The following is a 57,671-nucleotide window of genomic DNA, read 5'->3' as shown; positions in this document are numbered from 1 at the left end:
TGAATTTCGCGCGCAGCTCGTCCGTCACCTTCATGGGCTGCTTGCAATCGTCGCATAGCCGCCGCACCAGGCGTTGCGCCAGCACGCCGCGCAGCACGGCGGCCAGCAGATAATCCTCCAGCCCCATGTCGCGCAGCCGGGTGATGGCGGCGGCGGCGGAGTTGGTGTGCAATGTGGACAGGACGAGATGCCCGGTCAGTGCCGCCCGCGCCGCGATTTCGGCGGTTTCCAGATCGCGGATTTCGCCCACCATGATCACGTTGGGATCCAGCCGCACGATGGAGCGCAGCAATTGCGCGAAGCCTAGCCCGATCTGCGGTTTCACCTGGATCTGATTGATGCCGGTGAGCTGATATTCGATCGGGTCCTCGACGGTGATGATCTTGGTCTCTTCGGCGTTGAGGCAGAGCAGCGCGGTGTAGAGCGTGGTGGTTTTGCCAGACCCGGTGGGGCCGGTGACGAGCATGATGCCGTTGGGCGCGGCCAGGGCCGCGCGCAACCGCGCGATGACCTGCGTGTCGTGCCCCTGGGACGCGAAATCGAAAGCGACGGCGGAGCGGTCCAGCACGCGCAGCACCACGATCTCGCCATACAGGCTGGGGGCCGTGGCGATGCGAAACACAACATCCTGCCCGCGCACGGCGATGCGGATTCGCCCATCCTGGGGCAGGCGGCGTTCGGCGATGTCGAGCCTGGCGAGGATCTTCAGCCGTGAAATGATGGCCGGCGCCAGGCGGGCGGGTTGTGTTTCGGCGTCCTGCAAGTCGCCATCGTAGCGGTAGCGGATGCGCAGCCGGTCCTCGAAGGGCTCGATATGAATATCCGAGGCCATGCTCTCCACCGCCCGGCCGATGATCTGGTTGACGAGGCGGATCACCGGCGCCTCGCTGGCCATGTCCTTCAGCCGCTCGGCATCGTCTTCGGAGGGTTCGATTTCGCTGCCCTGAGGTTCGGCGTCCGCCTGTGTTTCCGGATAAAGCCGCTCCAGGGCCGCATCCAGCTCAACCGGCACGGCCACCTCCACCGTCACCTGCAATCCGGTGGCGAGCGCGATGGCGGATTGAGAGAAACGATCGAACGGATCGGCCATGGCGATGCTCAAACGGTCATCCGCCAGGGCCAGCGGCAGCAGGCGCGCGGCGCGCAGAAACCGGGGGCGCAGCCGTTCGGGCAGGATGGGGGACGCGGGGTAGCGCTCGGCGCTGGTCAAGGGCAGCTTGAGCATCTCGGCCCATGTTTCCGCCAGCAGGCGTTCGGGTGCCAGCCCCAGCCGCACCAGGGCCTGCGCGCCGCTAATGCCGGTTTCACGCGCGACCGCCCGTGCCCGTTCAATGGCCAGGGCATCGCAGATCCCCAAGGCCGTCAGCAGGGTCAGCGCCTGTTCTTCGTCAAGGGGAGGGGCCGGGCCAGCCGCCGCGGCAAGACCCATAGGCATGGTATCCATGAGGGGCTATTTCAGGGGGGAGAAGGCGGCAGGCAAGTGACAGAATTATGTCAGCCCGAAATTGCTAACCCTATGGCCGCTGGATATGTCGTAAGGTAACAAATCATAATTTAGTAACACGCAGGCGTGTGAGCCTCCTCTAGAGAGACGCCCGCGAGCTAACAAGCAACCTAACGGGTGAATCAATGAGCTTACGTAAATCTCTTATCCGCGCCTCGGTCTGCGTGTCCGCCACGCTGCTGGCGGCGCCGGGTGTGTATGCGCAAAATCACGGCCAGGACAGCGTTCCAGGGCATCACGATTATGGCCGTCATGGTTCGGTGGCGCCGGCCGATATGGCCTGGACCCATGGCGCCGCCGATCATTTGCGCACGGCGACGCCGATCAAGCATCTCGTCGTCATCTATGATGAAAATGTTTCGTTCGATCATTATTTCGCCACCTACCCGCAAGCGGCCAATCCTCAGGGCGAGCCGAGATTCACCGCCCTGGCGGGCACGCCGAAGGTGAATAACCTGGTCAGCGCGAATTTGCTGACGGGCAATCCGAACGCGACCAACACGTTGAACGGATCGGACGCGGCCAACCCGTTCCGCCTCGACCGGACCCAGGCCGCCACGGCCGACCAGAACCACGCCTACACCGCCGAGCAGCAAGCCTATGACGATGGCAAGGCGGATCTGTTTCCGAAATATACCGGTGCTGGCACGGCCGGTGGCGCCGGCGCTTTCGGCACCAAGGGGCAGGTGATGGGCTATTACGACGGCAACACCGTGACCGCGCTGTGGAATTATGCCCAGCATTTCGCGATGGACGACAATGCCTACACCAATACTTACGGTCCCTCGACCCCGGGTGCCCTGGAAGTCGTCTCCGGCCAGACCGATGGCATGCAGATCGTCGCCAGCAGCAAATCCTCCTATTACGTGAAGAACACGATCAATGGGCAGACCGACTACACGATGATCAACGATGTCGATCCAGCCTACGATGTCTGCTCCAGCTCCACCAATCAGGTGTTGATGACCGGTAAGAATATCGGTGACCTGCTGAATGCTTCGGGCATCACCTGGGGCGGTTTCATGGGCGGGTTCGATCTGAACGCCACCAACGCCAATGGCACCACCGGTTGCGCGCGCAGCACCGTCTCATCCACGGTTGGAGAAACCGTGACGGACTACATACCCCATCATAACTGGTTCCAATATTACGCTTCCACCTCAAACCCCAATCATTTGCGTCCGAAGGCGCTGGTGGATGTCGGTTACAGCTACGATCACGATGGCGCGGCCGACCCGGCAAATCATGAATACGACCTGAAGGATTTCTACAAGGCGGTTGCCGCCGGAAACTTTCCCGCGGTTTCCTATATCAAGCTGCCCGCCTATCAGGATGGTCATGCCGGTTATTCCGATCCGCTGGACGAACAGGCCGGCCTGGTCAAGCTGATCAATTTCCTGCAACGCCAGCCCGGCTGGAAGGATACAGCGATCATCGTCGCCTGGGATGATTCCGATGGCTGGTACGACCATGTCTTCACCAAGACGACCAGCAGTTCCTTCGACGCCACCGCCGATCAGTTGAACGGCGCTGGCGTGTGCGGAACCGGCACGCAGCCGAAAGGTGTCGAGGGCCAGCCCGTCAATGGCCGCTGCGGTCCGGGCACACGCTTGCCCTTCCTGGTGATTTCGCCTTGGGCCCGGCAGAATTATGTCGATCATACCCTGATCACCCAGGCTTCCGTCGTCAGCTTCATCGAAGATAACTGGCTGCATGGCGAGCGGCTGGGCGGTGGTTCCTTCGACGCGCAGGATGAATCGCTCATGGGCATGTTCGATTTTCATGGTCATCCGCATCACCGCGAGGCGCTGCTGCTGAATGCCGATACTGGCGAGGTGGTCGCGTCCCGCCACTGAAGCAGAGACAACGTCGATGCGCGTACTGACAAGTCTGTTTTTTCTGTGCGCGCTTGGCGCTTGCGTGGCCGTGCTGCTCATCACGCGCAGCCCGGTTCCCGCCGGAGACTGGTTTACCAACCCCGTCGCGAGTTTTGAACTCGCACGGGGTGAGAACCCTCATCCGGTGCATCTGGTTCGCCCGCCGGTGGCGCCGCTTTCAGCCATGGCCCAGCTAGGCAAGCAGGTATTTTACGATGCCAGCCTGTCCTCGTCCGGCAGGCTTTCCTGCGCGTCCTGTCATAGCCCGCGGCATTTTTACGGGCCGCCCACGGACGCGCCAGCCGTGATGGGCGGGCCTGATTTGACGAGCCAGGGCGTGCGCGCCGTGCCGTCCTTGATGTATCTCATCACCCAGCCGAATTTCAGCATCGGTCCTGATCCGGCGGGAGATAATGACACAGCCCCCGTGCTGCCCCAGCTCGCGGCCAAGGCCACTAATAGCGTGCGCGTGACAAAGACCGCGCAAAGCACCGCGCAAAGCGCTGGCAACATGGTTCCGCAAGGCGGCCTCTTCTGGGATGGCCGGGTGGATACCTTGCAGCAGCAGGCCATGGGGCCGCTATTGAGCCCCTTCGAGATGGATGGCGGCAGCATCGCGCATGTTGCCGCGAAGCTTCAGGCGGCTCCTTACGCGGGCCAGTTCACGGCGCTGTTCGGGGCGGGTATTCTGCACGAGCCTGGCATGCTGGTTTCGGAAGCGATGTTCGCGCTCGCCCGATACCAGGTCGAGGAACGGAGCTTTCATCCCTTCACCAGCAAATACGACGCCTGGCTTGAAGGGCAGGCGCGTCTCACCCCGGCGCAGATGCGCGGTTATATCCTATTCAACGATCCCGCCAAGGGTGATTGCGCCGCCTGTCATCTTGACCAGCCCTCGCCGGATGGGCAGCCCCCCTTGTTCACGGATCATCAATATGAGGCGTTGGGGGTGCCGCGTAACCCCGCGCTGAAGGTAAACCAAAATCCCGCTTATTTTGACGAGGGGATCTGCGGGCCGTACCGGAACGATCTGGCGCAAGAGACGCAATATTGCGGCATGTTCCTCACGCCGACCTTGCGCAACGTGGCCACGCGCGAGGTGTTCTTCCATAATGGTGTTTATCATTCCCTGGCGGATGTTCTGGATTTCTACGATTTCAGGGACACAGAGCCAGGCCGGATCTATCCGAAATCGGCCAGCGGCAAGGTTGAGACGTTCGATGATTTACCCAGAAAATTCTGGAAGAATATCGATGTTTCCGATCCGCCCTTCGATCGCCACGCGGGAGACCCTCCCGCCCTGACCCCGGCTGAGGAGCAGGACATCATCGCGTTTCTCAAGACCTTGACCGATGGCTACAAGCCAGCGGTGAAATCGCGCGGATAGGCTGGAGGTTTTCATCGATCCCCTTCCAGCCTGGGAATTGCCCCTCATGGCCCCGTTCATCGGCAGTTGGCTGGGCGTGCTGATCCGCCGCTGGCCGCGCCGGCGCCCAGTGGCGCTGGCGCGGTCCCGGTGCGAACAGTGCGGTCATGTCTTGGGGGTGGCGGATCTCGTGCCGCTGCTGAGCTTTGCCTGGCTGCGCGGCCGGTGCCGGTATTGCGGGGCGGGGATCGGCTGGTTTCATCCCGGGGTTGAAGCGGCGGCCCTCGCCATTGCCTTGGTGTGTCTTGCCGTGGGCGGGGAGGGGGCGCGGCCCTGGCTGGCCGCCGGGCTGGGCTGGGTGCTTCTATGCGCGGCCTGGATCGATGCGGAAACCATGCTTCTGCCGGATCTGCTCACCTTACCCTTGATTCTGGCGGGGTTGGCGGTGACCTGGGCGGAGAGGCCATCGGCGTTGTCCGATCATGCGGCGGCGGCGGCGCTTGGTTATCTCGGCTTCAAGGCGCTGGATGCAGCCTATTACCGCCTCCGGCGCCGTCACGGGCTGGGCCAGGGGGACGCCAAGCTGATGGCGGCCGCGGGGGCTTGGCTGGGGGCGGCGGCCCTGCCAGGGGTTATTCTCGTTGCTGGTCTGGCGGGGCTGGCCATGGCGCTGGCGCTGGTCTGGCTGGGGCGCCTGGCGCGGGGGGCGGCGCTGCCTTTCGGGCCGGCGCTGGCGCTGGCGTTTTTCATGCTGGCCCTGGCGCCGGGCGGGTTGCCCTGAGCCTTCCCGTGGCCGTGGCTGCCCGCGCGGGTTTGAAAAAGCCGGTATCTCCTATAAACCAGCGGCATCTGGCCCGTTGTCCCGCGTAGGGGCAATTCCGGCCGGTACAGGTTAGACGAGACGAGGCGCTTTTGGACATCTCCTTTGCCGCGAAGTTCCTGGGCGCTTTGTTCGCCATCATGAACCCTTTCATCAATCTTCCGATCTTCCTGGCCCTGACGGCCGACCGGACGGTGGCGGAACAGCGAGCCGCCGCGTTGCAGGTTCTGGTCTATACGACGGTCATGTGTGCGGTGATTTCCCTGGCCGGGCGGGAGATCATCGGTTTTTTCGGCATTTCCATCGACTCGTTCCGCGTGGCGGGCGGGGTGGTGCTTCTGGGCATCGCGCTCTCCATGCTGAATGGGCATCAGATCACCGCGCATGAGCGTGGCGCGCATGAGAAGACCGCGGAGGACGAGGCCGATGGCGATGATAATATCTCGTTTTATCCGATGACCTTTCCCATGATCGTCGGGCCGGGAACGATCGCGACCTTGATTATTTATGCGGCCCAGGCAGACACGGTCAGCCAATATGTGTCGTTTGGCCTCGTGTTGCTGGTGATTTTGGCGGCTTTGTTCGTCGTGCTGTATTTCGCCTCGGCCATAGGCCGGTTGCTGTCGGTGAAGATGCGGGTGATCATGACGCGCCTCATGGGCATGATTCTGGCGGCCATCGCCGTGGAGATGATCGTCATTGGGGTTAAGGTGCTGCTGCCCGGCCTGGCTTGAGGAAGGTCGGCCCGCATTGCCCCGCGGGCGGGAATAATGAACCGGCAGGGGGCTTTGCCTCTTGACCACGCCGGCGCGTGCGCCGGATAGGGGCTTATGAAGGTTCCCCAGCGTGTCATTCGCCAGCGGCGCCAATACAACCAGTGGGTGGGTAACCAGACGCTGGAGGATTTCGCCCTTCGTTTTACCGCGGCCAAGGCCCGGCGCGGTGCGTTTCTGGTGGGGAATACGGCGTTGGGCGCGGTTTCCTTTCTGGCTTGCGAGGCCATTGGCGGCTCCATCACCCTGACATTCGGCTTCACCAACGCCATGGCGGCCATTCTGGCGGCCGGGCTGATCATGTTTCTGGTTGGGCTGCCCATCTGCGCGGCCGCCACGCGTTATGGGGTGGATGTGGATCTGCTCACCCGGGGGGCGGGGTTTGGCTATATCGGTTCCACCATTACCTCCCTCGTTTACGCGACGTTCACATTCATCCTGTTTTCCATAGAAGCCAGCATCATGTCGGCGGCCATTGTCATGGTGCTGCATCCGCCGCTCTGGCTGGCCAATTGCATCAGCGCGCTGGCGGTGGTGCCCATCGCGGCGCTGGGCATCAAGGCCATCAGCCGCATGCAGCTATTCACGCAGCCCGTTTGGCTGCTGCTGCAATTCGGCCCGCTGCTTTATCTCGCCGCGGAAGGATTGCCCGATATTGGGGCATGGACGCGGTTTCCTGGGTTTACGGGCAATAACGCGCTGGCCTTGCTGCCGTTCGGCATGGCGACATCCATCTTGCTTTCCCTGTTGCCGCAGATCGGCGAGCAGGTGGATTATCTGCGGTTTTTACCGGTCAGGCGTGGCAAGGCCGGGTGGGCGGCGATGCTGCTCACCGGCCCTGGCTGGGTGCTGACTGGCTGCGCCAAGATCGCGGCGGGCTCCTTTCTGACTTATCTCGCCGTCGAGCGCGGGGCGGATTGGGAGCATGCGGCCCAGCCCGCCACGATGTTTCATATCGCCTTTCTGGAGGTGTTCCGCAATCCCGTGCTGGCCTCGGCGCTGGTGCTGGTCTTCATCGTCACCTGCCAGATCAAGATTAACACCACCAACGCCTATGCCGGGTCCATCGCCTGGTCGAACTTCTTCTCGCGCCTCACGCATAACCATCCGGGCCGGGTGGTGTGGGTGGTGTTCAACGTGCTGCTGGCGCTGCTGCTGATGCAGCTTGGCATCTACCGCGTGATTCAGAACATTCTGGGTCTCTACGCCAATTTCGCCGTGGGCTGGATGGGCGCGCTCGCGGCGGATCTCATTATCAATAAGCGTCTTGGCCTGTCTCCCCCCGGCATAGAGTTCAAGCGCGCGCATCTGTACGACATCAACCCGGTGGGCGTCGGGGCCATGGCGTTGTCGGTGCTCGTCTCCACGCTGATGAGTTTTGGCGTGTTTCACGAGACCGCCCGCGCCCTGGCGCCTTTCGCCGGCCTCGTCATCGCCTTCATCGCCGCCCCCGCGATTGCCTGGCTCACCAAGGGGCGGTTTTACCTTGCCCGTGTGCCAGAGGCGCGCCAGTCGCGGACCTGCATCGTTTGCGAGGGCGGTTTCGATCAGCCCGACATGGCGTTTTGCCCGGCTTATGGCGGCGCCATCTGCTCGCTTTGCTGCTCGCTCGATGCGCGTTGCCACGATCTTTGCAAGCCGGAGGGGCGCCTCACCACGGTCATCGCGCGGTCCTTGCCAGCACGGCTGGCCGATTGGTGGCGCGCCAGGCTGGATGCCCGGGTTTTGCCGTTTCTGGGGTTGTTGCTGCTCTTCTCAGCCATTATCGCCGCCTTGTTCGGGGTGATCGGCTATGAGTTTGACGTGCTGGCGCCCGCGATGCACCAGGCGGTGCATGAGACGCTGCTGGTCGCGTTCTTCACGCTCTTCATCCTGGCGGCCCTGGCGGCCTGGCTGCTGGTGCTGGCCCGTTTCAGCCAACGCGCGGCGGAGGCTGAAACATCCCATCAGACGGTGACGTTGCTGGATGAGATCTCCGCCCATGAGCGCACGGATGCGGCGCTCCAGACAGCCAAGGCGGCGGCTGAATCCGCCAACATGGCCAAGAGCCGGTATATCGTCGGTGTCATTCACGAAATCCGGGCGCCGTTAAACGCCATTTTCGGCTATGCGCAGCTTCTGGAGGCGGGCGGCACCCTGCGCCCGGACGAAGCCGTGCGCACCATCCGGCGTTCGGCCGCGCACCTGTCCAATCTGGTGGATGGGCTGCTGGATATATCCCAGATCGAGAGCGGTGCGCTGCATCTGCATCGCGATCAGGTGGATTTTCCTGAATTCCTGGATCAGCTTGTCGATATGTTCCAGCTTCAGGCCGAGGCCAAGGGGATTTCGTTTCACGATGAGCGCGCCCCGCTTTTGCCGCGCTTCATTCATGTGGATGAAAAGCGGCTGCGCCAGATCCTCATCAATCTCCTCTCCAACGCCATTAAATACACCGCCGAGGGCGAGGTGCGCCTGAGCGTGCGCCGGCGTGGGCAGGTGACGGAATTCATCGTCGCGGATACCGGGCATGGCATCCGTCCCGAGGATCTGTCCAAGATATTCGAGCCGTTTGAGCGTGGTCATCTTCCCGCCGCCCATGCGGTGCCGGGCACCGGGCTGGGCTTGACCATCTCCAAATTGCTCACTGAAATTCTCGGTGGCGAGATCTCTGTTGAGAGTATTTTGGGGCGGGGCAGCGTGTTCCGGGTGCGGCTGCTGCTGTCCGAGGCGCTGGGGGCGGAAGCAGGCGCACCCGCGCGCCGCATCACCGCCTATGCCGGGCCCCGGCGGAAGCTTCTCATCGCGGATGACGATCCCGATCATGTCCGTCTGATCACGGATGCCCTGACACCTTTGGGGTTCATGGTGTTTTCCGCGCCGGACGGGCCCGCCTGCCTGGAACTATCCCAGGATACCATGCCTGATCTGGTGATCCTCGACATCAGCATGCCGGGAATGTCCGGCCTTGAGGTGGCGCGCCATTTGCGCGCGGCGGGCGGAACCATGAAAATCCTGATGATCTCGGGCAATCTGCACGATGCCGCGCGCCAGGGCGATACCGGATATGACGCGTTTCTCGCCAAACCGATCGATTTGCGGGCGCTGCTGGACAAGATCGGCCTGCTGCTGGGGCTGGATTGGGTGCATGAACAGCCCAAGCCCCAGATTGCCGCGCCGGTCATACCCACGGCTCTGCCGGAGGAGGATGTGCTGGAGGAGCTGCGCCAGCTTGCCCGCATCGGCTATGTGCGCGGGTTGGAGGCACGGTTGAGGGAGCTGGAAGCCGCTGACCCGGCCTTGGCGCCGTTCTGTGCCCAACTTACCGTCTGGCTGCGCGGTTTCGAGCTGAAACGCATGCTCGCCTGGCTGGAGGATCTGCCGGAGACCGCCCCATGAATACCCGCCGCGACCTTGTGCTGGTGGTGGACGATACGCCCGAGACGCTGGGGCTGCTGACCGATGCGCTGGAATCGGCGGGTTTGACGGCGCTGGTGGCCACCAGCGGCCAGGCGGCCTTGGAGACGCTGCGTCACGTGACCCCGGATCTGATCTTGCTGGACGCGGTGATGCCCGGTCTGGACGGTTTCGAGACCTGCCGCGCCGTCAAGGCGATTCCCGCCCTCAGCGCCATTCCGGTGATCTTCATGACCGGCCTGTCGGACACGGCGCACGTGGTGCGCGGGCTTGAGGCGGGTGGGGTGGATTATGTCACCAAGCCCATCGTGATCGATGAGTTGCTGGCGCGCATGCGCGTGCATCTTGGCAATGCCCGTGCCGCCCTGCGCACCCGCGCGGCGCTGGATGCCGCGGGCGGCTTCCTGCTGGCGGCGGACGAGACGGGAGCGCTGCTCTGGTGCACTCCCCAGGCTGAGCGCCGGCTGGCCGATGCGCTGGCGGATTTCACCATGGCGGCGTTTCGGCTGCCCGCGGGGCTGGAAATGCAGGCGGGCGAGCGCATGCTCAGTTTCAGCCTGATCGGGCGGATCGGCGCGGGGGAGCTGCTTTACCGTCTCGCGGAAACAGGCGGCGGGCAGGAAGAGGCGTTTCTGCAAGGCCAGTTCTCCTTGAGCGCCCGTGAGGCCGAAGTGCTGCTCTGGATCGCGCGTGGCAAGCCCAACAAGGATATTTCCGATATTCTCGGTATTTCGCCGCGCACGGTGAACAAGCATCTGGAGCAGGTTTTCATCAAGCTGGGGGTGGAAAACCGGGCCTCGGCGGCGGCGCTGGCGGTGGGGGCGCTGGCCAGGCGCGGATAGACGTGCCTGTTTGACACCCCTTCGTTACGTCAAACACCCCATGGTGCGCCGCCGCATTGCCCTCCCATAATCGCGCATCCTGAACGCGGGCATTTCGCCAAAAAATGGGAGACTTCACTTTATGACAATGAAGAAACTGGGCCTTGCGGCCGCACTTCTGGCTGGCACGGCGCTGGGCATCGCCACCCCCGCCCATGCCGAGGGCACCGTGAAGGTCGGTGTGCTGCAATCCCTGTCCGGCACCATGGCGATTTCCGAGGTGCCGTTGGAGGATGCCGAACTGCTGGCCATCGACCAGCTCAACGCCCAGGGCGGCGTGCTGGGCAAGAAGATCGTGCCGGTGGTGGAGGATGGTGCTTCCGACCCCGCGATCTTCGCGCAGAAAGCCACCAAGCTGTTGCAGCAGGACAAGGTGGTGACCGTGTTTGGCGGCTGGACCTCCGCCTCGCGCAAGGCGATGCTGCCGGTGTTCCAGCGCCTGCACGGACTGCTCTGGTATCCGGTGCAGTTCGAGGGCAATGAATGCTCGCCCAACATCATGTATTCCGGCGCGCAGCCCAACCAGCAGGCTCTGCCGGCCCTGGAATGGGCCGAAAAGCAGGGTTATAAGAAGATCTTCCTGGTCGGTTCCGATTATGTCTATCCCCGTACAGCGAATCTGATCCTGAAGAAGCATATCGCCCATGACGGTCTGACCCTCTCGGGTGAGGAATATGTCCCCCTCGGCGGCACGGATTTCTCCTCCATTATCGCGGAAATTCAGCGGACGAAGCCGGACATCATCATCAACACGTTGAACGGCGATTCCAACGTGTCCTTCTTCAAGCAGATGGCCGCGGCGGGCATGACACCGGACAAGATGCCGGTGATGAGCTTCTCCATCGCCGAGCCCGAGGCCAAGGCCATGGGGCCGAGCCTGCTGGCGGGATCCTACACGAGCTGGAATTATTTCCAGAGCTTGCCGGGTAAGATGAATGCCGATTTCGTGGCGGCTTATAAGGCCAAATACGGCAAGGATTCGGTGGTCGATGACCCGATGGTGCATGGTTACGAAGATGTGATGATCTGGGCGAAGGCCGCCGAGAAGGCGGGCAGCTTCGATCCTGAAAAAGTGCGCAACGCCGCGGTTTCCCTGGGCTTTGTCGACAGCCCGCTCGGCGAGGTCAAGTTCGACCCGAACCAGTCCATGGTGCAGAAGGCCTATATTGGCGAATTGCAGCCGGATGGCCAGTTCAAGATCATCTGGTCGTCTTCCGCGCCGATCAAGCCGCAGCCTTACGATCCGCTGACCTTCCCCGGCAAGACTTGCGGGGCGCATAGCAACTTCTAAGCAAAAAACGCGGCCTTTTTCGAAAAGGCCGCATCCCGTTTGGTGGAGTGCGACGGCATCTGGGCGGCCGGATGCCTGAATCGCCACCATATTCATGTTTTGAAGACGGATGCGGACATGAAACGAATTCGCGGGAGCGAAACCGTTTCATGCCATCCGGTTCTGACGCCAGCCCTTGGCATCCCGCCGAGGCTGACGTTTCAGGAGGGCCACATGCAGGAATCGGCTTTTCTCATCGGTCAGTTTTTTAACGGTTTTTCCGTGGCGTCCTTGTTCATCATGGCCGCTCTGGGGCTGGCCCTGTCCTTTGGGCTCATGCGCGTCATCAACATGGCGCATGGCGAAATGCTGATGCTGGGCGGGTATCTGGCTTATCTGACCCTTCTGGTCGTTCCCGGGCCGCTTGGCATCGTCGTGGCCATGCCGGTTGCCTTCATCGGCGCGGCATTGCTGGGTGCGGTGCTGGAATGCACGGTCATCCACCGTCTCTCCTCACGCCCTCTCGATACGCTTCTGGCCACGTGGGGGGTGTCGCTCATCCTGCAACAGGCGGCGCGCAATCTGTTCGGCGCCATTGGCGTGCAGGTGGTGGCGCCGGGCTGGCTCAACCATACGGTTACATTTTCATCTGGTTTCCTCTCGGGGCTGACGCTGCCGTATACGCGGCTTTTCATTCTCGCGGTCGCGGCCTTGATTCTTGGCGGTATTGCGCTGCTCATCAATAAAACCCGCCTCGGGCTCTACGTGCGGGCCGTGAACCAGGACCGCGCCACCGCATCCGCGATGGGCGTGAATGCGAGGTTGATCGATCTATGCGTGTTCGCGCTGGGCACGGGCGTTGCCGGCCTGGCGGGCGTCATCCTGGCCTTGCTGGGGCCCGTGACGCCGACAGTGGGGCAGAGCTATATCGTGCCAGCCTTTCTGGTCGTCATTCTGGGTGGGCTCGGCTCGCTGGTCGGCACCACGATCGCATCCATCATGGTCGGGCTGTTCACCGCGCTGGTGCAGATTTATGTCGATGTCAGCGTGGCGCAGGTCCTGTTGCTGGTCTTCGTGATCCTGTTCATTCAGATCCGCCCACAAGGCGTGATCACCGTGCGCTCGCGCGCATTGGAGGGGTAAGATGAAAACCTCCACGATCATTACAATTCTGGTTCTGCTTCTCGGTGCCGCCGCGCCCTGGCTCGTTTCTTCATATGAATTGTCGTTGCTAGGTCGGTTTCTGGCATTTTCACTGGTGGCGCTCGGCATCATGCTCATATGGGGAGAGGGGGGAATCCTCTCTTTGGGGCAGGGGGTGTTTTTTGGCTTGGGCGGTTATGCGTTGGCCATGCATCTCAAGATGGAAGGGCTGGACATCGCCAATGGCGACATGCCCGATTTCATGCAATGGAGCGGCGTTTCCGCCTTGCCGGCCTTTTGGCGCCCTTTTGCCAACCCCTGGTTCTCCTTGGTTTGCATCGTGCTGGTGCCTGGCGTGTTCGCCACCGCCTTTGCCTGGCTAATGTTCCGCCGGCGCATCGGCGGTGTGTATTTCGCGCTCATCACCCAGGCCTTGGCGCTGGCTTTCGCCACGCTGCTGATCAGTCAGCAAGCCTATACGGGCGGATTCAACGGCCTGACCGACTTTTCCACTTTCGATGGGTATGACATCACCAGCCGTTTTTCCGCCGAGGTCATTTACGGCATCACGTTCGTTCTGGTGGCGTTGTCTTATTTCTTTCTGCGCTGGCTGCTCTCCACGCGCTTTGGCATCATGTTGCGCGCCACGCGCGATGGGGAAAACCGCATCAGGTTCCTGGGGCATAATCCCTTGCCGTATAAGGTTGTCGCCTTTACCTTGGCGGGTATGCTCTCGGGCATGGGCGGGGCTTTGTTCACGCTCCATGCCGGTGTGATCTCCCCCGCGCTGGTCGGCGTGGTGCCTTCCATCGAGATGGTCGTCTGGGTTGCCGTCGGCGGGCGCGATGTTTTGTGGGGAGCTATCGCGGGCACGCTGCTGGTGAATTTCGCCAAGGATCAGATCAGTTCGGCACTGCCATCGCTCTGGCTTTATGCGCTGGGTGCTCTGTTCGTGCTGGTGGTCAGTTTTCTGCCCGGTGGCATAGCGGGCCTGCTGACGGGCGGGCGGCCAACATTGCGCTTGCCCCGCCGCCCCGCGAAGGAGGCCGCCCAATGAGCGCCATGCCCCCGCCACTCCTGAAAATGGAGAATGTCACGGTCGATTTCGATGGGTTCAAGGCGCTCACCAATGTCTCCATCGGCCTTGCGCCTTGTGCCTTGCGCATTCTCATCGGCCCCAACGGTGCCGGCAAATCCACTCTGTGCGACACGATCATTGGCCGCGTTCGCCCCACCTCCGGCAAGATCTGGTTCAAGGAGGATCTGATCACCTCCTTGCCGGAGCAGGAGATCGTCCGGCGCGGCATCTGTCGGAAATTCCAGACACCAGGCGTTCTGCCCGCCTTGACGGTTATGGAAAATCTGCTCGTCAGCGCGCGTAAGAACCGTGCCTGGTGGCATGCCTTAACCACGCGCGTGCCACCAGCCGAGATGCGGCGCGCGGAGGAGATTCTTGAAATTGTCGGGTTGACGGATCGCCGCGACGTGCCGGCCGCCAGCCTCGCCCATGGCGAAAAACAATGGCTGGAGATCGGCATGGTCGTCGCCACGGATGCTGACCTTCTGCTGCTGGATGAACCCACCGCCGGCATGGGCCCGCAGGATACGCAGCGCACCGCCGAGTTGATCCACTCCCTCATCGACCGTCATGCCGTACTGGTGATCGACCATGACATGAGCTTCGTGGAGGCGTTGAATGGGTACACCACGGTTCTGCATCAAGGACAGATCCTGAAGGAAGGCAGCGTCGCGGATATTCGCGCCGATGCGCAGGTCGAGGCCGTTTATCTCGGGAGGGCGAAGGAATGAGCCTGCTGGAACTGGAAGGAGTTGCCGCCGCTTACGGCCAAAGCCAGGTGCTTTGGAATATCGACATGGCGGTGGAGCGCGGCGCGGCCGTGGCGTTGATCGGGCGCAATGGCGTGGGCAAAACGACATTGCTCAATGCCATCGTTGGGGTTCACAAGCTCATGGCCGGGCGCTTGCGGTTCGATGAAGCCGACCTGACCGCCATGCCCGCGCATGGAAGGGCGCGGGCGGGTATTGGATTCGTGCCGCAAGGGCGGCATGTGTTTGCGCATCTTACGGTCATGGAGAATCTGACGGTCGGGCTGGCGGCGCTTGCGGGGCGCAAGGCGGTAAAGGATTCCGGCATCGCCAGTCATATTTTCGATCTTTTCCCCAAGCTCACCGAAATACGCCACCGTAAGGCAGGGCTGCTTTCCGGTGGCGAGCAGCAGCAGCTTGCCATTGGCCGCGCTTTGGCGGGGCAGCCGCGCCTATTGCTGCTGGATGAACCGACCGAGGGGATTCAGCCCAATGTGGTGCAGCAGATTGAGCAGGCCTTGCGTCGTATCCGCGCCGAACTCGGCATGACCATCGTGATCGTCGAGCAATATCTGGATTTCGCGTGGTCCTTCGCGGAAGCATATCACGTGATGCAGCGTGGGCGGATCGTCCGTTCCGGCAGTACGCGGACGGAAACGGCGGATGAGATCTCGCATCTGGTGAATATCTGATCTTCGCCGCCCTTGCGGGAGGACACGAGGCGGGGCGAGGCGGCGCACCGGATGGATCGATCCGCCGCCTTGGCCCAGGCGAGGTTATCGCGCCTGGGCGGAGCCGGTCTCGCGCAAGGCGAGTGTCAGCAGGAAGGCGAGGATGACCGCGCCGATCAGAATCAAATTCGCATCCTGGAAGGTATGCAACGTCAGTTTGTCGGCGACCGAAAAATGCTGCAAGGCCCAGCCAAAGACCGGCCCCAGCACGGCGCTGAAGCTGAAGACCAGGAAATTCATGGCGCCCGCCGTGCTGGCTTTCACCTGATCGGGATTGGCTTCCTTGATCATCGTATAGGGAATCATCGCCGACCCTGAGCCGATGCCGAAAATCAGCCCGGCGAGATAAGGCGGCAGGTCGCGCTCAAAATACAGGATACCGATGCCAGATATCAGCATGATGACGATTCCCGCGAACAAGGCCGGCTTGCGTCGCCCCATGCGGTCGGCGATATAGCCAAACAAGGGCGCGCCCACGACCCACCCCAAGGGGACCATCGAAGAGCGCATCACGGCTGTCGCGGTATTGACGTCCAACCCCGTATGCAGAAACCGCACGCCCCAGATCATATCGCTGATTTCCGTCGGCGCGAACAGCAACCCGGCGATGATCCCGCATAAGTAAGATTGCGGATTGGTCAGGATAATCTTGTACGGCGCGAACATATTCCGGGCGCTGCCGGATGCTGGGGTGCGGTTCGCGGGCGTCACCACGAAGAATATGACGGCGATGATGGCGAGCACGCCCCCCAGATAGACCCAGAAAGTCTGCCAAGAGACGATTGTCTGGATCAGCGGGCCGACACTGAACTGGCCGATGAACCCACCCATGAGCCCAGCGGCTTGCGTCAGGCCGATGACGGTTGCAAGCCAGCGCGAGGAAAATCCGCGCGCGGCGAGATAGACGGCACCCGTGAAGGCAAAGGCGGAACCAGCGCCCTGCAGCAGGCGCCCGAGTCCGGACCCGGTCACGCCCAACGCGCCGAAGGGAAACAGCACGCTGCCAAGCGCGACCGCGAGAATGCCGATCGTGATTGGCAGTTTGGTGCCCCAACGGTCGATGGATCCGCCGGCGATGATGGCAACCACCGCGTAGCTGTAATAAAACACCGAAACCAGTGTGCTGATGCCCAGCGCGCTCAATCCGAAAATCGACGATAATTGCGGGATCATCACGCTCGGCGCTGAGCGCATGGCGTATTGCAGAAGATAAAAGAGCAGGCAGATCAGCCAGGCCGCGACAAACCCCCAGCTTAGGATCACCGGCTCCGAACGCTTTGGTTCAGATTGTTCCATGACGTTTATAACCTCTTTTCATGAGCAGACTTTCAGAAGGGCCAAATGTTCGAAGTCCAGATATTGTTTGGTTGCGATTATGTTTTGTCAGGGAAAATACGAGGTCAGGATCGTCCGGTATTGCGCGCGCAAAAAGGCTTCCGCATCCCCCGCTTCATCCTTCACGGCCAGTTTTCCATGGAAATCGGAAATCTTGGCGAAGCCGCGCTGGGTCATCCAATGTCGTAAACCCTCCAGAAGCTTGCCGATATGATCTGGCCCATGCCGCAGCAAAGCCGAGGCCGTCATCACCGCGTCCGCGCCGGTCAGCAGATATTTGGCGACATCGGTGCCGTTCCATACGCCGGTGGAAGCGGCGATGGAGGTTTGCAGGCGGCTGGAGGCCAGGCCCGTCCACATCAGCGGCAGGCGCATCTCGTAAGATGTGCTCAGATGCAGCGTCTCCATGACACGCAGCGATGCGGGGTCGATGCCGGGTTCATAAAATCTGTTGAACAGAACCAGACCATCCGCGCCGGCGCGGACCAGCTTCAGCAGCATGTTTCCAGGGGCGCTGAAAAACGGCATGACCTTGACGCTGACGGGAATATTCACGACCGCCTTGACGCTTTTCAGGATCCGCGCATAGCTGTCCTCCAGCGCCGCGCCGCTTTCCTCCAAATCCGCCGGGATACGGTATAAATTCAATTCGATCGCGGCGGCGCCCGCCTGCTCCAGCTTTGCCGCGAATTTCACCCATCCCGCCTCGCTGCAACCGTTGAGGCTGGCAATGACCGGAACACCAGCCCGCTCTGCCGCGCGGCGCAAGAGGGTTAAACGCCCCTCCAGTACATCGCCTTGCAGGTCGGGGGGAAAATAGCCGGTTGCTTCCGGCTGGGCCTCGGCACCTTGCTCCAGCAGAAACGCCTCGCGCATTTCTTCTTCCGTGATCTGCTCCTCATAGATGGAGGCCATGACGATCGCGGCCGCGCCAGCATCCGCCAGCCGCAAGACACCGTCGAGATCGGCGCTCAATGGCGAGGCGGAGGCAATGACGGGATGCTTCAAGTCCAGTCCAAGATATTTCGTGCTCAGATCCATGGTGTGAAACCTCTTTGTCGATACCGCGCCTTATTCCACGTCTTCCCAATGCGGCAGGAAGCGGCTGCCATCGCGCGCGGCCATGTCCTCATAGGTGCGGTAGCGCTCATTGGCGGCGGCCTCGGCCTGGTGCAACATATGGCCCGCCGCTTCCGGATGGGTGCGGGTCAATGTCTTGTAGCGTAGTTCACTATAGGCATAGTCCTTGAAGGGAATGCGCGCGCGTGTTGAATCCAGCCGGAAGGGATTGAGGCCGGATTTTCGCATTGTCGGGTCGAACCGGAAGAGCGGCCAATAGCCGGAGGCAACGGCCCGGGCCTGCTGTTTCATGCCGGTCCGCATATCGATGCCATGGGCGATGCATTGGGAGTAAGCCAGGATCAGGGAAGGCCCATCATAGGCTTCCGCCTCGCGCAGGGCGATCAGTGCCTGTTCCGGATTGGCGCCCAGAGCGATCTGGGCTACATAGATATTGCCATAGGAAATCGCCTGAAGCGCCAGATCCTTGCGGGGAATGCGCTTGCCCGCCGCCGCGAATTTGGCCGCGGCGGCAATTGGCGTGGCCTTGGAGGATTGCCCTCCCGTGTTGGAATAAACCTCGGTATCCAGCACCAGAACATTGACGTTACGCCCTTGAGCCAGAACATGATCGAGGCCACCATAGCCTATATCATAGGCCCAGCCATCGCCGCCGATGATCCAGACCGAGCGGCGCACCAGAAAATCCGCGACGCTGAGCAGGGTTTTCGCATCTGGCGTTGCCAGCGCTTCCAACTTGCCCTTCAGGGCGGTGACCCTGTCGCGCTGCGCCGCATATTCGGATTCCGTGTGCTGCACGGACCCCAAAACCGCCCGCGCCAAGTCGTCGCCGATTATGTCAGACAATTTTTCGACGAGATCGCGCGCCAGCGCCGTTTGCTTGTCCACGGCCAAGCGGAAGCCGAGGCCGAATTCCGCATTATCCTCGAAGAGTGAGTTCGACCAGGCGACACCGCGTCCTTCGGCATTGGCCTTCCACGGATGAGCAGGGGTATTGCCGGCGAAAATGGAGGAACAACCGGTGGCGTTGGCGATTTGCAGCCTGTCGCCGAAAAGCTGGGATACGAGCTTCAGATAAGGCGCCTCACCGCACCCGGGGCAGGCGCCGCTAAATTCAAAGAGCGGCTCCAGGAACTGGACACCGCGCACATTCGCGGCATTGACCCGTGTGCGCGCCACGCCGGGCAATTTTTCAAAGAAGCTGATATTCTCACGCTCTTGCGCCAGAATGGGCAGCTTCTCCCCCATATTGATGGCGCGGTGCGACCCATCCCCGGCGATGGCGGGGCAATTCTCGACGCAAACGCCGCAGCCCGTGCAATCCTCGACATAAAATTGCAGCGTGAATTTCGAGTCAGGATAACCGCGCGCATTGACGGGGGCCGATTTGAAGGCGGCCGGCGCATCGGTCAATTCATCCTCGGCATAGGTCTTGGCGCGGATCACGCTGTGCGGGCAGACGATGCTGCATTGCCCGCATTGGATGCATGTATCCGGATCCCAGATGGGAACCTCGATGGCGGTGTTGCGCTTTTCATATTGCGTGGTGCCGCCGGGGAAGGTGCCGTCGGCTGGAATCTGGCTGACAGGAATCCTGTCTCCCCGCCCGGCGATGATTTCTCCCGTGACATGCCGCACGAAGGGTGGCGCGGCGGGCGATACGATGGGCGGCATCTCCAAGGTGCCAGTGGCGTGCGCTGGAATTTTTACCTCATGCAAGGCGGCAATGGCGGCATCCACCGCCGCGAAATTCAGATTGACGACCACTTCGCCCTTCTTGCCGTAGGTCTTCTGGATGGCATGCTTGATCTCCTGAATGGCCTGATCGGGCGGCAGCACATGGGAGAGGTGGAAGAAGCAGGTTTGCAGAATGGTGTTCACCCGCGCCCCCAGCCCCAGCCGCAAGGCGACTTCGGAGGCGTCGATCACATAAAAGCGCAGCTTCCTGGTGATGATTTGCTCCTGCACCTCGCGGGGCAGCCTGTCCCAGACCTCCTCGGTCTTATAAGGGCTGTTCAGCAGAAAAATGGCGCCGTTATTGGCCGCGCCGAGCATGTCGCGCTTGAACAGAAAATCGAATTTATGGCAGGCGATGAAATCCGCATGGCGGATCAGATAGGGGGCGCTGATCGGGGCCGTGCCGAAGCGCAGATGCGAGGCGGTTTCCGCTCCGGATTTATGGGAATCATAATCGAAATAGGCCTGTGCGTAACGCTCCGCTCCTTCGCTGAGGATTTTCACGCTATTCTTGTTGGCGCCCACGGTTCCATCAGCGCCCAACCCGTAAAACAGGCAGCGCACCGTGCCCTTCGGTTCGATGTCCAGCGTTTCGTCGTAATCGAGATTGCTGTGGGTGACATCGTCGATGACACCGACGGTGAAATGGTTTTTAGGATCGGCCTTGGCCAGTTCGTCAAACACCGCCTTGGCCATGCCAGGGTTGAAGTCGCGTGAGGACAGCCCGTACCTGCCACCGATCACACGCGGCATATGGTCGATCTTACCCGTGGCCAGTGCTTCCGCCAGCACGCCCACCACATCCGCGTAAAGCGGTTCCATTGGCGCGCCCGGCTCCTTGGTGCGGTCGAGCACGGCGATGGATTTCACGCTCGCGGGCAGGGCGGCCAGAAAATGCGCGGCCGAGAACGGCCGGTAGAGCAACACTTGCAGCGCTCCCACTTTTTCACCCTTGCCGTTCAGCCAGTTCGCCGTTTCACGAACGACTTCCGCGCTCGACCCCATGCAGATGACGACGCGTTCCGCATCCACGGGGCCCTCGTAACGGAAGAGTTCATAGCGCCGCCCTGTCAGGGATGCGAATTTGCTCATGGCCTCCCGCACGATCTCGGGCACGCGGTCATAATACGGATTGACCGCCTCGCGTGTCTGGAAATACGTATCCGGGTTTTGCCAGGTGCCGCGAATGAAGGGGCGGTCCGGGCTGAGCGCGCGTTCGCGGTGCGCGCGCACCAGATCGTCGTCGATCATGGCGCGCACTGTCTCATCCGGTATCAAGGTGAGCTTGTTATATTCATGCGATGTCCTGAAACCATCCGTATAGTGGATGAAGGGCACGCGCGCCGCCAGTGTGGCCGCTTGCGCGATGAGCGCCAGATCGTGCCCTTCCTGCACCGAGGCCGCGCCAAGAATGGCAAAGCCCGTGGTGCGCGCCGCCATGATGTCCTGATGGTCGCCGAAGATGGAGGAGGTGCCCGCCGCCAGCGCGCGCGCCGCGACATGGAAGACTGTCGAGGTCAGTTCCCCCGCGATCTTGAACATGTTCGGCAGCATGAGCATGAGCCCCTGCGAGGCGGTAAAGGTCGTCGTCAGCGCGCCGCTTTGCAAGGCGCCATGCACACATCCCGCGGCACCGCCCTCCGCCTGCATTTCCTGAACAACGGGAATATTTCCCCATATATTGCGGATGTTTTCGTCCGCCCAGCTATCCGCCAGTTCGGCCATGGGCGAGGACGGGGTGATCGGAAAAATCGCGCACACCTCGTTGACGCGATAAGCGATATGCGCGACGGCGGTGTTGCCGTCCATCGTCACGGTCTGTTCGGTCATCTCGGTCATCTTTCTTTCAGGCGCGCAGTTTGAAGCCAGCGGGGGCGAGCGAGGCGGCGGTGCCGCCCATGGTGGGCTCGGGTTCCATTTCGATGGCGTGGCAAGGACATTGTTCGAAGCAGGCGGCGCAGCCCGTGCAAAGATCCATCGACACCTCATAGCCTTGCCCAGGCCCCAGCCGGGTGATGGCCTGCTCCGGGCATGCCGCGAAGCAATTGTCGCATTCAAAACAATTTCCGCAGGACAGGCAGCGTTGCGCCTCGCGCCGGGCCGCCTGTTCGGTCAAGCCGGCGGTGATTTCCTCAAAACCCTGGCGCTCTTGCGGCGGGCGTTCCGTCTGGGCGTGCGGCGCGGCATCCATGAAATCGGGCAGATGCAGCATGCCGAAACCGACCAGCGGGTGAGATTCAGGATGCTGATAGGTCTTTCCTTGCAAATAAGCGTCGATGGCCCTGGCCGCTTGCTTGCCGTGGCCCGTGGCGGCCGTCATGGTGCGCGCCCCGCCGATGCAATCTCCTCCCGCGAAAATGCCCGCATGCGCGGTCATCATCGTGGCATCGACCGTCACCGTGCCGTCATGCTTGACCTGTATGTCAGGCAGGCGGTGCAGCAGGGAAAGGTCGCTATGTTGACCGACCGCGAGCACCACGGCATCCGCGGACAGATGTTCGACCTCACCGGTCGGCGTCACGCTGCCATCAGGATTCATCGAGACTTTCTCGACGGTGATGCCATCCGCGCCGAACTGGTCGATCACGCTGAGCCATCTGATCTTCGTGCCTTCGGCAAAGGCTTCATCGGCCTCGGATTTATGCGCTTCCATATGCGCCTCGTCGTAACGGAAGATCAGCACCGTCTCCGTGGCGCCCAGCCGTTCGGCCGTGCGCGCGGCATCCATGGCGACATTGCCACCGCCGACAATGGCGACCCTGCGGCCCAGAAGCGGGCGCTTGCCCTGGCTGACATCGCTCAGCAGGCTGATGGCATCGACCATCTTGTACCCATCTCCGGATGGGATATGCAGGTGGTTGGCGAGTTGCGCGCCAACGCCGACAAACACCGCGTCGAACCCGCCCTCGGCCTTGGCGTGTACGACATCCTCGATCCGCCGGCCGCAATGCAGGCTGACCCCCGGCATGGTTGTGATCCGGGCGATTTCACGCTCAAGCGGTTCGCGCGGCAAACGATAGGCGGGAATGCCATATTGCATCATGCCGCCGGGGCGTTCGCCCGCATCGTGAATTTCCACCCCATGGCCGAGGCGGGCAAGATGATAGGCGCAGGACAGGCCGGCTGGCCCCGCTCCCACGACGAGCACACGCTTGCCCGTGGGCGCGGCCGTGCTCACGCTCCAGCCTTTTTCCACGGCCAGATCGCCCAGGAAGCGTTCGACGGCATGGATGGACACGGCGCTGTCCAACTCGCCCCGGTTGCAGGCGGTCTCGCATGGATGATAGCAGGCCCGGCCATGGGTGGCGGGCATGGGGTTGTTGTTCACCAGGGCGTGCCAGGCTTGTTCATGGGCGCCAGATTGGGCGAGGGCCAGCCAGCCCTGAATATCCTCTCCCGCGGGGCAGGCATGGTTACAGGGCGGCAGAAAATGCTTGTAGACAGGGTGCTGCCAGCGATGGGTGCCAACGCCTCGCCTGGTTGTTTCTTGCAAAACCTGTGTCAGATCCTGAAGTTTTAGGGTCATTGGCGGCATCCAATCCTGCTAAATAACGTACCAGACCGTCCGTTTTTGTCCGGCGCGCCCAGCGTGTTCTCAAACCAGAAGATATTCATTCTGGGCCGCAACCTCAGGCATGGCAGCGATTCTGTCTTTGATTTTGGTCAAGATGGCGCGGAATTGGCCGGTATGACGGCCTGGCGCGGGCTGGACCGTCATAAGGCGTCAGTGACATTATGTTAGAACCGGAAAGAGACGCCTCCATGTCTCGCGCGCTTCAATTCTGGACCAGGTATGTGGTTGGGCTACAATGACGCGCCGTTTATCGAGGATAGGATGGAGACACGCCGCATGAAGGCAAAGCCCTATGATTGGCCGCACGATGGGGATCCGACCCCCCGCGAGACCGCCCTGCTGGTCATCGACATGCAAAGGGATTTTTGCGATCCCCAGGGATATGTCGCCGCCATGGGATACGACATCGAGCCCGCGCGGCGCATCATTCCAAACATCGCCACCGTCAAGGATGCTGTATCCAAATGGGGCGGGCTTGTTGTTCAGACCAGGGAAGGGCATAGGCCCGACCTGTCGGATCTATTCCCATTCAAGGCATGGCGGTCGCGCAATGCGGGGGTTGAGATCGGCATGACGGGGCCGTTGGGGCGCGTGCTTGTCAGGGGAGAGGAGGGGTGGCGGATCATCCCGGAATTGGCTCCCGCCCCTTCGGAGATCCTGATCGACAAACCCGGATATAGCGCCTTTCAAGCCACGGACCTGCATCAGATTCTCGTGGCCAGGGGCGTCGGAAAACTCATCCTCACCGGCGTTACAACCGACGTTTGCGTGCACTCAACCTTACGTCACGCAACCGACCTGGGATATGAATGCCTTGTGCTGGAGGATGCATGCGCCGCCACGGTGCCGGCACATCACGACGCCGCCATTGGCACGATCGCCACCGAGGGGGGTATTTTTGGCGCCGTCACGCAAAGCAATGTCTTATGCGCGTTTCTTTCAGGACGCGAGAAAATCTAGAGCCGTCTTCGTCGAGCCAAGGCGAACGGAACATGCTCCAGCCCGGTAAAACGAGGCAATTACAATATGGTGCTGACGCCTCCGCCAAGGCCTGCGCCAGCCATTCGTGGCTCCTCGGTGCACCGCCTTCTTGACAGGCGTTTACTTGCGGGTAATTAATCCAATTATCGACCAATTTGACCGATATTCGGTTAATCGTCTAAATCATAGAAGATAATCTGGCGCACAACGCGCCTGACCAAAGAGGGGAAAGTCCGATTATCGGCCGCCGCTGAGCCGCCGCTTGCTTCACCGGCGCATGGCCGTCTTATCATTCAGAAAAAACGAGGAAGAGGATCATGAGTTCCAACCATCCGCCAGCCGCGCAAGGCGGCCTGGCCGACAAGGGCATCGTCGCCAGGATTGTTTATGTTTTCGAGCGTCTGCTGCCGGACCCGTTCATCCTGTCCATCGGGCTGACGGTGCTGGTCGCGTTGCTGGCGGTTGCCTTGGTGCCGGGCACCACGGCACCCAAGCTGTTGAATAGCTGGTACACGGGCGCGTTCAAGATTCTGCAATTCGCTTTTCAGATGGTGCTGATTCTGGCGACAGGCTTCGCGGTGGCGGATGCGCCCATCGTGCGTGGGGCGCTGGGGGCCATGGCCCGGCGGGTGAACTCACCGGCTCAGGCGATGATGCTGCTGTTTCCGGTTGTCGCCTTGGCGGCCTGGTTGAATTGGGGGCTGGGGCTGGTGGTGGCCGCGTTTCTCTCGCGTGAGATCGCGCGCCAGACGCGGGTGGATTTCGGCTGGCTGGTCGCGGCCAGCTACTCCGCCTGGTCTGTTTGCAATAACGGGCTGTCCAGTTCCATCGCGCTGACCCAGGCCACGCATGGCAATGAGCTGAATTTCGTCGAGAAGGCCACCGGCCAGATCATCCCGCTCAGCCAGACGATCTTCGCGCCCTTCGTGCTGGTGCCGACGATTTCCATCGTTCTGGTGATGGCGGTGATCTTCGCCTGGATTCATCCGAAAGGCGATGCGGTGCAGCCATTGCGGGAAACCGGCGCGGCGCCGGAGGAGGCGGACAGCCATAGCCGCTCTGCCCTGGCGCCCGACTCTCCCGCGGCACGGATGGAACGCTCCCCCATCGGCACGCTCATCCTGCTCGCCGTCGGGTTGGGGCTGATCTATCTCAAGGTGTCCACCCATAAATTCGCGCTGGACATCAACATGACCATCCTGATCTTCCTGCTGGCGGGGCTGGCCTTGCAGGGCCGGCCGATCAATTACGCCAATGCCATCCGCGCGGCGGTGAAGCAGACCGGTTCGATGGTGCTGCAATATCCAATGTATGGCGGCATCATGGGCATCATGGCGGGCACCGGGCTGGCGGCGCTGATCGCCAAGGGCTTCGTGGACATTGCGACCGGCACGACCTTGCCGCTGTGGAGCTATGTCAGCTCCATGATCATCACGCTGTTGGTTCCCAGTGCCGGTGGCCATTGGGCCGTGCAGGGACCCTTCGTGGTGCCCGCCGCCGTGGCGTTGCACGCCGATGCCGCGCGTACCGCGATGGGCGTGGCGATGGCGGAAAATGTCTCCAACATGCTGCAACCCTTCTGGGCGGTGCCGGTTGTCGCCATGGCGGGCATACGCTTGCAGCGCGTGATGGGGTACACCGCGATCACCTTCGTGGTGACGTTCGTGATCTACGGCGCCAGCCTGCTGTTCGTGCCTTAAGACCCTATCCCTGAAATTCGTGGGCGAATTGCGGGGATAGGCAGGCCACGCGGCAATTGAGGTCGCACATTTCCGCTTTGAATCTGAAATCCATCGGATTTCAGATTCAGCGGATTAGACGACGCTCAGTTTCACATCCACGCTTTTATGGATGGCGTTGGAGTAGGGGCAGACAATATGTGCCTTTTGCACCAGCGCTTCCAGCACGGCCTTGTCCACGCCTGGCGCGGTGACGGCCAGTGCGGCGGTGATGCCAAAACCACCGCCATCCACGCGCGGGCCGATGCCGATCGCGGCGCTGACCTGGGTCTCCTCCGGCAATTTCACATGCTCCTGTCCTGCCACTAGCTTCAGCGCCCCCAGAAAGCAGGCGGAATAGCCGACCGAAAAAAGCTGTTCCGGGTTGGTGCCGGGCCCGTCATCGCCGCCCAGCCCCTTGGGCACGCTCAGCCTGACATTCACCTTGCCGTCGTCGCTGGCTCCCTGGCCGGCGCGCCCGCCAGTGGCGTGACCATGGGCGGTATAGAGAATTTCCTTGACGCTCATTCCGGGTCTCCTTTTTTAGCTCTCCCTGCATGTGGCGTCGGCACATCCTGGCGCAAGGGCGGGTTTAGCGGAGCGCGTGACAGAATCCTGAAATCCGCTGGCAGGCTTCCAGCAGCCGGGGCAGGGCGGTGGCCGTGGAGATGCGGATATGCGGGCTGAGCCCGAAGGCCGCGCCCTGCACCACCCCCACCAGGGCTTCTTCCAGCAAGGCCATGGCGAAATCGCCGTCCGAGCCGATGCGCCGCCCCCCCGCGCTGGTCTTGCCCAGGCACCCGGCGATGCTGGGGAACACATAAAACGCCCCGTCCGGCCGGTGGCAGGTCAGGCCCGGCACCTGATTCAGCGCCGCCAGCACCGCATCGCGCCGTTGCTCGTAGGAGGCGGCCCGCTCGGCCAGAAAATCCTGTGTCCCGGTCAGCGCGGCCAGCGCCGCCGCTTGGCCGACGGAGGAAACACCGGAGGTGGCGGTGGCCTGCACGATGGTGGCGGCCTTGATCATCTCCGCGGGGCCGATGCACCAGCCGATCCGCCAGCCCGTCATCGCATAGGTCTTGGACACGCCGGAGAGCGTCACCACCCGGTCCCTTAAATCCGGCGCCACGCCCAGCAGCGCATGGTGCCGGGCCCCGCCGAAGAGCAGATGCTCATAGATGTCGTCGCTCAGCACCCAGACATGCGGATATTGCCGCAGCACGTCCGCCAGCGCGGCCAGCGCCTCGCGCGAGATGGTGGCGCCGGAGGGGTTGCTGGGATAGTTCAGCAGCAGCAGCTTGGTGCGCCCGGTAATTGCGGCGGCCAGCGCCTCCGGTTGCAGCACGAAGCCTTGTTCCTGCGGGCATGGCACGAAAACCGGCACGCCGCCGGCGAATTTCACCGTCTGCTCATAGCCCGCCCAGGCCGGCGCGGGAATGATCACTTCGTCCCCCGGGCCGATCAACGACATCACGATGTTGAAAATGCCCTGCTTGCCGCCATTGGTGATCAGTACATCCCGCGCGGGCGTGGCCAGCCCATGCTCGCGGGTGAATTTGTCCGCCACGGCGGCGCGCAGCGCCTCGGTGCCCCCCAGCGGTGGGTATTTGGTCTCCCCGCGCCGCGCGGCCGCGTGGGCGGCTTCCACCACATGTGGCGGGGTCGGAAAATCCGGCTCGCCAAGGGAGAGGGAGATCACATCCTTGCCCTCGGCGCGCAATGCGCGCGCGCGCGCGGCCATGGCGAATGTGGCGGCCAGCTCCGTGCGGCCAATGCGTGCGGCGTATTCTGTCATGCGGGCGGTTTATGCGCGGCCCCGGCGCTCGGCAAGTTCAGGCCTCGCGCGGGCGCAGCACGGGCAGCCAGCGGCGGCGTTTTGGCTCCTGCTCATCCGCCTTACCGGCCTGAACAGGCATGGCCAACGCCATCGCGAACTTGGTCATGCGATAGGCGGCATCCGGGTTGCGCTTGAAATAAGCCCGGATAATGGCGTCGGCCTCCACATCCAGAGGCTCCTGCGCGCTGCCCGCCACATGCTCAAGAAAAGCCAGAATCGTTTTGTGTTCTTGCAGTGTCACAAGGGAATTTTTAGCGGCAAAAACCCAGTGCGGGGCAAGAGGGATTTTGCGTCATTACCTCGAATTCATGCCGGGGGCATGAGCCTAATAGATTGATAAATAAAGAGCAAATGGCCATCGCGTTGAAATTCACTAATGCGTGACATGCCGATGGAACTAAGCACTTGCCGGGAGGCGAAATTATCCTCGCGCGCCACGGCGATCACACATTCCAGCTTGGCCGTGTCATGCGCATAGATCAACGCGGCGGAAGCCGCCTCGCGCGCCAGCCCCTTGCCGCGCTCATCCGGAAAAAAGGCGAAGCGCAGCGCCACGCCCCGCCCGTCGGGCCGCTGCATCAAGGCGGTGATGCCGAGAAAACGCCCCCGCAATGCCCGCACCGCCCACATGCCATAGCCATATTGGCCCCAGCCCTGAATCTCCAGGGCAAGTTCCTCGGCGGTTTGCTGGGGGCTACGCACCCCTCCGAGCATGAGGGCGAAGGCGCGCGGATCCCCCTTCAGCCGGATGAGGTCCGGCAGGTCCCTGTATCCTACAGGGGTGAGGCGCATCCGCGCCGTGGTCACCACCCAGGCTGATGAAATGCTCATGGCCGGGGTGCTAGGCTCCCCGCATCATGGCCGGCTAGCGGGTCAGCGGCCGGTATTTGATGCGGTGGGGCTCGGCGGCGTCCTGGCCCAGCCGGCGGCGCTTGTCTTCCTCATAAGCCTGGAAATTGCCTTCAAACCATTCCACATGGCTGTCGCCCTCGAAGGCCAGGATATGCGTGGCCAAACGGTCGAGGAACCAGCGGTCATGGGAGATGACCACGGCGCAGCCCGCGAACTCCATCAGCGCGTCTTCCAGGGCGCGTAGCGTATCGACGTCCAGATCGTTCGTAGGTTCGTCGAGCAGGATGACATTGGCTTCGGATTTCAGCATCTTGGCCAGATGCACACGGTTGCGCTCGCCGCCGGAGAGGATGCCGACCTTCTTCTGCTGGTCCGAGCCCTTGAAATTGAACGCCCCGACATAAGCGCGCGAGGCGATGGAGCGCTTGCCGAGATAGATGACATCCGTGCCGCCGGAGATTTCCTCCCACACATTCTTATTGTCATCCAGGCTGTCGCGGCTCTGGTCTACATAGCCCAGCTTCACTGTCTCGCCGATTTTCAAGGCGCCTGAATCGGGTTTGTCCGCGCCGGTGATCATCTTGAACAAGGTGGATTTGCCAGCACCGTTCGGGCCGATGACACCCACGATGCCGCCCGGCGGCAGCTTGAAGTTCAGGTTGGCGATGAGCTCGCGTTCGCCGAACCCCTTGCACAGATCCTGCGCCTCGATCACGGTGCCGCCCAGGCGCGGGCCGGGGGGAATGACGATTTCCGCCACGCCGCCGGCCTGCTCCTGGGATTTCGCCAGCATCTCCTCATAGCGTTGGATACGCGCGCGGCTCTTGGTCTGACGGGCCTTGGCGGAGGCGTTGATCCATTCCCGCTCCTCGGCCAAAGCGCGCTGGCGGGCGGATTCCTCCTTCTCTTCCTGTTGCAGGCGCTTCTGTTTCTGTTCCAGCCACGCGGAATAATTCCCCTCATACGGGTAACCGCGGCCACGCTCGATTTCCAGGATCCAGTTGGTCACATTGTCCAGGAAGTAGCGGTCATGGGTGATGAGAATGACGGTGCCGGCATAATTGGCCAGCGTGCGCTCCAGCCAAGCCACGGACTCGGCGTCCAGATGGTTGGTCGGTTCGTCGAGCAGCAGCAGATCCGGCTTTTCCAGCAGCAGGCGGCAGAGCGCCACGCGGCGCTTTTCACCGCCGGAGAGGTTGGTCACCGGCGCTTCCGGGGGCGGGCAGCGCAGCGCGTCCAGCGCGATCTCGATCTGACGGTCCAGGTCCCAGCCATCCTTGGCGTCGATGAGTTCCTGCAACTGCGCCTGCTCGGCCAGCAGCTCGTTCATCCTGTCGTCGTCCATCGGCTCCATGAAGGCTTCGGAGATCTCGTTGAAGCGCTTCAGAGCGGCCCGCAGATCCTTGAACGCCTCGGCCACGTTTTCGCCGACGGTCTTTTCCGGATCGAGCTGCGGTTCCTGCGGCAGATAGCCCACGGTTGCCCCTTCGGCCGCCCAGGCCTCGCCGCCATATTCCTTCTCGATGCCCGCCATGATCTTCAGCAGCGTGGATTTACCCGCGCCATTGACGCCCAGAACGCCGATCTTCACGCCGGGGAGGAAGGAGAGGGTGATGCCCTTGAAAACCTCACGCCCGCCCGGATAGGCCTTGGTGAGGTCTTTCATTACATACACATACTGATAAGCGGCCATTTTGTTGAATTCCTTGGGTAGTTTTTGCGATTCTCGGGTCGTTCAGGAGCTATTTAGATCGAGTTCGCAATAATATCTGGCGCTGGTTGTCTCTCATCATCACCGCGCGGGCCGAGGGCGCTTCAGTGAGATGCCTGCGAGGATGGGGGCTTAAAGAATGAAACCACATGGCGCCGGTATTGGCACAAGTCCAGTGCCAATTACAGGGGGGGGGGTGGCGCGATCAAGCCTCGCCTATATTCGTGTGTAAAAATCTTCCCTTCCATAAGATTAGGTACATAGCTTGCCGTGCGATATACGCATGCCGTCACAAGAGGGGAATAGAAGCCACTTGGCGGCGCATGGCCAGAATGGCAAGCGCGGTGAGCTGCCCAGATGAGCGTCTCGATTGAAGGGGCTGCGGGGCACTGGGGAGTGAAGGAGGCGGGATCAACAGGCCGAGTATTCACCGACCGTGGTTGGTCTTGTTGAGATCTTCGGCATCGAGTGTGACCAATTTGAGGCAGCGCCAGTCACACAGGTCCAGGTAAGGCATCTTGCGGTGTGAGCCGCCAGTATACAGGTAGTGCCGGAAAGATCACGAATTGTCAGATCGGTGTGTTCGCGTCCTACGTCTCATGCCATGGCCATGCCTTTATCGATCGGGCCTTGTATCTTCCGAAGACGTGGACTGAGAAACCTGACCGCCTGAAAGCGCCCGCCGTACCTCAGGAAGTCGGTTTCGCCACGAAGCCCCAGCTTGCGGCCCAGATGATTGCGAGGGTGATCGCGGCGGAGGTGCCATTCCGTTGGGTCGCGGGCGATACTGTCTATGGCGTCGGGGATATTGAGCGAGATTTGCGTCAGGGCGGAAAGGGTTATGTCCTCGGTGTCGATGCAGCTCATGTTTTTCATTCTTGGGACAAGCTGCGGCACGTCACGGGTAAGGCCGCAGATATTGCCAAGGCTCTTGAACCATCCGACTGGAAGCGCGCTCTCAGCGGGAGCCGGGACCAAGGGCCCGCGATGGCATGACTGGTGCTATCGCGAACGCGCTGACCTTGAAGCCGAGGAATACAACGAAAACAATCACGGCCTCTGGACCAGGGGCATGCTGATCCGGCACAACATCACCGATGGCGATCTTGCCTTCTTCACGACCTGGTGCCCTGCGGGGACCTCCATCGACACGCTGGTTAAGGCCGAAGGCTGCCGTTGGGCCATTGAGGACAGCTTCGAGGCCGCCAAAAATGAATTCGGCCTCGCTCACAACGAAACCCGCTCCTGGCACGGCTGGCATCGTCATGTCTCGCTTGTCATGCTTGCCTTCGCCATGATGGCTGCAATCCGGCATCAGGCAAATCGCAACCAGGCAAATGACATGGCGCCCAAAAAAACGAAACCGCTACGCCCATCCGCTGGTCGATCCAGGAAATCCGGCGGATAGCTCTCCGTCTTGCGCAGCGGCGTATCGAACCTACCTTTGTCCTCGCTTGGTCGTTTTGGCGACGAGCCAATCAGGCCCGAGCCTATGCAGCTCATCTTAAACTAAAATCACAACTGTAATGCTAGGCTCAGGACCCATTAACTTCTTGTCTCGGCGCGGTGTAATTCTGGATAGATCAGAGATTATGACCTGTTTTTGCTGAGCGAGCGCCAATTGGGGCACCTAAAGCTATCCTGTTGCCTGGCAAGCTGTATATGGTCAAAAGGCGGTTCTGCTGTAGGCGAAGGCCGCGATAAGGTTTGAGTGGATCTGTTCAAAAATAACCATATTTTTCAAATAGTTAAAATAAGACTGTAGCAGTAAAGATATAAAGTACGCAAATTTACAGAATTGCAAACGCCCCGAATTGAACTTCTCAACGGATCGGATATGTATTGTTTGTAATGCCATATATAAGCTTGATTACGCCCTGCTTTAACGAAGAGGACAATGTCCAAGAGCTGCACCGTCGTGTTGTCTCTGTCTTTGCTGAGCTGCCAACGTATAGGTACGAGCATATCTTTATCGATAATGCCTCGACGGACGCCACGGTGGCCAAGTTAAAGGAGATTGCGGCAACCGACTCTCGTGTCCGGATCATTGTGAACGCCCGGAATTTTGGCCATATACGCTCTCCCATGCACGCTCTCCTAGTTGCCACGGGTGAAGCCGTTATTTCCCTGGTGGCGGATTTGCAGGATCCCCCGGAAATGATCCCCAGGCTGCTAGCCAAATGGGAGGAAGGCTATAAGACGGTAATTTGCGTCAAGCGCAATGCCGAGGAAAAGCCCGCTATGTTCATGGTGCGCCGCGCCTATTACGCGCTGGTGGAGCGGATGGCTTCAATTGTCACGATCCAGAATTTTACTGGCTTCGGGCTATATGATCGCAAAGTGATTGAGGTTATCCGTGAAATGGGTGACCCATACCCGTTTTTCCGTGGCATGGTCGCGGAAATAGGGCTGGAGATTTATCAAGTCCCCTATGATCAACCGATTCGCAAGCGAGGCTTCACAAAAAACAATTTCTATTCCTTGTACGATATCGGGATGTTGGGCGTCACCAACCTATCGAAGGTGCCGCTGCGATTGGTCACGGGGGTTGGGTTTATCTCGGCCGCGATCTCTTTTCTAACGGGGCTTTCTTATCTGCTCTACAAGCTGGCGTTCTGGTCGCACTTCAGTGTTGGCATGGCACCTGTCATTATCGGCTTGTTTTTTCTGGGGTCGGTTCAGCTCATCGCCATTGGCATTATCGGTGAATATATAGGTGCAATCCATACTCAGGTGCAGAAACGACCCTATGTAGTGGAAAAAGAAAGAGTGGGTTTTTGAATTCCCCATTTATGGCTCGGTGGGGGATAAGCCTCATCATGTTCTGTATATTGCTGTGTTTCACGGCATTGTACTTTGTGGCACACCCTTTGTACCTAGCCTTAACCGCCATTCCGGATGGCTTCTCCCGGCCTGTTCCTTTTCTTGATTTGTCTGCGATTCTGCAGGCGGGAAAATGCTGGGGGGAGGGGGTGAATGTTTATGCACCAAACTCCTGCATGGGGGGAGGTAGTTTCAACTACTCTCCGTTAATGTTGTACGCCGTTTGGTTTCTGCATTTGCAGCCGTCTTGGACCTTTTTATGCGGCTTGGTCCTGGGGGGTGCTTATTGCGTGGCGCTGGGTTGGCTGCCGCCGGTTGGCTCCTGGCGTGAATTTGCCTTGAGGCTTTTTGTTGTCGTGTCCCCAGCAGCTTGTTTTGCTGTTGAGCAGGGGAATGTTGATGTTTTTCTGTTCGTGATGTTGACGGGGGCTGTTTGGCTTCTTTCGCGTTCCCTGATCTGGAGAATGGGGGGGTATGGTCTTGTCATTGCTGGCCTTCTTCTCAAATTTTACCCTGCCGCCCTGTTGCCGCTCGCTATGCAAGAAAAACGCAGCCTTTTTTTTGTGGGAGCGACTGTCGCGTTCTGCGTAAATGCATGGTTTCTTGTCGGCTTTTACCATGACATCGTTGCCGCTATCGTGGCGCTCCCTATAGCCAACCCTTTTACACTCTCGTTTGGTGTCATAAATTTACCTGCTGGGATCTTGACGCTCTATGCAAGCGGCAACCATACCATGCCGAAGTGGCTTGGGTATAATGTTTCGTGGTCCGGTACGCCGCATGGTATTTGGCTTCCACGGTTAGACATTAGGTTTTGGCTGGTTGCTTGCCTTGTAGGCTGGGCGTTGTTGACGTGGCGCAGGGGACGAATGCCACCGGCGGAACGGCGTCCCATCGAACCGCTCTTCCTTGAGGCGAGCGCGCTATTGCTCTCTTTTTGTTTCTTGTTGACCTCGAATGTTGGTTATCGCGCCATTTATCTGACGCTTGCCGTGCCCAGTCTGTGGCGGCTGCGCAATACATATCAGCCTGCTTGGAGGCTTCTGGCGGTCCTGGTTTTTGAATTGTGGGAAGCGCCGCTTCGGGATTTTCTTAAAGCCATTGATCACTTTCTGCATGACAGTTCTGGTTTTTCCCTGTTGTTTTGGCTTACCCGTGAATTGCTTTGGTGGTGGTTGGCTGTGGGCCTCCTCCGCATTGCTCTCGCTTTCGTGATTCTGCGTCTGGGTCGCCTCCTTGCCGGAAAAATTGACGTGCTCAAGCTGGAAGCTTAAATTCCAAAAACCAGCAGAGAGGTTTTTCGTGCACACTTCGATCTTCGACAATCTTTTCGTTCTGGAGATGGCCAATAACCATTGGGGCAGTGTCGAACGGGGCCTGAAAATTGTCTCCGCTTATGGGCAGGTCGTCCGCTACAACAATATCCGCGCCGCCATGAAGTTCCAGTTTCGCGATGTGGACAAGTTTATCCATAAGGACTTTCGCCACCGGACGGACATACGTTACATTAAAAAGACACTAGATACCCAGCTTTCTTGGGCAGACTACCAAAAGATGGTGTCAGCTGTCCGTGACGCTTCCATGATTTCTATGGCAACGCCGTTCGACGAAGTCTCTGTGGATAAATGCGTTGAACTTGGTGTCCAGATTATCAAGATTGCAAGCTCCGATATCAAGGATTGGTTTTTGATTGAAACAATCGCCAAGACAAAGAAGCCGGTGATCATCTCTACGGGAGGTTCGTCTTTGCGTGACTTGGACGATATCGTCTCCTTTTTTTCGAAACGAAATATCCCGCTGGCCATTAATCATTGCGTGTCGATTTATCCCTCCGAAGACCATGAGTTGGAGATGAATCAGATTGACTTCCTAAAGGCGCGTTACCCAGACAACGTAATCGGTTTTTCTACGCATGAATATCACGATTGGCGTGACTCCATGTTGGTTGCCTATGCCAAGGGAGCGCGTACGTTCGAGCGTCATGTTGATATCGATATGGATAATGTTCCCGTTTCACCATATTGTTCGTTGCCTGAACAAATTGATCTTTGGTTCAAGGCTTTTCACAAGGCGGAGGAATTGTGTGGAGCCTCCGGGGCAGCCAAACGCATACCGCCGGAGAAAGAGGTGCGTTATCTGGATGGTCTCGTGCGCGGTGTGTATGCTAAATCTGATCTGCCGGCCGGTCACGTTTTGGATGACGATTCTGTCTATCTTGCCGTGCCCTTGCAGAAAGGACAAATCTCTTGTCGCGAAATGATGCGCGGCGAGGTTCTGTTGCACCCTGTTGCTAAGGATGGAGCCATAGCCTTCACGAACATAGACAGTCCTTATGGTGCTGCCTCTTTGTTGGCAAAGTCTATTGAGCAGAGGGGCATCGAAACGGATGCGCTTGAAGCGGGGCGCGCTGGCCCGCGGTTGGTCTGACCTATGCGCGTTGCTGACTATATCGCCTCGCTGGTCGTGGCGCATGGCATAACGGATTTCTTCTCCGTTACTGGTGGCGGAGCGATGCATCTTAACGATGCATTTGCCCGTAATCGGCAACTCCGAGGGGTTTGCCTGCACCATGAGCAGGCTTGCGCCATGGCCGCGGAAGCTTATTGCCGTTTATCGGGCCGTCTCGCCCTGGTAAACGTGACGACCGGGCCGGGTGGTATAAATGCATTGAACGGCGTGCATGGAGCATGGACGGATTCAATTGGCATGCTCGTCATTTCAGGACAAGTCAAACAGGAGACGATGGCCACAAGCTACGATCTGCCCTTGCGCCAATTAGGCGATCAAGAAGCAGATATCGTTGGCATGGTACGCGGCATTACCAAATTTGCAGTGGTGTTACGCGATAAGGAAGATGTGCGCTATGTGGTGGAAAAAGCGATCTATCTGGCGCGGACTGGCCGTCCTGGTCCGGTGTGGATCGACGTCCCCATGGATATCCAAGGTGCGCAGATCGAGACTAGTATGCTTCGCGGTTACAGTCCTGAAGCAAGCCCTGAATTTCCAGATATTTCTGAGATCGCAGATATTCTTCGCAACGCACGCCGCCCCGTTATCATGCCTGGCACAGGTGTGCGCATTGCCGGAGCGTATGATGCGTTCGTTAAGCTGATTGATCTGACAAATTTCCCTGTTGCCACGGCCTTCAATGCCCACGATCTTCTGGCTGAAGAACATCCCTCCTACGTTGGTCGTCCTGGGACTGTGGGAGACCGCGCCGGAAATTTCGCCGTGCAGAACGCAGACGTGGTGCTCATCCTCGGCTGTCGTCTGAATATCAGGCAGATTTCCTATAATTGGGAAAATTTTGCGCCCGAGGCTTTAAAGATCATGGTCGATATAGACCAAGCTGAACTGGCCAAGCCAACACTCAATATTCAGAAATCTGTTTGTGCGGACCTAAAGGATTTTATTCCAAGACTTGTCCAGACGCTCGGTAATTTCGTGCCGTCTGAAGAGCAGGGTCACTATCTTGATTGGTGCCAGGAGCGTCGCCGTCTCTATCCCGTGATGCAGTCAACGTATGAAGATGATTCAAAGGGGATTAACCCTTATGTCTTTGCGGATAATCTGTTTGGCGTCACCTCAGACAATGATGTCATTGTAACGGCGAATGCAACTGCTTGCGTAACCACATTTCAAGCGGCGAAACTTAAACCAGGCCAGCGCATGTTCTCTAATTCCGGCTCGGCCTCTATGGGATATGATTTACCTGCGGCGATAGGCGCGGCCATTGCCGCCCCGGAGCGTCGTATCATTTGCCTCTCTGGCGATGGTAGCTTCATGATGAACATGCAGGAAATGCAAAGCATCATCGCCATGGGGCTCAACATCAAGATATTTCTTTTAAACAATGAAGGCTATTCGTCAATCAAGCAGACCCAAAGTGCCTTCTTTCCGGACAACATGTTCGGCTGTGATGCAGCCAGCGGTGTCACGTTCCCTAATTTCTCCCGGGTCGCTGCGGCCTTTGGCTTTGAACCGCGATGCGTCGACGCGCATGCGGCACTATCCCAGGCGATTACCGAGACGCTTATCACACCGGGACCACAATTCTGCGAAGTCATGCTGAATCCCACGCAGGGTTTTGCTCCCAAGCTCTCCTCGCGTAAACTTGATGACGGGCGTATGGTATCTTCTCCCTTGCACGATATGGCGCCTTTCTTGTCTCGTGAGGAACTCGCCCAGAACATGTGGAGCGACACATGAGTGGCATCAAGGCCGTTATTCTCGCGGGTGGACGTGGCTCGCGCCTCTCGGAGGAAACCGACGTGAAGCCTAAGCCGATGGTTGAGATCGGCGGTCGGCCGATCATCTGGCATATCATGAAAATTTATGCCCGTCATGGCATATCGGATTTTGTCATTTGCCTTGGCTATAAGGGTGAAAAAATTAAAGAGTATTTTTATAATTACAATCTCTATTCATCGGACATCACGATCGATCTGCGCGCGGGTATTACGATACATCAGAGCCAGGCTGAGGATTGGCGCGTGACCTTGGTGGAAACAGGCCTGGAAACTCAGACTGGCGGGCGGCTGAAACGAATCCAAAAATATCTCGACTCAGAATGTGCTTTTTGCATGACATATGGCGATGCCGTGGCGAACATTGATATTGGAGCCGAGATTGCTTTCCATCGTGCGCACGGCAAGCTTGCAACTGTCGCTGCTGTGCGACCTCTCGCGCGCTTTGGGGCACTGCACCTAGAGGGAGACGAGGTGACGCGCTTTGAAGAAAAACCTGACCAGGAGGCCGGGTTCATTTCCGGAGGATTTTTTGTCCTTAATCCTGAGGTTTTAGATCTCATTGAGAACGATTCCACTCTTTGGGAAAAAGGTCCCATGGAAACCCTTGCTCGGAAAGGACAGCTGCAGGCTTACCGTCATGCCGGCTTCTGGCAACCTATGGACACGCTGCGTGATCGCCTGACGCTTGAACAGCTATACATATCCGGTGCTTCCCCATGGGTCACATGGTAAGCGCACCCTTACCTTCTAGGGATTTCTGGTCCGGCAAGCGAGTGTTCATCACGGGCCATACCGGCTTCAAAGGCGGGTGGCTGGCCCTATGGCTTTCAAAAATTGGTGCTGCCGTGCATGGTTATGCGCTACCACCAGATACGGATCCCAATTTTTTTGCGCTTTGCCGGATTGAGACCAAGCTTCTCCACCGAGAAGCCGATGTTCGAGACGCCGCTGCCCTCGCCAAAGCGATTCATGATTTTCAACCAGATATCGTATTTCATCTGGCGGCGCAGGCGTTGGTTCGTACCTCCTATGCACAGCCGCTGGAAACATATGCCACGAACATAATGGGTACGGCTTTTTTACTTGATGCCGTGGCAAGAACGCCGAACGTCCAGTTGGCGGTGATTGTCACCAGCGATAAAATCTATGCCGAAGGAGCGGACGCGCACACGGAGGAGGCGCCGCTTGGGGGAAAAGACCCGTATAGCGCATCCAAGGCAGGGGCTGAGTTGATTGCGGCTTCATTTCCTGCGTCAGTGAAAATCACCACACTCCGCGCGGGCAATGTCATTGGTGGTGGTGATTGGTCCTCAGACCGGCTTGTACCAGACTTCTTTAGAGCCGCTTTTGCGCATAACGTATTACATATCAGAAATCCAAGAGCCATCCGCCCATGGCAGCATGTGCTGGACGCATTATGCGGATATCTGCTCGCGGCCGAACATATGTGGCATGGCACGGTGAGACGAGATGCCTGGAATTTTGGTCCCGGCGCGGCGAGCGAGGCGAGCGTGGAGGCCGTGATTACTCGGCTAGGAGCGTTCTGGTCAGGCTCTTGTTACGAGGTTTCATCACAAGCTGATGCGCCGCATGAGGCTCCTATATTACGCCTTAACGCCCAAAAGGCCCAGCAGGAACTTGCTTGGCGTCCCCGTTGGCCGCTTGAGGAAGCTCTTACCTATACGGCCGAGTGGTATCGTGCCTGGCAAGGCGGTGCTGCTATGGATGCAATCTCTTTGTCCCAAATCGAGACCTATTGTCAGTATGACTGAAGATCCGGCAGCCCTGCGCGCTGAAATTTTACGGCTTACGGCCCGGTATGCCGAACTTGCGCATGGCGTGAAGCCTTTTAGCCAAGCCTCATCTCAGGTGCCGGTTTCCGGCAAGGTGTACGGCCAAGAAGAAATGGTGAATCTCGTTGATTCCGCACTGGATTTTTGGTTAACTACAGGGCGTTTTAATGATGAGTTCGAGCGGCGTCTTGCTCTCGCCACGGCCAGTCGCTACGCGCTCACGGTCAATTCTGGCTCCTCCGCCAATCTGCTGGCCGTCACGGCTCTTACCAGCCCTGTGCTTGGAACAGATGCTTTACAGTCGGGCGATGAGGTCATTACCTGTGCGACAGGTTTTCCCACAACCATAAATCCGATCCTGCAAAACGGCTTGGTGCCGATTTTCGTGGATGTCTCCTTACCTACTTATAATATTGATGTTTCCGCTCTTGAAGCTGCCATCACGCCACGCACGCGCGCCGTCGTGCTGGCGCATACGCTGGGTAACCCGTTCGACCTAGCCGCCATCACCAGCTTATGTAAACGGCATAGTCTGTACCTCATTGAGGATTGCTGCGATGCGCTGGGGGCACTGTATAATGGGCGGGCCGTAGGCAGCTTCGGTGTGGTTGGAACGCTCAGCTTCTATCCCGCGCATCACATCACAACCGGTGAGGGAGGCGCTGTATTCACAAATTCGAGTCAGTTCAAGCGAATTCTCGAGTCATTGCGTGACTGGGGGCGAGACTGCTGGTGCCCTCCGGGCCACGACAACACCTGCAAGCAGCGTTTTTCCTGGCAACTCGGGGGCCTACCCCAGGGGTATGACCACAAATACATCTATTCACATGTGGGCTATAACCTTAAAATGACCGATATGCAGGCAGCGATAGGGTTGACGCAACTTGGCCGGCTAGATGGTTTTATTGTGGCACGAAACGCAAATTTTCGAATGCTTTATGATGGGCTTAAACCATTCGAGCCATTCCTGATCCTGCCCGAGGCTACGCCGGATAGTGAACCTTCTTGGTTCGGCTTTCCACTTACCGTCCGACCCGATGCTCCATTTTCACGATCTGAATTAGTGCAATATTTGAACAAATCACGTATTGACACACGCTATCTCTTTGGCGGTAATCTCATTCATCAACCCTATATGCGAGGCCAAACTTTCCGCACTGCCACCCCAACGCCAAATGCTGATCTAGTAATGAATAATACGTTCTGGATCGGCGTCTATCCCGGGCTCTCTTCTGAACATATCGGCTACATGATCGATCGATTTTTCGCTTTCTTTAAGTCTCATGGTTGATCTGCATGGTATTCCGGTCGTTGTCACTGGTGCTGGCGGATGGCTTGGCCAAGCGGCGCTGGAGATCGCACATCAGTCGGGTGCCGAAATCCATGCCTTCGGTTCCAGGCCGCGTGAGCATAGATTTCTGGATGGTACAACGGTTTCCGTTCTCCCGCTTTCCTCCTTGGATATGCAAGAGCTTTCTGGTGCTCTGGTTCTGCATATGGCGTTTTTAACACGCGAGCACGCGGCACGAATGGATGAAGCGGATTATATTGCCGCGAACCGCACAATTTCTGAATTTGTTGCTGGTTTCATAAAGCGCAACGGCGCACGGGGGGTTTTTGTCCCCTCATCCGGTGCTGTTTACGCACCGCCACCCAACCCTTACGGTGTGTGCAAGCTGGAGGACGAAGGCCGCTTCACCATGCTGGGGAGTATGCTATCCATCCCAACGGTCATCATCCGTATTTTTAATCTCGCTGGACCATTCATCAACAAACAAAAATCATATGTTCTGTCCTGCATACTGAACGACTTGCTCGCAGGTCGGCCGGTAACGCTGAATGCCGCACACCCGGTTTGGCGTGGATATGCGCATGTAAACGACGTATTGAATGTTGCCCTGGGTTTGTTGCTTGCCGGGCATTCTCCCCTGGTCTTTGACAGCTGGGGGGAGCCAGTGGAGATTTCCGCCCTTGCGGCACGAGCAGCGCAGGTAGCGCAGAGGGAGTTGGTTCTCCAGAGGCCGGAATGGAGAAATGGTGCATCGGATTATTATATGGGGGATGAAAAAGCATATTTGTCCCACACGGCTTCGCTGAATCTTACCCCTTCTGCTCTGGAGAAACAAATCAGAGACACGATGGTATATCTGACGATAACGGCAACATAAGGAAGTCGTCTTGGATAAGGTACATGGAAATCAAGCACTTCTAACAGGCATCAATCAGCTGGTTTCCATGTTGAAAATGGCAATTCGTAAGAGCCTTTGGCCCTTGGGGTATGATATCATTCGTCGTCAGCCTCCGGTCATCTATGGCATTCCAGACGAGGATTGTTATCAATCTCTCTTTTCCCCGTGGGATTCAGCGAGGCTTTTTCCTGAATTCACTGAGGTGAAGAATTTGACAGTATGCAGCCGCTATTCCGCTTGGGCGGTAGCGCAGCTTTTACGACTGACTCATGATGTTGATGGGGATATTATCGAGCTTGGTGTCTACAAGGGAGGCATGGGTTTGCTGATGGACCATATCCGCTCATCATTCAGCAAACCCAAGCCTCTGAGACTCTTCGATACATTTGCGGGCATGCCGCAGACGGATCCTGTTTTGGACCGCCATCGTGAGGGGGATTTTTCCGATACTTCGCTAACAGCCGTGAAGAACCTTTTTGCTGCTTCGAGCGGTGTGCATTTTCATGAAGGATTGGTTGAAGATACATTGCCAATCTCTGATCTAGGTAAAGTCAGCTTTATTCATGTCGATTTGGACATATACTCTGCTATAAAATTTTCGGTGGAATATCTCTGGCCAAAACTTCAGCCGGGAGGAGTAATTATATTCGACGATTATGGATTCCCGACATGCCCGGGAGCGCGTAAAGCTGTGGATGAATTTTTCACTGATTTGCCGGTGAAGCCCTTTCTGCTTCCGTTTGGTTCTTGTTTTGTTCAAAAGCCCGTCAGCTGCGGCTGATTCCCTATTTACACATATTTTTGGGAGCGTAATGGACCGTGAATGAACTACGACCCAACGACCTTGTCAAATCATGCAAGTACATAGAAAGAGGATCTTGTTTTGCCATGGATGGTGTCCGGTCTTGTGTTACCGGTACACTTAACGCCCCGTTGCTGGTAACGACAGAGGAGCTAAATCAGGATCATGTGACATATGATTTGGTCGTTAAGCGTCGTCGAGAACTTTTTGAGGCTATAAACGGCTTCCGGGAAGGGCAAATCGAACCGTGCATCTCTTGCGCCAATTTGAAAGAAAAATCTTATAAAGACGTTGATTTCTCATGGCTTGGTGGTGAACCGTTACCTGCCGGGATGAACATCCAGCATTTCAGTGCCTGCAACCAACGCTGTACTTATTGTGTATTCACTGTTGAAGATAATTTTATTAAGTCACAATATGATCCCGTTAAATATCTGGAATTGTTCCGTGAAGCTGGAAGGTTGGGTGGCAATAACTGGATTGACTTCAGTGGCGGTGAGACGGCTAGCCTAAAAGATTTCGATCGCATTCTTAATTACCTCCTTGATCACAATCTCGGAACGGTTGTCGTTTACTCAAACGCGGCAATCTTCAACCAAACTTTGTATGATGCGCTCAAGCAGAACAAGGTCATCCTTACAACATCGCTCGATACCGGCGTTGCTTCAAGCTATAACAAGCTGCATGGTACGAAAACTTTTCCGAAGGTCGTACGCAATTTAATTCGATACAGAAATAGTGGAACCCATAACCTTTGGCTTAAGTGCGTAATCTGCGAAAGCAACCGGAGTGAGGATGATCTTTGGGGTTTCATCCTGGCCATGCTGGCTTTGCGTCCAAACAAAATCATGATCTGTCCAGATTTTCCCTATGGAAAAACAGAAGTACCAGAGGAAACCCTAAAATTTTCGGCGAAGCTATGGTACATGATAGAGGAATTGGTTGGAATCACACCGATAGATTATGCGTCCACATTTGGAGATGCCGTGTGGGTCAAATATCGTCAAGACCTTCCGGCCGCCATTGAACAAGTCCGGCGGGAAGGCCCCTTGGGGCGCCCGGATGATATCCAGTATCTGGAACCCGCGCGCATACGCGATATTTTAAAATATCGTTTTGGGCGGCTTCGCGGTGCGATGTGGCGAAGCGAACTGCGTCAGCGCTTTGTTCCGTCGGGAGGTGAACGCGAGCGTGTGATGGTCAATTTTTACCGGAAAACAATAGGCCACTTTGTTGGAGAGTAGGCATGCCCTGCGCCATGCATTTCTATTGTCCATGCAGTATTACACGCTCTTTAGCGCTTCTTTCCTGGTCATGCGCCGCACGTGCCAAAGTAACGCTCTCCGCAAAATTGGGAGTGGCAGAATGATCGTGGCGGTGCCATAGAGAGTAAAATAAATCGTACTCTCTACCCCTGAGCATAGGCTAGGCGCCAAGCGGGTCATGGCGCCTAGCAGACTGATCCGAGGGACATTGCGTAAAGCGTTCCAGACAGTTTGCAAAATAGTCGACATCGCGACAAATTGCGCTGCCAGTGCACGGACCTTATCCTCGTCCGTAGCTTTGGTTGGGTCGTTCAGAATCGTCGCCGTCATGATGTCTGCCAATTCGCGGGATTCAGCATGCCATTGTTCGATATTCATGCGCCCTGTTTCATTGGAAACAGTCGGTCGATAGAAATGATAATGAGAAAGATATTGCCCGACGCAACCAACCTCTCCTCCGTTTGAAAGCAGGCGGACCCAGTAATACATGTCGCCAATAAAACGATCTGCGGGCTGTGACGGGATGGCATGCAAATCGGCAATTCTGAAAACTGTAGCGCACATACAGATATTTCGCTGGCCACGCATGAAGTTCATCAGAAAATCAGCACTCTTTTCAAACCGAGGGCCAAATTTTCCGGGTCGCTGGAAGCCGTCGTAAATCAGATAGGCAGCGGTATAGGTGAATGTCAGATTAGGCCGTTCCCTGATCAAGTGCAGGCATTGCTCGGCGAAGGTAGGCTCAAGCTCATCGTCATCCGAGAGAAAGACCACCCATTCTGTCATTACCCGTTCACGCAGGAAAGCTCCATGATCCTGAACAGGAATGGTGATGTCCCGATGAAAATAGCGTATATTTTTGGGGACAGTTAGGCTGCTGAAATAAGCATTCGTTCCATCTGTGGACCCGTTATCGGAGAGAATAATCTCAACTGGAACGGTCTGGGCCATGGCACTGGCCAATGCTCGCTTGGCCAGCTCCAGGCGGTTAAGCGTCGGGATCACGATTGTGATTGCACTATGCATTTTGAACCCAAAACTTACAGAGATCCTGCCGCAAGGGGAGGGGTGTTGACATTCTTATTCCAAAACGTGCCGTGCCGCCAGCTAGTTGGTTTCTGCTGTCCGCCATGAATGAGGCTGTTCCATAGCGTGGAACAACCACCGTTTCTGGTGGTCAGCATGGCGCTGACCCATACTGGCGATGCACTTTGGCGAGCGCCGCGAAAGGCCATATACCCCCCTTCATAGAGGTGTCGCTGGTTCCGACAGAAATTTTCCCTTTAACCAGCTATGGCCTTCTTGGCAGAGGGCCATAGCCTGCTATGTGTGCAGAATAACGAGCATAGGCGGAATGAGAGGGCGATGCCACAGGCGCTATCGGGACGGTCAAGTGATTGTTGTTTCTGCTGCGGTTCGCGTTTCATAAGGCGGGAGTGGGCCGTTACCTCATCGTTTTTTGCACAGCGTGCCTTAGGTAGGGGGCCGGAATGCGTGCCCATGATAAACTGCCGTTTCTGTCATTCACGTTATTTTGACCTCATGCCGACGGATGAGGAGTTGGGGCGTCTTTATGATGACTATCGTGGCGAGGCATACTTTAAACAACGTAACCATTTTGAACCATGGTATACAAGGGAGTTCAATGACGCATTGGGAGCCGAAGCCGAGATGCAGAGTAGGCGTGATGTGTTGGCAAACGTGTTGGTGGAGGGCAATCTGACCGGAAGGTTTGGCTCCGTTCTGGATTATGGCGGTGATCGCGGCCAGATGCTGAGCGTCCTAAATGCTACAATGAAATCCGTCTATGATATATCCGGAGTGGCACCTGATCCTGGTGTCATAGCCATCGACGAAGAAGCTTTGCAGCGCGGATCCTGGGACCTCATTTTATGTTGCCACGTACTTGAGCATTTGCCAGATCCACGTGCCCATGTTCAAAAGCTCTTGGCATTGGGGCACCCAGGCACGGCTTATTTTTTTGAGGTTCCAAACGAGAATTTTCATAGTGTGCGGGCAAGCTCATGGTTGATCCAAAAAACATGGCTGACTTGGCTGGTTAAGTATCCGTGGCTGTTTCGAAAGTTCGATTTTTTGTCACGAAACCTTGATTACCATTTCCATTTTGTTCCGCCGGTTTTGTTCTTTCCTTTGTGTGAACATTTGAACTTTTTTACATGCGCAGGCATCACATCTTTTCTTAAAAGCAATGGATTCAAGGTTGAATCCGCGTCTGTGCGCGATAGTGGCCATATTGCTGTACTAGCCAGATGGTCATAATTGGTCTCGGTTGGGCTAACGGTGGCTGCTACCTTATCGCCGGCCAGAAGGCGGGAATGCCTCCTTCTTTGTAAGAATATGGCGGTTTGCTTAAGCCTCATGGTTGTAAAGGCGGCTATGCCTCAGGAGGGTAGAAATTGAGAAAGCCAAATTTTTTTATCATTGGTGCGCCAAAATGCGGTACGACGACATTGGCGAGCTGGCTGGGAGAGCATCCGCAGATTTTCTTTTCACCAGTGAAAGAACCACATCATTTCAGTACAGATCTAAGTGTTGATGGAATTCTTGAATATGATCGGTATGTGGCATTGTTTAACAATGCCACATACAAACATCGTGCCGTGGGGGAGGGATCCGCCTTTTATTTGTTTTCCAGCGAGGCGGTGCCAAATATCGAAAAATACTCGGACTCTCAGGCAAAATATGTTGTTTGCTTGCGAAATCCAATTAAAATGGCTCCCTCCCTTCATTGGGATTGGCGTTTTTTTGGTGACGAACATGTCAAAGCCTTTGCGAAAGCATGGGCTCTCAGTGACAAGCGCCTGAAAGGCAAAGCTGTTCGAAAACAGTGCTGCGATGCCCGGGTTTTAGCGTACAAGGAGGTTTGTAAATTGGGCACCCAGCTTGCACGGCTTTATAATACCGTTTCACGCGAACGGGTGCATACGGTTTTGCTCGACGATATAGAGCAAGACGCACGTTCGGCTTACCTGTCTGTACTCGACTTCTTGGGAGTGGACAACGATGGAAGGTCTCGTTTTGATGTGAAAAACGCTGCCAAAACTCTTCGTGTCAGACAACTGGAAGCAGTGCCGACGTTATTGCAACGCATTAAGGATACTATGGGAATATCGAGAAATCTTGGAATTGGTGAGTGGATCGCCAAAGCCAATAAAAAGCTTGCTCCCTGGCCGGCTTTAAGCCCCGAACTGAGGCACGACCTGGAAAACCATTTCCGTGAGGATATTTTGCTTTTGGAGCGTCTTTTAGGACGCGATTTATCGCATTGGCTTGATCATGAACCAAGGGCTTCGCCTAAATGAGGCAATATTAGCTTGTCTGGCTAACGGTACGCCAGGCCATCCAGAAATAAATAGGCGCCACAAATGCAAACCATAGCGCCGGAGTAACGAGCAAAATGCCAGGGACGCCAAACGCATGCGCCACCAGAAACTTCAACCCAAACCCTGCCGCGGCCGCCAAAGATAAAAGCGCGATTTGCGGTTTAAACTTGAGCGTGGCGTTCAGCAGAGCGCCGGGGACATCCGTCAGTGTCAGGCCCGTGATCCAGGCCGCCATGGCCCAGAGCAACGGCGCGGAAATATGCAGGTTTTGGTGTAACCACCAGCGCAAGGTCGGTGCGCCAAAGGCCACGAGCAGCCCCGAACCGCCGACGGACAGCGTAACCACCGCCGCTGTACCGAACCGTAGGGTGCGACGGGTCCAGGCTTTGTCATTGGTGGTAAACGCGTCGACGAAACTGGGCCAGAAAGCTTGCGTGACCGCGCCAACCATGCCGATGGCCGTGACGCAGACGCGCATGGCCACGGCCATCTGCGCCGAGGCGGTGGGGCCGAGCCACACAAGGGCAAAAACATTGTCGAATGCGGTAGCACAGGTGGAGGCAATGGTGATTGTGAACAGCAATCCGCCATGGCCCATTACTGTGCGCAGTGCTGTTGGCGGGCGTTGCCGGAACGGGCGGATATGATGATGCAGATAGAGCACATGTGCCAAGCTGCCCGCGTTGCTGAGCAGCAGAGCGCCGTAAATGGCCGCCACCATAAAGGTGACGCCCGCCCCGATGGAAGCACCGAGGAGAATAAAGGCGAGGCCGAGCAGCGTCTGCACCGTGGCCCAGAAGGCGGCCATATGGCCTTTGTGCAGCGACAGCCAGAGTGCGCCATGGAGGTTCAGTGGGATATTGAAGATGAGTGCCGCGCCAGCCACAAGGAAGGGGCCGGACGGCACCCTCACGCCAGCCAGCCAAGCCGTCAGGCTGCCTAGCAGCAGGGCCGTCGCCAAAGCCGTGCTGATCTGGAGGGAGGCGGTGACATAGCCTCGATTTTCGGTTGTTCGTCCCATGGCGAGGCCGCGTGGAATAAGGGTGATGAGTGCACCGCCTAACCCCAGCGTAAGCAGGCCGGTCAGCCATGCCAACGACGTCGCGGCCCCCCACACGCCAAACCCCGCCACACCAACACTGTGCAGGACAACCGGCAAGGTGACGAGGGAGCTAAGAAGTTGCGCACATCGTTGAACCACCCCGGCCAGCGAGGTACGAAGGATGCTGGCATTTCGGAGCTTACTCATCAGGGTCGCCTGTCTTCGCACATGCTCCGCTTACCACCAACCGGAAGCGCATATCTAATTCCAGCGCTTTGAGAATACGATATTCCTGGTTAAAGGAACGCGCAAATGCCAAGCGAGGATTTTATGGAAGGCGCGATTTGCGGGTGAGATGCGGTCGAATTGTACCGTGAACACGGCAATCAACATTGCCCTGGCCCACCGGATATTCGGGGGAAGTGCATCCGCCGCGAGCTGGAGCCCGCCATGTACCGCATCGCCCCGCGAATGACCTGCACGACATTTGGCATCCGCAGCGGGAAAAAGTGGAAATTCCATTTCCAGTCCTACATGCCCAGCGGCGGCAACTGGGAGCATTACGGCGTGCCTGAAATCAACACCAATAGTCAGGGCGTTTAGGGCAGATCGCCCCGCCGTGGCGGGGCGGGCTTGGGCTGGCTCAGCCCTTCAGCGAGCGCGAGACGGCGATATAGGCGATGCCGGTGGTCAGGAAGTTGATGCCGAGCAGAATGCCCAGCGCGATGGCCGAAATGCCCGGCCAGCCGGAGACGATGATGATCGCCAGCACGATGGAGGCAATGCCCGAGACCAGCATGCCGCCCCAGCCCTTGGCCGGGCGGGTCTCCAGCGCGAAGACCAGCTCCGAAGCGCCCTGGAACATGAACATGATGCCGACGATGAGGGTGAGCGTGACCGCCCCGGCCATCGGGTTGAAGAGCAGGAACACACCCGCGGCACCCGAGAGCAGCCCGAACAGATTGGCGGCGAAAAAGGGCCCGGTGCCATGAATCCAGAAAGAGCTGATAAAAACCAGCACACCGGCGATCAGCAGCGTCCAGCCGGTGAGCAAGGTCGCCGCCAGCGTGCCGAATTCCGGAAAGGCGATGGCGGCGATGCCCAGCAGGGTCAGCAGCAGCCCCAGCCAGAACAGCCGGGGTGAAATGGCGCGCAGCCTGTCATGAAACGGGCCGTTGGGGAGAACGGGAAAGGTCATTTAAGTCATCCTGACGAGATTGCCGTTGCCCCATCTGTGATGGCGCATGGCCGGGCTGGCAAGCCCCGCCACGCGGATTTCAGCCGCCATAGGTCTTGCGCAGCAAATGTTTCTGCACCTTGCCGGTGGAGGTTTTGGCCAGCTCCCCGAAGGCATATTTTTTGGGAATCTTGAAGCCGGCCAGGTGCTGGCGGCAATAGGCGGTCAGCTCCTCCTCGGTTACGCTGGCCCCGTCCTTCAGCACGATCACCGCCAGCGGCACCTCGCCCCATTTCTCGTCCGGCACGGCGATCACGGCGGCCTCGCGCACCGCCGGGTGGCGGTAGAGCACGTCCTCCACCTCCAGCGAAGAAATGTTCTCGCCGCCGGAAATGATGATGTCCTTGGAACGGTCCTTGATCTCCACATAACCGTCCGGGTGCAGCACGCCGAGATCCCCGGTGAGGAACCAGCCATCGCGGAAGGCCTCGCGCGTGGCTTTCGGGTTTTTCAGATAGCCCTTCATCACCACATTCCCCTTGAAGGCCAGTTCGCCGATCGTCTTGCCGTCGGCCGGCACGGGCTGGCCTTGCGTGTCCAGCACGCTCAGGTCTTCCTGGGTGACGCCGGGCACGCCCTGGCGGGCCATCAAACGGGCGCGGGCGGCGATGTCCAAATCCCGCCATGCCGGTTGGATTTCACACAGCGCGGAGGGGCCGTAAACCTCCGTGAGACCATAGACATGCTGCACCTTAAAGCCGAGCCGCTCCGTGCCTTCGATGATGGAGCTGGGCGGGGCCGCCCCGGCGATGGCCACGGTCACCGGTGTGTCCAGCACGCGCTTCACGCCCTCGGGCGCGTGGATCAGCATGCCCAGCACGATGGGCGCGCCGCACATATGGGTCACGCCATGGCGGGTGATTTTCTCGAAGATCATGGCTGGGTCCACCTTGCGCAGGCAGACATGCGTGGCCCCCAGCGCGGTCACCGCCCAGGTATAGGTCCAGCCCGAGCAATGAAACATCGGCAGCGTCCAGAGATAGGCGGAATCCTGCGTGAGATTCACCATGAACGCCACGCCGATCGCGCCGAGATAAGCGCCGCGATGATGATACACCACGCCTTTCGGATTGCCGGTGGTGCCGGAGGTGTAATTCACCGCGATCGCGTCCCACTCATCCGCGGGCAGGCGCCAGGGGGCGGGCATGTGCGCGCCGATCCAATCCTCATATTCCTGCGCGCCGAGGGTCAGGCCTGGCGGAGCCGCCTCGTCGGCGATTTCCACCAGCACCGGCGGCGTTTTCAGCATCGCCAGCGCCGCCATGGCCTTGGGGGCCCATTCCCGGTCCACCAGAAACAGCTTGGCCTCGGCATGTTCCAGAATGAAGGCGATGGCGGAAGGGTCCAGCAGCGTGTTGATCATGGAGAGCACGCCGCCCGCCAGCGGCACCGCGTAATGCGCTTCCAGCGCCGCCGGCCCGTTGGGGGAGAGCACGGCCACGGTCTCGCCCGGCTTCACCCCGGCGGCGGCGATGGCGCTGGCGAAACGGCGAACACGGTCCGTGAACTGGCTGTAGCTGTAAGCGCGTTCATGATGCGTCACCACGATCTTGTCCGGGAAGATCCGCTCCGCTCGGCGCAGGAAGCTGAGTGGTGAGAGCGGCACGTAATTGGCCGGATCGCGTTCCAGGTCGGTCTCGAAGATAGGGCTCATATGATCCTCGCGTCTCCATGGGGGCTGGAGATTTTTGCTTGTTGTTCAGTCCACGGCTTGGTCGGTCTTGGGCATGCCGCGCCGGCTCAGAAAACCGCCGCCGGCAGGGCGGTGATGGAGGCCGCGCCAGCCCGCACGGCCGCGGCTAGCCCGGTGGTTTGGGGCAGCATCCGGCTCACGAAGAAGCGGGCGAGGGCGGGCTTGCTCTCATGCGGCGGGGAGGTGGTGTCCCTGCGCGCGGCGGCGTCCATGCGTGCCCACATCCAGCCAAAACAGACCAGGGCGAACATCCGCAGATACTCCACCGAGGCAGCACCGCTTTCCGCCGCGTCGCCGGCCTGGCGCAGCAACTCCTCTGTCAGGCGGCGCAGCTCGGCCAAGGCCGCCTCCACGGCGCCCGCCGTCTCGCCGGCGCCCGCCGCGCGGGCTTGTCCCAGCTCCGCCGCCACCAAGTCGAAAAACTCCCGGACCACCGCGCCATCGTCCATCGGCAGCTTGCGGCTCACCAGATCCAGCGCCTGCACGCCGTTGGTGCCTTCATAAATCTGCGCGATGCGCGCGTCGCGCACGAACTGCTCCATGCCCCATTCATGCACATAGCCATGGCCGCCGAAAACCTGCTGCGCCTGCACCGCGGCTTCGAAGCCGAAATCGGTGAAGGCGGCCTTCACCACCGGGGTGAGCAGCGAGACCAGCTTGTCGGCCTGGGCACGCGTGGCTTCATCCTCATGATGGCGGGCCATGTCGATCCGCATCGCGGTCCAGAGGGCAAGCGCGCGTCCCGCCTCCACGAAGGCGCGGATGCTCAGCAGCATGCGCCGCACGTCGGGATGTTCGATGATGGGGGCCGGGGCCTGGTCCTGCCCCGGTGCGCGGCCCTGCCGGCGCTCCTTGGCGTAGGAGGCGGCCTTGAGATAGGCGGCATGGGCGATGCCGAGCCCCTGCAACCCGACGAACAGCCGCTCGGCGTTCATCATGGTGAACATCGCCGCCAGGCCGCGATTCGGCTCGCCCACCAGCCAGCCCTTGGCGCCGTCGTAATTCATCACGCAGGTTGGCTGCGCGTGGATGCCCATCTTATGCTCCAGCGCGCCCACCGAAAGGCTGTTGCGCGCGCCCAGCCCGCCTTGCGTGTCCGGCAGGAATTTCGGCACCAGGAAGAGCGAGATGCCCTTCACCCCGGCGGGCGCGTCCGGCAGCCGCGCGAGTACAAGATGGACGATATTGCCGCCGAAATCATGGTCGCCGGAGGAGATGAAGATCTTGGTGCCGGTGATGGCATGGGCGCCGTCCTCCAGGGGCACGGCCTTGGCGCGGAGCAGGCCGAGATCCGTTCCGGCGGCGGCTTCGGTCAGCGCCATCACGCCGGTCCATTCGCCGGAGATCATCTTGGGCAGATAGGCATCCTTCAGCGCCTTGCTGGCATGGGCGCTGATCGCCTCGGTGGCGCCGCGCGTGAGGCCGGGAAAAAGCCCGAAGGACAGATTGGCGCCGGAGACCATCTCATCGACCAGCACCTGCATGCTGTGCGGCAATCCCTGGCCGCCATGGGCCACGGGGGCGGAGAGCGCGCACCAGCCATTTTCCGCATAGGCCCGGTAGGCCCGCGCGAAACCGGGCGGCGTGGTCACGAGCCCGTTCGCCAATGTGCAGCCGGCCTCGTCGCCGGGCAGGTTGAGGGGGGCCAGTGTTTCGGCGGTGAAGCGTCCCGCTTCTTCCAGCAGCGCCAGCGCCAGCTCGGCGTCGAACCCCTCCTCGGCGAAGAGCCGTGTCAGCTCCCGCAGGTCGAACACGCAGGTGAGCAGGAAACGCAGATCGTCGATGGGCGGGACGTAGCTCATGATGGGGCTCTTCTTGTCGGTGCGACTTTGTATCATTCCGGGACTGGCCGCGGCCAGCGGGCCGGCCGAAGCCGCTTGTCTCTTGTACCAAACGGTTGTTACAGTCAATCGCAAACTTTGAGGGACCGCGTAGCCGCGTCATAAAGGGGCAGCTAGTCTGTTGTACCGGCGGGAAGTGAGGATCGAGATCATGGCGGCAGCAAGGAAAAAGGCAGGGAAGAAACCGGCGGCGGCCTCCGCGCGGCGGCCGGCGCGGGCACAGGATGCGCCGCCGCCGTGCGAGGAAATCAGCAGCCGCCATCAGGATATTCTGGATGCCGCCGCCGCCTTGTTCGCGGCGCGCGGTTATCAGGCCACGTCGGTGCGCGATATCGGCGAGCGCGTGGGGCTGCTCGGCGGGTCGCTGTATCACTACATCAAATCCAAGGAGATCCTGTTCGTCACGGTGCATGACCGTGCCCTGGCCTCGGCGGCGGCGCGCATCGGCGCCGCCATCGCCCCGTGCACCGACCCGTGGGAGAGGTTGCGCGCCGCCAGCGTGGCCCTGGCGGAAATCCAACTCGATCCGTTTTCCACCACAACGCCGATGATGAACGATTTCCGGTTGCTGCCACCCAGCCTGCAAACCCGGCTGATCGAAACGCGCGACCGCTTCGAGGCGCTGTTCGATACGCTGGTGCGCGACATCCCCTTGCCCGCGGATGTGGACCGGAAGATTTACCGCCTGTCCCTGCTGACGTTGCTGAATAATCTTTCAGGCTGGTACCGGCCGGGCGGCATGACCCCGGCGCAGATCGGCGACGAGGTGATGAAAATCTTCCGGCCACGCTGAGCACGTCGCACTTATCTGAAGATTGTTGACAATTTTTCGGGCGGATACTATTAATCTTCTCGTTTTTGATCATTTACCGCTTATATTGTCAACAATATGCAAAAAACAGAGACCATCCCCGTCACCGGCGCGGCCGAGGGTGAAACGCTTTCCGAGCATGTGCTGAGGCGGATCCAGTCCGCCATCGTGCAAGGCGAGATCGCGCCCGGCAGCAAGATCTCCGAGCCCGAGCTGGCGCGCGCCTACGGCATCAGCCGGGGGCCATTGCGCGAGGCGCTGCACCGGCTGGAGGGGCAGAAGCTTCTGGTGCGCGTGCCGCATGTGGGCGCGCGGGTGGTGTCGCTCACCCGGCAGGAGCTGAGCGAGCTTTATCAAATCCGCGAATCGCTGGAAGGGCTGGCCTGCCGGCTGGCGGCCGAGCGCATGACCTCCGACGAGGTGGAGGAGCTGCGTGCCGTGCTGCGCGAGCATGAGCGCGACGAGGCCTTCCAGGCCGGGCGCGGCTATTACCAGCAGGAAGGCGATTTCGATTTCCATTACAGGATCGTCAAGGCTTGCGGCAACGCCATGCTGTTCCGGCTGTTATGCGATGAGCTGTACCAGCTCGCCCGCATGTACCGGATTCAATATTCGGCCACACCCAACCGCCCGGCGCAGGCCTTCGCCGAGCATCACCGGATTCTCGACGCCATCGCCGATGGTGACGGCGAGCTGGCGGAGCTTTTGATGCGCCGCCATATCCGCACCTCCCGCCTCAACATAGAACGCCAAATTCCATAGGAAACCAGACCATGAACACGAAATACCGCAAACCGCTTCCCGGCGCTGGCCTGGATTATTTCGATGCGCGTGGCGCGATCGAGGCGATCGCGCCGGGGGCTTATGAGGGCTTGCCCTATACCTCCCGCGTTCTGGCGGAAAATCTCGTGCGCCGCTGCGATCCGGCGCATCTGACGGATTATTTGAAGCAGCTCATCGAACGCAAGCGTGACCTCGATTTTCCCTGGTATCCGGCCCGCGTGGTCTGCCACGATATTCTGGGGCAGACCGCGCTGGTGGATCTCGCGGGGCTGCGCGATGCCATCGCCGAAAAAGGCGGAGATCCGGCCAAGGTGAATCCGGTGGTGCCGGTGCAGCTCATCGTCGATCATTCCCTGGCCGTCGAGCATGCCGGGTTCGAGAAGGACGCCTTCGCGCTTAACCGCGCCATCGAGGATCGCCGTAACGAGGATCGCTTCCATTTCATCGACTGGACGAAGGATGCGTTCGACAACATGGATGTGGTGCCCGCGGGCAATGGCATCATGCACCAGATCAATCTGGAGCGCATGTCGCCGGTGATCCAGTCGCGGGACGGCGTGGCCTTTCCGGACACGCTGGTGGGCACGGACAGCCACACACCGCATGTCGATGCGCTGGGTGTCATCGCCGTCGGTGTCGGCGGGCTGGAGGCCGAGAATGTGATGCTGGGCCGCGCCTCCTGGATGCGCCTGCCGGATATTGTCGGTGTCGAGCTGACCGGCCGCCGCCAGCCTGGCATCACCGCCACGGACATCGTGCTGAGCCTGACGGAATTTTTGCGCCGTGAGAAAGTCGTCGGCGCCTATCTGGAATTTTACGGAGACGGCGCGCGCAGCCTCACCATCGGCGACCGCGCCACCATCTCCAACATGGCGCCCGAATATGGCGCCACCGCGGCCATGTTCGCCATCGATGAGCAGACCATCGATTATCTGCGCCTCACCGGGCGTGAGGCCGGGCAGGTGCAGCTGGTCGAGACCTATGCCCGCGCCGCCGGGCTGTGGGCGGATGCGCTGACCAAGGCGCGCTACGAGCGTGTGTTGACATTCGACCTATCCAGCGTGGTGCGCACCATGGCGGGCCCCTCCAACCCGCATCGGCGCCTGCCGGTTTCGGCCCTGGCCGAGCGCGGCATCGCCGCTCCCTGGACACAGGAATCGGGCAAGATGCCCGACGGTGCGGTGATCATCGCCGCCATCACCAGCTGCACCAACACCTCCAACCCCCGCAATGTCATCGCCGCCGGGCTGCTGGCGCGCAACGCCAACAAGGCGGGGCTCGCGCGCAAGCCATGGGTGAAATCCTCGCTGGCGCCCGGCTCCAAGGCGGTGGCGCTGTATCTGGAGGAAGCCGGGCTGAAGCAGGAGCTGGAGGCGCTGGGCTTTGGCATCGTCGCCTTCGCCTGCACCACCTGCAACGGCATGTCCGGCGCGCTGGACCCGAAGATCCAGCGGGAGATCGTCGAGCGCGACCTCTATGCCACCGCCGTGCTCTCCGGCAACCGCAATTTCGACGGGCGCATCCACCCTTATGCCAAACAGGCCTTCCTGGCCTCGCCGCCCTTGGTGGTGGCCTACGCCATCGCCGGCACCATCCGTTTCGACATCGAGAATGACGTGCTGGGGGTCACGCCAGAGGGTCGGGAAATCCGCCTGAAGGACATCTGGCCGGCCGATGAGGAGATCGACGCCGTGGTGAACAACGCGGTGAAGCCGGAGCAGTTCCGCAATGTCTATGCGCCCATGTTCGGCCATCGCGGCGCGCGCAAGCCGGTCAGCCCGCTTTACGCCTGGCGGGCGCAAAGCACCTATATCCGCCGTCCGCCTTATTGGGAGGGCGCATTGGCCGGAGAGCGCGCGTTGAAATCCATGCGGCCCCTGGCGGTGTTGGGGGACAACATCACCACCGACCATCTCTCCCCCTCAAACGCGATTCTGCCCAGCTCGGCGGCGGGTGAGTATTTGGCGAAGATGGGCCTGCCGGAAGAGGATTTTAATTCCTACGCGACCCATCGCGGCGACCATCTCACCGCCCAGCGCGCCACCTTCGCCAACCCCACCCTGTTGAACGAGATGGTCCGCAACGAGGATGGCTCGGTGAAAAAAGGCTCGCTGGCCCGCGTGGAGCCGGAGGGCAAGGTGATGCGCATGTGGGAGGCGATCGAGACCTACATGAACCGCAAGCAGCCCTTGATCATCGTCGCGGGCGCGGATTACGGCCAGGGCTCCTCGCGCGACTGGGCGGCCAAGGGTGTGCGCCTCGCGGGGGTCGAGGCGATCGTGGCGGAAGGTTTCGAGCGCATCCACCGCACCAACCTCATCGGCATGGGCGTGTTGCCGCTGGAGTTCAAGCCCGGCACCACGCGCCTCACGCTGGGGCTGGATGGCACGGAAACCTACGACGTGGTGGGTGAGCGCAAGCCCCGCGCGGACCTCACCTTGGTCGTTCATCGCAAGGATGGCGCCGTGACCGAAGTGCCCGTGACCTGCCGGCTGGATACCGCCGAGGAGGTTTCCATCTACGAGGCGGGTGGGGTGTTGCAGCGTTTCGCGCAAGACTTCCTGGATTCCGCGCAGGCGGCGGAGTAAGCGCCATGGCTTTCGCACCGCAAATCAAAATTCCCGCCACCTATATGCGCGGCGGCACTTCCAAGGGCGTGTTCTTCCGGCTGGAGGATCTGCCCGAGGCCGCGCGCGTGCCCGGCCCGGCGCGCGATGCGCTGCTCATGCGCGTCATCGGCAGCCCGGATCCCTATGGCAAGCAGATCGACGGCATGGGGGGGGCGACCTCCAGCACCTCCAAGACCGTGATCATCGGCCGCGCCACCAAGCCGGACCACGATGTGGATTATCTCTTCGGCCAGGTCGCCATCGACAAGGCGTTTGTCGATTGGTCGGGCAATTGCGGCAATCTCTCCGCCGCCGTCGGGCCGTTCGCCATCGCCGCCGGGCTGGTCGATCCGGCGCGCCTGCCGCGTGACGGCATGGCCACCATCCGCATCTGGCAGGCCAATATCGGCAAGACGATCATCGCCCATGTGCCGATGACCGGCGGCGCGGTGCAGGAGACGGGGGATTTCGAGCTGGATGGCGTGACTTTTCCCGCCGCCGAAATCCAGCTTGAATTCATGGACCCGGCGGAGGATGGCGATGGCGGCGCGCTCTTTCCCACCGGCCATCTGGTGGATGATCTGGTGGTGCCCGGCATCGGCGGTTTCAAGGCCACGATGATCAATTCCGGCATCCCGACAATTTTCCTGGAAGCCGAGGCGCTCGGCTATAGCGGCACGGAATTGCAGGACGACATCAATAACGACGCGTCGGCGCTGGAAAAGCTGGAAACCATCCGCGCTCATGGCGCGCTGCGCATGGGGTTGATCGAATCG

45 protein-coding genes and 1 pseudogene (2 of these 46 cut by a window edge) are annotated in these 57,671 nt (G+C 59.4%); 31 read left to right on the top strand and 15 right to left on the bottom strand.

What is annotated here, in order from left to right; genetic code table 11:
* Window positions 1-1,444 carry the 5' portion of a GspE/PulE family protein gene (locus tag AB7D48_RS06330; RefSeq protein WP_427976621.1) on the bottom strand. Its footprint begins 266 nt before the window's first position, so the window shows 1,444 of its 1,710 coding nt (coding positions 1-1,444); it begins with the start codon at window positions 1,442-1,444; the stop codon falls past the left edge of the window.
* A gap of 335 nt (window positions 1,445-1,779) precedes the next feature.
* On the opposite strand from AB7D48_RS06330, the gene AB7D48_RS06325 reads away from it, so the two are divergent.
* The 11 genes from AB7D48_RS06325 (at window position 1,780) to urtE (ending at window position 15,549) form a co-directional block, all read left to right on the top strand.
* Window positions 1,780-3,360, top strand: a complete 1,581-nt coding sequence (locus tag AB7D48_RS06325) for a phospholipase C (RefSeq protein WP_427976681.1) — start codon at window positions 1,780-1,782, stop codon at window positions 3,358-3,360.
* Window positions 3,361-3,376: 16 nt separating this feature from the next.
* The gene (locus AB7D48_RS06320; protein WP_427976619.1) at window positions 3,377-4,768 is read left to right on the top strand and encodes a cytochrome-c peroxidase; all 1,392 of its coding nucleotides are present in this window, start codon (window positions 3,377-3,379) and stop codon (window positions 4,766-4,768) included.
* 46 nt (window positions 4,769-4,814) lie between these two features.
* Window positions 4,815-5,528, top strand: coding sequence for a prepilin peptidase (locus tag AB7D48_RS06315; RefSeq protein ID WP_427976617.1), 714 nt, complete (start codon window positions 4,815-4,817; stop codon window positions 5,526-5,528).
* Between the two features lie 131 nt (window positions 5,529-5,659).
* A complete protein-coding gene (locus AB7D48_RS06310; RefSeq protein ID WP_427976615.1) occupies window positions 5,660-6,301 on the top strand; it encodes a MarC family protein in 642 nt (213 codons plus the stop codon).
* A gap of 96 nt (window positions 6,302-6,397) precedes the next feature.
* Window positions 6,398-9,718, top strand: coding sequence for an ATP-binding protein (locus AB7D48_RS06305; protein ID WP_427976613.1), 3,321 nt, complete (start codon window positions 6,398-6,400; stop codon window positions 9,716-9,718).
* Window positions 9,715-10,578, top strand: coding sequence for a response regulator (locus AB7D48_RS06300; protein WP_427976611.1), 864 nt, complete (start codon window positions 9,715-9,717; stop codon window positions 10,576-10,578). Before AB7D48_RS06305 ends, AB7D48_RS06300 begins: the two co-directional genes overlap by 4 nt.
* A gap of 121 nt (window positions 10,579-10,699) precedes the next feature.
* Complete coding sequence (gene urtA / locus AB7D48_RS06295) at window positions 10,700-11,908, top strand: urea ABC transporter substrate-binding protein (RefSeq protein ID WP_427976610.1); 1,209 nt, start codon at window positions 10,700-10,702, stop codon at window positions 11,906-11,908.
* A 213-nt stretch (window positions 11,909-12,121) separates the two neighbouring features.
* Window positions 12,122-13,030 carry an urea ABC transporter permease subunit UrtB gene (urtB, locus tag AB7D48_RS06290; protein WP_427976608.1) on the top strand — a complete coding sequence of 303 codons (909 nt, stop codon included), beginning with the start codon at window positions 12,122-12,124 and terminating at the stop codon, window positions 13,028-13,030.
* Between the two features lies 1 nt (window position 13,031).
* Complete coding sequence (gene urtC, locus AB7D48_RS06285) at window positions 13,032-14,087, top strand: urea ABC transporter permease subunit UrtC (RefSeq protein ID WP_427976606.1); 1,056 nt, start codon at window positions 13,032-13,034, stop codon at window positions 14,085-14,087.
* Entirely contained in the window at window positions 14,084-14,839 is a 756-nt protein-coding gene (urtD, locus tag AB7D48_RS06280; protein ID WP_427976604.1) for an urea ABC transporter ATP-binding protein UrtD, read from the top strand. Before urtC ends, urtD begins: the two co-directional genes overlap by 4 nt.
* Window positions 14,836-15,549 (top strand): urea ABC transporter ATP-binding subunit UrtE, encoded by a 714-nt coding sequence (gene urtE / locus AB7D48_RS06275; RefSeq protein ID WP_427976602.1) that lies wholly within the window; start codon window positions 14,836-14,838, stop codon window positions 15,547-15,549. Before urtD ends, urtE begins: the two co-directional genes overlap by 4 nt.
* 84 nt (window positions 15,550-15,633) lie before the next feature.
* Here the strand turns inward: urtE and AB7D48_RS06270 are convergent, their stop codons facing one another.
* The 4 genes from AB7D48_RS06270 to AB7D48_RS06255 all read right to left on the bottom strand — a co-directional run bounded on the left by AB7D48_RS06270 (window position 15,634) and on the right by AB7D48_RS06255 (window position 23,266).
* On the bottom strand, window positions 15,634-16,884 hold the full coding sequence (locus AB7D48_RS06270; RefSeq protein ID WP_427976599.1) for an MFS transporter: 1,251 nt from the start codon (window positions 16,882-16,884) through the stop codon (window positions 15,634-15,636).
* A gap of 87 nt (window positions 16,885-16,971) precedes the next feature.
* Window positions 16,972-17,964: a dihydroorotate dehydrogenase-like protein gene (locus tag AB7D48_RS06265; protein WP_427976597.1), complete on the bottom strand. Its 993-nt coding sequence runs from the start codon at window positions 17,962-17,964 to the stop codon at window positions 16,972-16,974.
* Between the two features lie 30 nt (window positions 17,965-17,994).
* Window positions 17,995-21,579, bottom strand: coding sequence for a pyruvate:ferredoxin (flavodoxin) oxidoreductase (gene nifJ, locus AB7D48_RS06260; RefSeq protein ID WP_427976594.1), 3,585 nt, complete (start codon window positions 21,577-21,579; stop codon window positions 17,995-17,997).
* Between the two features lie 7 nt (window positions 21,580-21,586).
* A complete protein-coding gene (locus tag AB7D48_RS06255; RefSeq protein WP_427976592.1) occupies window positions 21,587-23,266 on the bottom strand; it encodes an NAD(P)-binding protein in 1,680 nt (559 codons plus the stop codon).
* Between the two features lie 324 nt (window positions 23,267-23,590).
* On the opposite strand from AB7D48_RS06255, the gene AB7D48_RS06250 reads away from it, so the two are divergent.
* The gene (locus AB7D48_RS06250) at window positions 23,591-24,274 is read left to right on the top strand and encodes a cysteine hydrolase family protein (protein ID WP_427976590.1); all 684 of its coding nucleotides are present in this window, start codon (window positions 23,591-23,593) and stop codon (window positions 24,272-24,274) included.
* Window positions 24,275-24,612: 338 nt separating this feature from the next.
* Window positions 24,613-25,995, top strand: coding sequence for a TIGR00366 family protein (locus AB7D48_RS06245; protein WP_427976588.1), 1,383 nt, complete (start codon window positions 24,613-24,615; stop codon window positions 25,993-25,995).
* Window positions 25,996-26,109: 114 nt separating this feature from the next.
* Here AB7D48_RS06245 and AB7D48_RS06240 read toward each other — a convergent pair whose 3' ends face one another.
* From AB7D48_RS06240 to ettA, 5 genes are all read right to left on the bottom strand, one after another.
* Window positions 26,110-26,541 (bottom strand): organic hydroperoxide resistance protein, encoded by a 432-nt coding sequence (locus AB7D48_RS06240; RefSeq protein ID WP_427976586.1) that lies wholly within the window; start codon window positions 26,539-26,541, stop codon window positions 26,110-26,112.
* A 64-nt stretch (window positions 26,542-26,605) separates the two neighbouring features.
* On the bottom strand, window positions 26,606-27,808 hold the full coding sequence (locus AB7D48_RS06235; RefSeq protein ID WP_427976583.1) for a pyridoxal phosphate-dependent aminotransferase: 1,203 nt from the start codon (window positions 27,806-27,808) through the stop codon (window positions 26,606-26,608).
* Between the two features lie 37 nt (window positions 27,809-27,845).
* Entirely contained in the window at window positions 27,846-28,091 is a 246-nt protein-coding gene (locus AB7D48_RS06230; protein WP_427976581.1) for a hypothetical protein, read from the bottom strand.
* 65 nt (window positions 28,092-28,156) lie between these two features.
* The gene (locus AB7D48_RS06225; RefSeq protein WP_427976578.1) at window positions 28,157-28,681 is read right to left on the bottom strand and encodes a GNAT family N-acetyltransferase; all 525 of its coding nucleotides are present in this window, start codon (window positions 28,679-28,681) and stop codon (window positions 28,157-28,159) included.
* Window positions 28,682-28,715: 34 nt separating this feature from the next.
* Window positions 28,716-30,395: an energy-dependent translational throttle protein EttA gene (gene ettA, locus AB7D48_RS06220; protein ID WP_427976575.1), complete on the bottom strand. Its 1,680-nt coding sequence runs from the start codon at window positions 30,393-30,395 to the stop codon at window positions 28,716-28,718.
* 525 nt (window positions 30,396-30,920) lie between these two features.
* Between ettA and AB7D48_RS06215 the strand changes: the two are divergent.
* From AB7D48_RS06215 to AB7D48_RS06165, 11 genes and pseudogenes are all read left to right on the top strand, one after another.
* Window positions 30,921-31,821, top strand: a pseudogene (locus AB7D48_RS06215) (IS701 family transposase); the annotation flags it as partial.
* A 458-nt stretch (window positions 31,822-32,279) separates the two neighbouring features.
* A complete protein-coding gene (locus tag AB7D48_RS06210) occupies window positions 32,280-33,194 on the top strand; it encodes a glycosyltransferase family 2 protein (RefSeq protein WP_427976573.1) in 915 nt (304 codons plus the stop codon).
* A gap of 38 nt (window positions 33,195-33,232) precedes the next feature.
* Complete coding sequence (locus AB7D48_RS06205; RefSeq protein ID WP_427976570.1) at window positions 33,233-34,510, top strand: hypothetical protein; 1,278 nt, start codon at window positions 33,233-33,235, stop codon at window positions 34,508-34,510.
* A complete protein-coding gene (locus AB7D48_RS06200; RefSeq protein ID WP_427976567.1) occupies window positions 34,473-35,663 on the top strand; it encodes an N-acetylneuraminate synthase family protein in 1,191 nt (396 codons plus the stop codon). The genes AB7D48_RS06205 and AB7D48_RS06200 overlap by 38 nt, the downstream gene beginning before the upstream one ends.
* 3 nt (window positions 35,664-35,666) lie before the next feature.
* Window positions 35,667-37,445 (top strand): thiamine pyrophosphate-binding protein, encoded by a 1,779-nt coding sequence (locus tag AB7D48_RS06195; RefSeq protein WP_427976565.1) that lies wholly within the window; start codon window positions 35,667-35,669, stop codon window positions 37,443-37,445.
* Window positions 37,442-38,218 carry a glucose-1-phosphate cytidylyltransferase gene (rfbF, locus tag AB7D48_RS06190; RefSeq protein WP_427976563.1) on the top strand — a complete coding sequence of 259 codons (777 nt, stop codon included), beginning with the start codon at window positions 37,442-37,444 and terminating at the stop codon, window positions 38,216-38,218. The genes AB7D48_RS06195 and rfbF overlap by 4 nt, the downstream gene beginning before the upstream one ends.
* Window positions 38,203-39,258, top strand: coding sequence for a CDP-glucose 4,6-dehydratase (gene rfbG, locus AB7D48_RS06185; RefSeq protein ID WP_427976560.1), 1,056 nt, complete (start codon window positions 38,203-38,205; stop codon window positions 39,256-39,258). The genes rfbF and rfbG overlap by 16 nt, the downstream gene beginning before the upstream one ends.
* Window positions 39,251-40,570 (top strand): lipopolysaccharide biosynthesis protein RfbH, encoded by a 1,320-nt coding sequence (rfbH, locus tag AB7D48_RS06180; RefSeq protein ID WP_427976558.1) that lies wholly within the window; start codon window positions 39,251-39,253, stop codon window positions 40,568-40,570. The genes rfbG and rfbH overlap by 8 nt, the downstream gene beginning before the upstream one ends.
* Window positions 40,563-41,447 carry an NAD-dependent epimerase/dehydratase family protein gene (locus AB7D48_RS06175; RefSeq protein ID WP_427976556.1) on the top strand — a complete coding sequence of 295 codons (885 nt, stop codon included), beginning with the start codon at window positions 40,563-40,565 and terminating at the stop codon, window positions 41,445-41,447. Before rfbH ends, AB7D48_RS06175 begins: the two co-directional genes overlap by 8 nt.
* Before the next feature lie 10 nt (window positions 41,448-41,457).
* Window positions 41,458-42,249 (top strand): TylF/MycF/NovP-related O-methyltransferase, encoded by a 792-nt coding sequence (locus AB7D48_RS06170; RefSeq protein WP_427976554.1) that lies wholly within the window; start codon window positions 41,458-41,460, stop codon window positions 42,247-42,249.
* Between the two features lie 188 nt (window positions 42,250-42,437).
* Window positions 42,438-43,514: a radical SAM protein gene (locus AB7D48_RS06165; protein ID WP_427976552.1), complete on the top strand. Its 1,077-nt coding sequence runs from the start codon at window positions 42,438-42,440 to the stop codon at window positions 43,512-43,514.
* A 39-nt stretch (window positions 43,515-43,553) separates the two neighbouring features.
* Here the strand turns inward: AB7D48_RS06165 and AB7D48_RS06160 are convergent, their stop codons facing one another.
* Complete coding sequence (locus AB7D48_RS06160; RefSeq protein WP_427976550.1) at window positions 43,554-44,561, bottom strand: glycosyltransferase family 2 protein; 1,008 nt, start codon at window positions 44,559-44,561, stop codon at window positions 43,554-43,556.
* Window positions 44,562-45,077: 516 nt separating this feature from the next.
* Between AB7D48_RS06160 and AB7D48_RS06155 the strand changes: the two genes are divergently transcribed.
* Window positions 45,078-45,815 carry a class I SAM-dependent methyltransferase gene (locus AB7D48_RS06155; RefSeq protein WP_427976547.1) on the top strand — a complete coding sequence of 246 codons (738 nt, stop codon included), beginning with the start codon at window positions 45,078-45,080 and terminating at the stop codon, window positions 45,813-45,815.
* Between the two features lie 137 nt (window positions 45,816-45,952).
* The gene (locus AB7D48_RS06150) at window positions 45,953-46,858 is read left to right on the top strand and encodes a sulfotransferase domain-containing protein (RefSeq protein ID WP_427976545.1); all 906 of its coding nucleotides are present in this window, start codon (window positions 45,953-45,955) and stop codon (window positions 46,856-46,858) included.
* A gap of 7 nt (window positions 46,859-46,865) precedes the next feature.
* Here the strand turns inward: AB7D48_RS06150 and AB7D48_RS06145 are convergent, their stop codons facing one another.
* On the bottom strand, window positions 46,866-48,128 hold the full coding sequence (locus AB7D48_RS06145) for a lipopolysaccharide biosynthesis protein (RefSeq protein ID WP_427976543.1): 1,263 nt from the start codon (window positions 48,126-48,128) through the stop codon (window positions 46,866-46,868).
* Window positions 48,129-48,371: 243 nt separating this feature from the next.
* On the opposite strand from AB7D48_RS06145, the gene AB7D48_RS06140 reads away from it, so the two are divergent.
* Complete coding sequence (locus tag AB7D48_RS06140) at window positions 48,372-48,524, top strand: hypothetical protein (RefSeq protein ID WP_427976541.1); 153 nt, start codon at window positions 48,372-48,374, stop codon at window positions 48,522-48,524.
* Between the two features lie 40 nt (window positions 48,525-48,564).
* Here AB7D48_RS06140 and AB7D48_RS06135 read toward each other — a convergent pair whose 3' ends face one another.
* The 3 genes from AB7D48_RS06135 to AB7D48_RS06125 all read right to left on the bottom strand — a co-directional run bounded on the left by AB7D48_RS06135 (window position 48,565) and on the right by AB7D48_RS06125 (window position 52,653).
* On the bottom strand, window positions 48,565-49,119 hold the full coding sequence (locus AB7D48_RS06135) for an HdeD family acid-resistance protein (RefSeq protein WP_427976540.1): 555 nt from the start codon (window positions 49,117-49,119) through the stop codon (window positions 48,565-48,567).
* A 79-nt stretch (window positions 49,120-49,198) separates the two neighbouring features.
* Window positions 49,199-50,812: an AMP-binding protein gene (locus AB7D48_RS06130; RefSeq protein ID WP_427976537.1), complete on the bottom strand. Its 1,614-nt coding sequence runs from the start codon at window positions 50,810-50,812 to the stop codon at window positions 49,199-49,201.
* 86 nt (window positions 50,813-50,898) lie between these two features.
* Window positions 50,899-52,653: an acyl-CoA dehydrogenase gene (locus tag AB7D48_RS06125; protein ID WP_427976535.1), complete on the bottom strand. Its 1,755-nt coding sequence runs from the start codon at window positions 52,651-52,653 to the stop codon at window positions 50,899-50,901.
* Between the two features lie 190 nt (window positions 52,654-52,843).
* Between AB7D48_RS06125 and AB7D48_RS06120 the strand changes: the two genes are divergently transcribed.
* The 4 genes from AB7D48_RS06120 to prpF all read left to right on the top strand — a co-directional run.
* A complete protein-coding gene (locus AB7D48_RS06120) occupies window positions 52,844-53,485 on the top strand; it encodes a TetR/AcrR family transcriptional regulator (protein ID WP_427976532.1) in 642 nt (213 codons plus the stop codon).
* Window positions 53,486-53,581: 96 nt separating this feature from the next.
* Window positions 53,582-54,265 carry a GntR family transcriptional regulator gene (locus AB7D48_RS06115; protein ID WP_427976529.1) on the top strand — a complete coding sequence of 228 codons (684 nt, stop codon included), beginning with the start codon at window positions 53,582-53,584 and terminating at the stop codon, window positions 54,263-54,265.
* A gap of 11 nt (window positions 54,266-54,276) precedes the next feature.
* Window positions 54,277-56,874: a Fe/S-dependent 2-methylisocitrate dehydratase AcnD gene (gene acnD, locus AB7D48_RS06110; protein ID WP_427976526.1), complete on the top strand. Its 2,598-nt coding sequence runs from the start codon at window positions 54,277-54,279 to the stop codon at window positions 56,872-56,874.
* A gap of 5 nt (window positions 56,875-56,879) precedes the next feature.
* Window positions 56,880-57,671, top strand: the 5' portion of a protein-coding gene (prpF, locus tag AB7D48_RS06105; RefSeq protein WP_427976523.1) for a 2-methylaconitate cis-trans isomerase PrpF. It continues 390 nt past the right edge of the window; only the first 792 of its 1,182 coding nucleotides appear in the window; the start codon lies at window positions 56,880-56,882; the stop codon falls past the right edge of the window.

The sequence above is a fragment of the Acidocella sp. genome, from assembly GCF_050253495.1.
In the GTDB taxonomy this organism is placed as follows: domain Bacteria; phylum Pseudomonadota; class Alphaproteobacteria; order Acetobacterales; family Acetobacteraceae; genus Acidocella.
This window is presented reverse-complemented; position numbering and strand designations above follow the sequence as displayed.

What these genes read in the sequence shown, in the direction of transcription:
- AB7D48_RS06325 (WP_427976681.1), top strand. Translation starts at nt 1,780, where the DNA reads ATGGCCTGGACCCATGGCGCCGCCGATCATTTGCGCACGGCGACGCCG.
- AB7D48_RS06320 (WP_427976619.1), top strand. Translation starts at nt 3,377, where the DNA reads ATGCGCGTACTGACAAGTCTGTTTTTTCTGTGCGCGCTTGGCGCTTGC.
- AB7D48_RS06315 (WP_427976617.1), top strand. Translation starts at nt 4,815, where the DNA reads ATGGCCCCGTTCATCGGCAGTTGGCTGGGCGTGCTGATCCGCCGCTGG.
- AB7D48_RS06305 (WP_427976613.1), top strand. Translation starts at nt 6,398, where the DNA reads ATGAAGGTTCCCCAGCGTGTCATTCGCCAGCGGCGCCAATACAACCAG.
- AB7D48_RS06300 (WP_427976611.1), top strand. Translation starts at nt 9,715, where the DNA reads ATGAATACCCGCCGCGACCTTGTGCTGGTGGTGGACGATACGCCCGAG.
- urtA (WP_427976610.1), top strand. Translation starts at nt 10,700, where the DNA reads ATGACAATGAAGAAACTGGGCCTTGCGGCCGCACTTCTGGCTGGCACG.
- urtB (WP_427976608.1), top strand. Translation starts at nt 12,122, where the DNA reads ATGCAGGAATCGGCTTTTCTCATCGGTCAGTTTTTTAACGGTTTTTCC.
- urtC (WP_427976606.1), top strand. Translation starts at nt 13,032, where the DNA reads ATGAAAACCTCCACGATCATTACAATTCTGGTTCTGCTTCTCGGTGCC.
- urtD (WP_427976604.1), top strand. Translation starts at nt 14,084, where the DNA reads ATGAGCGCCATGCCCCCGCCACTCCTGAAAATGGAGAATGTCACGGTC.
- urtE (WP_427976602.1), top strand. Translation starts at nt 14,836, where the DNA reads ATGAGCCTGCTGGAACTGGAAGGAGTTGCCGCCGCTTACGGCCAAAGC.
- AB7D48_RS06270 (WP_427976599.1), bottom strand. Translation starts at nt 16,884, where the DNA reads ATGGAACAATCTGAACCAAAGCGTTCGGAGCCGGTGATCCTAAGCTGG.
- AB7D48_RS06265 (WP_427976597.1), bottom strand. Translation starts at nt 17,964, where the DNA reads ATGGATCTGAGCACGAAATATCTTGGACTGGACTTGAAGCATCCCGTC.
- nifJ (WP_427976594.1), bottom strand. Translation starts at nt 21,579, where the DNA reads ATGACCGAGATGACCGAACAGACCGTGACGATGGACGGCAACACCGCC.
- AB7D48_RS06255 (WP_427976592.1), bottom strand. Translation starts at nt 23,266, where the DNA reads ATGACCCTAAAACTTCAGGATCTGACACAGGTTTTGCAAGAAACAACC.
- AB7D48_RS06250 (WP_427976590.1), top strand. Translation starts at nt 23,591, where the DNA reads ATGAAGGCAAAGCCCTATGATTGGCCGCACGATGGGGATCCGACCCCC.
- AB7D48_RS06245 (WP_427976588.1), top strand. Translation starts at nt 24,613, where the DNA reads ATGAGTTCCAACCATCCGCCAGCCGCGCAAGGCGGCCTGGCCGACAAG.
- AB7D48_RS06240 (WP_427976586.1), bottom strand. Translation starts at nt 26,541, where the DNA reads ATGAGCGTCAAGGAAATTCTCTATACCGCCCATGGTCACGCCACTGGC.
- AB7D48_RS06235 (WP_427976583.1), bottom strand. Translation starts at nt 27,808, where the DNA reads ATGACAGAATACGCCGCACGCATTGGCCGCACGGAGCTGGCCGCCACA.
- AB7D48_RS06225 (WP_427976578.1), bottom strand. Translation starts at nt 28,681, where the DNA reads ATGAGCATTTCATCAGCCTGGGTGGTGACCACGGCGCGGATGCGCCTC.
- ettA (WP_427976575.1), bottom strand. Translation starts at nt 30,395, where the DNA reads ATGGCCGCTTATCAGTATGTGTATGTAATGAAAGACCTCACCAAGGCC.
- AB7D48_RS06205 (WP_427976570.1), top strand. Translation starts at nt 33,233, where the DNA reads ATGTTCTGTATATTGCTGTGTTTCACGGCATTGTACTTTGTGGCACAC.
- AB7D48_RS06195 (WP_427976565.1), top strand. Translation starts at nt 35,667, where the DNA reads ATGCGCGTTGCTGACTATATCGCCTCGCTGGTCGTGGCGCATGGCATA.
- rfbF (WP_427976563.1), top strand. Translation starts at nt 37,442, where the DNA reads ATGAGTGGCATCAAGGCCGTTATTCTCGCGGGTGGACGTGGCTCGCGC.
- rfbG (WP_427976560.1), top strand. Translation starts at nt 38,203, where the DNA reads ATGGGTCACATGGTAAGCGCACCCTTACCTTCTAGGGATTTCTGGTCC.
- rfbH (WP_427976558.1), top strand. Translation starts at nt 39,251, where the DNA reads ATGACTGAAGATCCGGCAGCCCTGCGCGCTGAAATTTTACGGCTTACG.
- AB7D48_RS06175 (WP_427976556.1), top strand. Translation starts at nt 40,563, where the DNA reads ATGGTTGATCTGCATGGTATTCCGGTCGTTGTCACTGGTGCTGGCGGA.
- AB7D48_RS06160 (WP_427976550.1), bottom strand. Translation starts at nt 44,561, where the DNA reads ATGCATAGTGCAATCACAATCGTGATCCCGACGCTTAACCGCCTGGAG.
- AB7D48_RS06155 (WP_427976547.1), top strand. Translation starts at nt 45,078, where the DNA reads ATGCCGACGGATGAGGAGTTGGGGCGTCTTTATGATGACTATCGTGGC.
- AB7D48_RS06145 (WP_427976543.1), bottom strand. Translation starts at nt 48,128, where the DNA reads ATGAGTAAGCTCCGAAATGCCAGCATCCTTCGTACCTCGCTGGCCGGG.
- AB7D48_RS06140 (WP_427976541.1), top strand. Translation starts at nt 48,372, where the DNA reads ATGTACCGCATCGCCCCGCGAATGACCTGCACGACATTTGGCATCCGC.
- AB7D48_RS06135 (WP_427976540.1), bottom strand. Translation starts at nt 49,119, where the DNA reads ATGACCTTTCCCGTTCTCCCCAACGGCCCGTTTCATGACAGGCTGCGC.
- AB7D48_RS06130 (WP_427976537.1), bottom strand. Translation starts at nt 50,812, where the DNA reads ATGAGCCCTATCTTCGAGACCGACCTGGAACGCGATCCGGCCAATTAC.
- AB7D48_RS06125 (WP_427976535.1), bottom strand. Translation starts at nt 52,653, where the DNA reads ATGAGCTACGTCCCGCCCATCGACGATCTGCGTTTCCTGCTCACCTGC.
- AB7D48_RS06120 (WP_427976532.1), top strand. Translation starts at nt 52,844, where the DNA reads ATGGCGGCAGCAAGGAAAAAGGCAGGGAAGAAACCGGCGGCGGCCTCC.
- AB7D48_RS06115 (WP_427976529.1), top strand. Translation starts at nt 53,582, where the DNA reads ATGCAAAAAACAGAGACCATCCCCGTCACCGGCGCGGCCGAGGGTGAA.
- acnD (WP_427976526.1), top strand. Translation starts at nt 54,277, where the DNA reads ATGAACACGAAATACCGCAAACCGCTTCCCGGCGCTGGCCTGGATTAT.